Below are 57,068 nucleotides of genomic sequence, written 5' to 3'. Positions count from 1 at the left end.
ACATGATGCCCGGCGGATGATCAGTGCCAGGAGGCGGTGTGGCAATACGGATGTTGAACTTGAGAAGACCCTTCTCTTCCGGGTAGTTCGCCATGGAATAGGCCCGGATAGTGTCTTCCTTGTTCACGCCCTTGTAGCGCCAGATGTCGTGCTTGTCCCAGTCTTCGTGGAACTCTTCCTCGATATCGAAATCCTTGAAGTTGATTTCGTACGGAGGGCACTCCAGCTGTACATAACCGCCAGCGCGGAAGTCTACCTCCTCGCCTTCCGGCAGCTTCAGTACCAGTTCCTTGATGAAGGTGGCCACGTTGTGGTTGGAGATAACCTCGCATTCCCACTTCTTCACGCCGAAGAACTCTTCCGGTACTTCGATCTTCATGTCCTGCTTTACAGGAACCTGGCAGGACAAGCGCCAGCCTTCTTTCTCTTCACGGTTGGTGAAGTGGGTCTTTTCGGTAGGCAGCATGGCGCCGCCGCCGTCCAGAACCTTACATTTACACTGAGCACAGGTACCACCGCCACCGCAGGCGGAAGACAGGTAGATACCGCTGTTGGCCAGGGTACCCAGCAGCTTGCCACCGGCACTGGTTTTTACCGTGTGCTCGGGGTCGTCGTTGATCTCAATAGTCACATCACCGGTGCTTACCAGCCTGGAGCGGGCCGCGAGGATAATCGCCACCAGCGCCAGAACGATAACGGTGAACATGACCACGCCGAGAATAATTTCTGTATTCATGGTCTCGCCTTTTCGTTAAACCGAATCACCGGGTGAATTACAGGGAGATGCCGGAGAACGACATGAAACCCAGAGACATCAGACCCACAGTAATGAAGGTGATGCCAAGGCCACGCAGTCCGTTCGGGACATCGCTGTACTTGAGCTTTTCACGGATACCTGCCAGGGCGATGATAGCCAGGGCCCAGCCAACACCGGCGCCGAAGCCGTACACCACACTCTCGCCAAAGGTGTAGTCACGCTCAACCATGAACAGTGACGCACCCATGATGGCGCAGTTAACCGTGATCAGCGGCAGAAACACACCCAGGGCGGAATAAAGGGCCGGGATGTATTTATCCAGCACCATTTCCATGATCTGTACGATCGCGGCAATAACTCCGATGTATGTCAGCAGACCCAGGAAGCTCAGGTCTACGTTCGGCAGGCCGGCCCATTCCAGGGCGCCTTCCCGCAGGATGCCGTTATACAGCAGGTTATTCACCGGTACGGTGACGGTCAGAACCACAACAACCGCAATACCCAGGCCGGTGGCCGCTTCGATCTTCTTGGAGATCGCCAGGAACGTACACATCCCCAGAAAGAAGGCCAGCGCCATGTTTTCAACGAAGATCGCCTTCATCAAGAGGCTCAGATAATGTTCCATCAGAAGGCCTCCTTAACGGTATGGCGGGACATTTTGTAGTCCGGCTCTTCAACCTGCTCCGGTTTCCAGGTACGCAAACCCCAGATGGCCAGGCCAATGATGAAGAATGCGCTCGGCGGCAGCAGCAGCAAGCCGTTGGTTACATACCAGCCACCGTCATTCACGGTCGGCAGCAGGGTAATGCCGAACAGCGAGCCGGCACCCAGCAGTTCACGGAAGAACGCTACGAACAGCAGGATAATGGAGTAGCCCAGACCGTTACCTATACCGTCCAGGAAGCTGAGCAGCGGCGGGTTGGTCATGGCGAAGCCTTCCGCGCGGCCCATAACGATACAGTTGGTGATGATCAGGCCAACGAATACCGACAGCTGCTTGGAGATCTCGTAGGCGTAGGCCTTGAGGATCTGGTCTACCACGATTACCAGGGAGGCAATGATGGTCATCTGAACGATGATCCGGATGCTGCCCGGAATCTGGGCACGCACCAGGGAGACCGCCAGGCTCGAAAACGAAGTTACTGCGATAACCGCCAGGCACATAACGATACTGACGCTCATGCTGGTGGTTACCGCCAGCGCCGAACAGATACCGAGGATCTGCAGGGCAATAGGGTTATTGCTGAAAATTGGTTCGAAGAGAACCTGTTTGGCTGATGCACCGGCCATGATCAGACCTCCCCTTCACGAAGTTTTTTCAGGAACGGGGCGAAGCCGCGCTCACCCATCCAGTAGTTCACAAGCTGCTCTACGCCGCGGCTGGTCAGTGTGGCACCAGAGAGCGCGTCAATCTTGTGTTCCCGGTCTTTGGTGTCGGAGCTTACGCCACCTTTCACCAGGCGAATCTGTGGCTCGGAGGGGTTATCGGCATAAAGCTCTTTACCCACCCACTGCTGTTTCCAGCGCGGGTTGTCCACTTCGCCACCCAGGCCCGGTGTTTCGGCATGAGCGTAGAAACCAAGGCCTTCGATGGTGTTCAGATCGCCTTCAAGCGAGACGAAGCCATACAGGGTAGACCACAGGCCGTAACCGTGAACCGGCAGTACCACACGCACCAGGTCACCGTTCTCGCTCAGGGTGTAGATCTTGGCGATGTTCGGGCGACGCTTGATGCCGGCTTTGTCTTCAGACGCCGGGATGTTGGTAGACATCGCGGGATCGGAAGCGGCCTTGTACATGTCGTACTTCATGGGGTCTTCAACGCCAACGGCAGAAGGCTCCACGAAATCACCGGTATCGAGGTCCACCAGGCGAACGTCGAAACGCTCGAAGGTCTGCTCGATCTGCTCGGCGCTGGCGCCTTGCTCAAGCATGCCGGCAGCCGACAGAATGTTGGTTTTGATGTCCAGGTTCTGGTTCTGGATCTGCGCCGGGCGCAGCAATACAGCTGCGGTGGAGACCACTACCGAGAAAACAATACTCAGTACGAGCGCAACCATCAGGGTTCTGGAGACGGTATCTTTAGCTTTAGCCACGAGCAAGCCTCCGTTTGATGTTGGCCTGAACCACGTAGTGGTCCATCAGCGGCGCAAACAGGTTAGCGAACAGGATCGCCAGCATGATGCCTTCCGGGAACGCCGGGTTGATCACACGGATCAGCACGGTCATCACACCCACCAGGATGCCGAAGCACCAGCGACCGGTGTTGGTCATGGCGGCAGACACCGGGTCCGTGGCCATGAACATCATGCCGAAGGCAAAGCCACCCATCACAAGGTGCCAGTGTGCCGGTACGCCAAACATCGGGTTGGTTTCAGAACCGATGATGTTCAGCAGCACAGACATACCGATCATGCCGATCAGCACACCACCGACAATGCGGTAAGAGGCAATCTTCATGCCCAGGAGAACCAGGCCGCCGATCAGAACCGCGATGGTGGAGGTTTCACCCATGGAACCCTGGATGGTGCCGACAAACGCGTTCATCCAACCGATCTGGGCTTCCAGCGCTTCCAGGCCGCCAGAGGCAGCCCAGCTCAGGGCAGTTGCGCCACTGAAGCCGTCTACGGCGGTCCATACGGTGTCACCGGAAATCTGTGCCGGGTACGCGAAGTACAGGAAGGCACGGCCGGTCAGTGCCGGGTTCAGGAAGTTCTTGCCGGTACCGCCGAACACTTCCTTACCGATCACCACACCGAAGGTGATACCCAGGGCCACCTGCCACAGCGGGATGGTGGGCGGGCAGATCAGCGCGAACAGTACGGAGGTCACAAAGAAGCCTTCGTTCACTTCGTGCTTGCGCACGGTGGCGAACAGGACTTCCCAGAAGCCACCCACAATAAAGGTAACCGCGTAGATGGGCACAAAGTACGCCAGGCCATATACGAAGTTATCCCACAATCCGGCGCCAGCTCCGGTTACTGCCAGGGCAGTAATAAAGGCTTCACGCAGGCCGCCGTCGGCAATCTGGGCGCCGGCGTTGTCCGCCAGGAAGCTGTTGGCCTGGAAACCGATGTTCCACATACCGAAGAACATGGCCGGGAAAGTACACAACCACACAGTGATCATGATGCGCTTGAGGTCTACGCCGTCACGCACATGGGAGGTGGTCTTGGTTACGCTCGAAGGCGAGTAGAAAATAGTATCGACGGCTTCGTACAGGGCGTACCAGCGCTCGTACTTTCCGCCTTTTTCAAAGTGATGCTCGATTCCATCGAGAAACTGTCGGATTGCCATCGTATTAGCCCTCGATCTCGATTCGGGTCAGGTTCTCGCGGAGAATCGGACCGTATTCATATTTGCCGGGGCACACGAAGGTGCACAGCGCCAGATCTTCTTCATCCAGCTCCAGGGCACCCAGTTTCTGTGCCATTTCGGTATCACCCACAATCAGCGAACGCAGCAACTGCGTTGGCAGAATATCCAGTGGCATGATCTGCTCGTAGGCGCCTACCGGCACCATGGCGCGCTCACTGCCGTTGGTCGTGGTGGTGAAGTTGAACAGCTTGGCCGGGTTGAGCTTGGACAGATAGATGTTCAGCACAGAGAACTTGTTGGGGCCCGGAGACAGCCAACCCATGAACTCACGTTTGCTCTGCTCTTCCAGCACGCTTACCTGGTTGGCAAAGCGGCCGAGGTACGCACAGGGGCCTTCGCCGCGACGACCACCGAACACAGAACCGGAGATAGCACGAACCTGGCAGTCAGCCGCCACTTCGCCGTCCAGCAGTTCCTGCAGGCTGGCACCCAGGCGGGTACGAACCAGACGGGGTTTGGAAGCTTTCGGGCCACCGATAGCCACAATGCGCTCTACCGGCACTTCACCGGTTTCGAACAGCTTGGCGATGTCGATGACGTCCTGGTAGTTGATGGACCAGACAGTCTTGCTGGCAGATACCGGATCCAGGTGATGGATATGGGTACCTACGTTGCCGGCCGGGTGCACACCGTCAAACTGGTGTACTTCGATATTGTCGGCCTTGGGCACAGAAACATTGGCACCGGGCTTGCCGGTTACGAAGACCTTGCCGTTGGTCAGGCGGGAGATAATGGTCAGGCCTTTTTCAAAAGCCTTGCTGTTCTCGCCGATGATTACGGTGGGGTCTGCCGCCAGGGGGTTGGTGTCCATCACAGACACGAAAATGGAATTCGGTGCGGAATCGATTTCCGGAACCTTGCTGTAGGGCCGCGTGCGGAAAGCTGTCCACAGGCCGGACTCTACCAGGTTATCGACCACCTGCTGGCGTTCCAGGCCGGCAAGGTCCGAATCGTTGTAACGGGCATAGGTTTCCGCATCGTTGCCATCGATTTCGATAACAACAGACTGGAATACACGACGCTCACCGCGATTGATTTCTTTCACCACGCCTGCGGCTGGTGAAGTATAACGAACGCCCTCGGTCTTCTTGTCCGTGAACAGCAGCGTACCGCGCTTGACACGGTCTCCCTCTTTCACAGCCATGGTCGGCTTCATGCCGTGATAGTCAAAACCGATCAATGCCACGTGGCGAATCGGCTTGCCATCTGTAATGGTCTGTTCGGGAGCGCCGCTGATGGGAAGATCCAGGCCTTTTTTGATCTTGATCATTAGCCTCGTCCAATCATCAGAAACTGTTTCTGTGGATTATTAACGCCCGGCCCCCTGCGGCCCAGGAAAGGTTGAGAAACGGGGTGCCAGACATACCCAAAATCGCGCCAATTATAGAGATTAAGGAAACCTATTTCCACCGGTAACCAAAATGGTTTTAGCGGCCCCTTAACGCAGGAAAGCCCCGGTAACTTACGCTACCGGGGCCGGTCCGATCACTTCTCGAGGAAGCGGCCTACGACTTTAGTCGCGGGTGCGCTTCGGGAAGATCGGGTAGGTTACGCCGGCCATCTGGTTAACGCAGCGGATAACCTGGGCGCTGTAACCGAACTCGTTGTCGTACCATACGTACAGGATCAGGCGCTTGCCGTTGGCAATGGTGGCCTGGGCATCCACAACACCGGCGTGGCGGGAGCCTACGAAGTCGGTAGACACCACTTCCGGAGAGTTCACGAAGTCGATCTGCTTCTGCAACTCGGAGTGCAGGGCCATGTCGCGCAGGTAGTCGTTTACCTTATCCGCTTCAACGTCTGACTTCAGGTTCAGGTTCAGGATCGCCATAGACACGTTCGGAGTCGGAACGCGGATAGCGTTACCGCTCAGCTTGCCCTTCAGCTCCGGCAGGGCCTTGGCAACAGCCTTGGCAGCACCGGTTTCGGTGATAACCATGTTCAGGGCCGCACTACGACCACGACGGCTACCCTTGTGGTAGTTGTCGATCAGGTTCTGGTCGTTGGTGTAGGAGTGAACGGTTTCAACGTGGCCGTCTTCAATGCCGTACTCGTCGTTGATGGCCTTCAGTACCGGGGTAATGGCGTTGGTGGTACAGGAGGCAGCAGACAGGATCTTGTCTTCGTCGGTGATCCAGTCGTTGTTGATGCCGTAAACGATGTTCTTGATGTCGCCCTTGCCCGGCGCGGTCAGGATGACGCGGCTGACACCCTTGGATTTCAGGTGCAGGCCCAGGCCATCTTCGTCGCGCCACTTACCGGTGTTGTCGATCACGATGGCGTTGTGGATGTCGTACTCGGTGTAGTCCACCTTGTCCGGGCCATCGGAGTAGATCACCTTGATGAAGTTACCGTTGGCGATCAGCGCGGAGTTTTCTTCGTCTACGGTGATGGTGCCGTCGAACGGACCATGCACGGAATCACGGCGCAGCAGGCTGGCACGCTTTTCCAGGTCGTTCTCAGCGCCGCCCTGACGAACCACAATGGCACGCAGGCGCAGGTTGTTACCGCCACCGGCCTTCTCGATCAGGATGCGGGCCAGCAAACGGCCGATACGGCCAAAGCCGTACAGGACCACGTCTTTGGTTTCGTTTTTGGAGTCTTCTTCAGACTGGCTGGCGTACTGGCCAACCACCGGGCCGATTTCGCGCTTCAGGAATTCAGCGAGGTCGCCGCCTTCTTCCTTGAATTTAACGGCCAGCTTGCCGATATCCACGTGGGCACGGCCCAGTTCCAGCTTGTCCATTTCCTGCAGGATAGGCAGGGTGTCGTGAACAGACAGCTCGCTGTGCTCAACCTGGCGAACAAAGCGGTGGGCACGGATGATGTCGATCACAGACTGGTTGATGATCGCGCGGCCGTAAACAGACGTAACAACGTTGTTTTTGCGGTACAGGCGGCCGATCAGCGGAATCATGGCTTCCGCGGTGGACTCTCTCTCTGTCCAGTTGGACAGGTGCTGGTTGATCTGCTCGTGACTCACGGTTGGGACCTCGTTTAGCACAGGGAATAATTTGAGGCGCGTATTATCCAACTTAACGGCGCCTACGGCAAATAGGTTTCTGCCCGACCTTCGTCGCCCGGCCATGACACTGTCACCCCCGAACGCTAGAATAGCGGCCGCTTTCGCTTCCGATGCGCCAACCCAGGAGATTTGCCAGCCCATGCCCCAAGGTTCCGCCCGCTCCTTTACTGCCACAGCCCTTATTGCGCCCGTGGCGCCGGAAAAACCGTCAGACCACCGAAAGTGGGGGCAGCTGGCAGGTTGCAGCGACGCCCTGGCCATCTGCGAAAGCGCGAGGGACCATAAAGGTCTGACCTTGGTGATCACCCGCAGCACCGATGACGCCATCCGGCTGGAACAGGCCATCCGGTTCTTCCTGAACCTGCCACCGGAAGAAGACGGCGCCGCCATTACCGAAGACGGGCTGGAATTGCTGTCACTGCCAGACTGGGAAACCCTGCCCTACGATCTATTCTCGCCACACCAGGACATCACCTCCCGGCGAATCCGCACCCTGCACCGCCTGCCATCTACCCGGCACGGCATATTGGTGGTCCCGGCCCGCACCCTGATGCACCGGCTGGCACCCCCCAGCTACCTGCAGGGCAACACCCTGCTGCTGAAAGTCGGCCAGAACCTGGATATCGACAGCTGGCGCATGCAGCTGGAAGCCGCCGGCTATCACCACGCCGAAAATGTGTACGAGCATGGTGAATACGCGGTACGTGGAGCCATCCTGGACATCTATCCCATGGGCTCCAACCTGCCCTACCGGATTGACCTGTTCGATGATGAAATCGAAACCCTGCGCACCTTCGATCCGGAAACCCAGCGCTCCATCGACCGCATCGAGCAGATCGAACTGCTGCCGGCCCACGAATTCCCCTGGCATAAGGATGCCCGCTCCGGCTTCCGCAACCGCTGGTTCGAGCATTTCCCGAACGCAGACAAAGACTCCCCGGTGTATCAGGATGTCAGCAACGGCATTACGCCGCCGGGCATCGAGTACTACCTGCCGCTGTTTTTTGACGAAACCGCCACCCTGTTCGATTACCTGCCGGCCTCTACCCTGGTGTTCACGGCCGACGGCCTGAACGATGCCGTGGCGGCGTTTGATGCCGAAACCCGGGCCCGGCACGAAGACCGCCGCCATGACCGTTTGCGGCCTATCCTGCCGCCCTCGGAGCTGTTCCTGCTACAAGACGAGGTGTTCGGCCAGCTTAAGCCCCACCCCCGGGTAACCTGCGCCCCGGACCCGGTTGAGGGCGCCGGCAGCGCCAACTGCCACGCCGAAGCCCTGCCGGACGTGGCCATGGACGGACGGGCAGCAGACCCTGCCGGACGACTTAAACGGTTCATCAAGGAGTTTCCCGGCCGGGTACTGATCTGTGCCGAATCCTCCGGCCGGCGGGAAGCACTGATCGAAAACCTGGGTGACCACAAACTGAAACTGGCCACCGTCACCGGCTGGCAGGAGTTTCTGGAGAAATCCGACTCCACCCTGGCCATTACCATTGCCCCCATGGAGCAGGGCATGGTGCTGCCGGAACAGAACCTGGCGCTGATTACCGAAACCGCCCTGTTTGGCGAGCGGGTATTGCAGCGCCGGCGGCGCGAGAAGCCCACCGAGGTGGACGACCACGGTTACCGGGACCTGTCCGAACTGCGCATCGGCTCGCCGGTGGTGCATATCGACCACGGGGTTGGCCGCTATAAAGGCCTGGAAACCATTACCGCCGGCGGCCAGGCCGATGAATTCCTGATGCTCGAATACGCCGGCGGCTCGAAACTGTACGTGCCGGTATCCAGCCTGCACCTGATTTCCCGCTACGCCGGCACCGACGAAGAACACGCCCCCCTGCACAAGCTGGGCACCGATCGCTGGAGCAACGCCAAGCAGAAAGCACTGGAGAAAATCCGCGATACCGCCGCCGAACTGCTTGATGTGTACGCCCGCCGCGAAGCCCGCAAGGGCTTCCAGTTCGAAGACCCGAAAGAAGCCTACCGGGCCTTCGCTGCCGGCTTCCCGTTCGAGGAAACACCAGACCAGCAGGTGGCGATTCAATCCGTGTTCGAAGACATGACCGGCGAGCGCCCCATGGATCGCCTGGTGTGTGGCGATGTCGGCTTCGGGAAAACCGAGGTGGCCATGCGCGCCGCTTTCCTGGCCACCTGGTCCGGCAAGCAGGTGGCGGTACTGGTGCCCACTACCCTGCTGGCGCAGCAACATTATGAGTCGTTCCGGGACCGGTTCTCTGACACCCCGGTGACCGTGGAACTGCTCAGCCGTTTCCGCAGCGGCGCCCAGACTACCAAGGCCATTGCCGCCATTGAAGAAGGCAGGGCCGACATTGTCATCGGCACCCACAAGCTGCTGCAGGGCGATATCAAGTTCAAGAACCTGGGGTTGGTGATTATCGACGAGGAACACCGGTTCGGCGTTCAGCAGAAAGAAAAACTGAAGTCCCTGCGGGCCGAGGTAGACATGCTTACCCTCACCGCTACGCCCATCCCGCGGACATTGAACATGGCTATGGGCCACTTGCGGGATCTTTCGATTATTGCCACCCCGCCGGCCCGCCGGCTGTCGGTGAAAACCTTTGTGCGCCAGCGCGACGAATCCATGGTGAAAGAAGCCATTCTGCGGGAAATTCTGCGGGGTGGTCAGGTGTACTTCCTGCACAACGATGTTTCGACCATCGAGAAAACTGCCGAAGACCTGCGCCGGCTGATTCCCGAAGCCCGGGTAGGTGTGGCCCACGGCCAGATGCGCGAGCGCCAGCTGGAACAGATCATGTCGGACTTCTACCACAAGCGCTTCAACGTGCTGGTGTGTACCACCATTGTGGAAACCGGCATCGACATTCCCAGTGCCAACACCATTATTATCGAGCGGGCGGATAAATTCGGCCTGGCCCAGCTGCATCAGCTACGGGGCCGGGTTGGCCGCTCCCACCACCAGGCCTACGCCTACCTGCTGACGCCACCGCCCAAGAGCATTTCCAACGACGCAAAAAAACGGCTGGATGCCATTTCCGAAGCCCAGGACCTGGGCGCCGGCTTCATGCTGGCCACCCACGACCTGGAAATCCGGGGCGCGGGCGAGTTGCTGGGCGAGGAACAGAGCGGGCAGATTGAAAGCATCGGCTTCACCCTGTACATGCAACTGCTGGACGAAGCGGTAAAAGCCATCCGCGAGGGCCGGACGCCCAATGCGGAACTGCCCCTGAGCCACGGCACCGAGATGAACCTGCGCATTCCGGCGCTGATTCCGGATGACTATTTGCCGGATGTGCACAACCGGCTGATGCTGTACAAGCGCATCGCCAGTGTGCAGAACGAAGAAGAATTAAAAGAACTTCAGGTTGAGATGATTGACCGGTTCGGATTATTACCGGAGCCGGCAAAGAACCTGGTAAACCAGACCCGCCTGCGCCTGAAAGCAGACGCCCTGGGCATTGTAAAAGTGGACGCTGGCAAGGAATGGGGGCGCCTGGAGTTCGGCGCAAGCACGCCGGTGGACCCACTGGTGCTGGTTAAAAAAGTGCAATCCGCACCGGACACCTACCGGCTGGAAGGGGCCAACAGCTTCCGCTTCCGGCTGAATGATGATTCAACCAGTGGTAAACTCGACGCCATCTCAGCCATGCTCATGGAACTCGGGCCGGAGCAGAGCAAGCCGGCGCCGGCAAAGAAAGCCTGAGCCAACCCGAATCAGCTGGAGTGACACACTTGCAAGCACGTGATCTCTGTTTCAAGCAGGCTTTGACTGCCGCACTGGCCCTGGCATTCGTACTGATGCCAGCCGGCAAGGCCCTGGCCCAGACACCGGATGATTTTTACCGCGCAGAAGTGGTGATTGTCGAACGGCTGGTAGACCCCTCTGCCCTTGAAGAGCAGATGGCCGGCATGCCGGTGGAACCACCCCTGAGCGGTATCCGCTCGCTATGGGTGGAAGACGCCAACGGCAACCGGGCTTCTGATGTCCGGCTGGCTGCCCGCAACGAACTGTACCTGAACCAGGCTGCCGCCCGCCTGGAAAACAGCGGCAACTACCGGGTTCTGGCCACCGCCGGCTGGTATCAGACGTTTCCGCCCAACTATAACGGCCGCCCCATGCGGGTCGCCGTAGGCAAATGGCTTGGCGGAGCCGGCGAGCGCGCCGTGGAAGGTCATATCGAAATCGACCGCCAGCGTTACCTGCACGTGAAAGTGCACCTGAACCACTGGCAGGAAGGTGAAGAACAGCAGGAACTGATTACCTGGATTCGCGAAACCCGCCGTATGCGCAGTCAGGAAATCCACTTTATCGATTCCCCCACCGTTGGCGTGCTGGTGTTCTTCAGGAAGATCGAGGGCTAAGCTGGCCCAAGCCAGCCATTGACCTCTCCAGGACTGTCTTCACGCCTGCCATGCCCTGGTCAATGGCCTGGTCGATTTCTTCCATGGTAATGATGTGGTCGGACTTTCCGGCCGCCCAGTTCACCACCAGGGCCAGGCACACGTAACGCATCCCCAACTCGGCAGCCAGCACGGCTTCCGGCATACCGGTCATTCCCACCAGGTCACAGCCATCCCGCTCGAGTCGCCTGATCTCGGCCGCGGTTTCCAGCCTTGGCCCCTGGGTGGCCGCGTAGACTCCGAAATCCGAGAAATCCAGCTGCAGCCCCCGGGCGGCATCAATCAGCAGCTGCCGGCATTCCTGATCATACGGGTAGGTGAAATCAATGTGGGTAACATGCTCCAGCTCGCCCTCAAAAAAGGTGCTGGCCCGCCCCCAAGTGTAATCAATGACCTGGCCTGGCACCGCCACATGGGCCGGCCCCATGGCCTTGTGGATACCACCCACGGCATTCACTCCCACCACGGTTCGCACCCCGGCGTTATAGAGTGCCTGCAGGTTGGCGCGGTAGTTCACCTGGTGGGGCGGAATGCGGTGAGGGTTACCATGGCGGGCCAGGAACACCACGGCCTGGTCACCCAGCCGGCCATGTACCAGCTTGTCTGAGGGCTCGCCCCAACGGGTGCTGACGGTTTCTTCGCCAACAATTTCGAGGTCACTCAGACTGGTCAGGCCGGTACCACCGATAATCCCGACCGGGTTGGTGCTTGCGGTCATGCCTTGTCTCCTGCTGGTTGTCCGCCCTGCTCGCTTTCGCCACGGGATTCCGGGGCTTCTTTGCTGCCCTCACTGCGGGCTTCACCTTGTTCGCTCGCCTCGCCACTGAGCCTGACACCGTCCGGCAAATGCAAGGTACGGGTCGGGAAGGCAATCTCGGCGCCATGGGATTCGATAATGTCGCTGACCTTCAGCAGTACATCTTCCTTGATCTCATGGAAGCGCACCCATTCGGTGGTCTTGGTGAAGGTGTACAGCATGATATCCAGCGAAGAGGCATTGAACGCCAGGAAGTTCACAATCAGGGTCTGGTTGCTGTCGATTTCTTCGTGGTTTTTCAGCATCTCGCGGATTTCTTCCACGATCTTCTGCATGGAGTGTACATCGGCATAGCGAATGCCGATGGTTTCGGAGATGCGGCGGTTGGTCATGCGGGACGGGTTTTCCACCGCGATGGTGGTGAATACCGCGTTGGGCACATACAGGGGGCGCTTGTCGAAAGTGCGAATGGTGGTCAGGCGCCAGCCAATGTGCTCCACGATGCCTTCAATATTACGGTCCGGCGAGCGGATCCAGTCACCCACCTTGAACGGACGGTCCAAGTGAATGATGAAGCCGCCAAAGAAGTTGGCCAGCAGGTCCTTGGCGGCAAAGCCGACCGCGATACCACCCACGCCACCAAAGGCCAGAACCCCGGAAATACTGAAGCCCAGGGTCTGCAGGGCGGTCAGCACCGCGGTGATGATAATAACGGCGCGCAACAGCTTGCTGATGGCGTTCACCGTGGTGTAATCCATCGGCTTGCGCATTTTAATGGGCGAGGTCAGGACCTTTTCGATTTCCTTCACCAGGCCGAACAGGAACCAGACCAGCACCCAGACAAAGCCGATCTGCAGCACCGTGCCGTTGGCCTTGAAGACTTCCGCGTCGCTGAAGTGATGGGCCACCTCGGCTGCCCAGTACACACCCTGCAGCCAGACAAACGCCACCATGGGCCGGCGGGCAGCATGCAGGAAGGCATCATCCCATTTGTTTTTAGTCGACTTGAACTTGTTCTCGACGGCCAGAATTAACCGGCTGACGATAAAGGCAACGGTGGCCGTGCCCAGGACCAGGAGGAATATCAGGACGCCCGCACGCCACCCGTCTGACAGCAAGCCGAATTTTTCGATCCAGCCATTCACCAAAGCCAGCATTTGACCAATCATTGTGTTCCTCTGAGTCTGTCAGTTCATCCAATAACAACGCGGGTGCCGGCCCTTACCCGCGCAAACAGTTCGGCGATGTCGGTGTTTCTCATCCGCACACAGCCGTGGGACAGGGCCTCGCCCATGGGTTCGGTATCCGGGGTGCCGTGAATGTAGATAAAGCGCCGGAAGGAATCCACCCCCGGGCCACGGTTGCGCCCCCACTCCCGGCCACAAAGCCAGAGTATACGGGTCAGTATCCAGTCCCGATCAGGGTGTTCAGCGGCCAGTTGTGGTGAGTATATCTCACCGGTGGGCCGACGGCCCCGAAAGACCGTATTCAGCGGCTGGCCTTCGCCGATGCGCGCGCGGATGTAGTGCTCGCCCCGGGGGGTGCAGCCGCTGCTATCCTGCTCTCCCGGTCCGTTCAGGGCGGTAGATATGGGGTAACGGTCCAGCGCGCTGCCATCAGCAGCACACACCGTTAGCACCTGGCTGGCGATATCAATGGTCAGATAAGCCCCGGGGGGCAAGGGGGTATTCAAAAGGGAAGCTCCCTCCGGCCGGAAACCAGAGGGAAGCCTAACCGAGGCAGGGGAACTCAGGCAACCGACGCGGGCCGGGCCGGGGCAGAAACCAGCATTTTGTCCGGTGCGGTCATACCGGCCGCCAGGAACGGCACCAGGCGCGCGGCAATTTCCTGCACCGTGGTGTGCACACCCAGCTTGTTTTCCAGGATGTCGATCAGGGCATCGCTGCTGGACATGGTAAAGGCGGTGGCTCCCAGCATGAACTGGATGCGCCAGTAGCGGTCTACCGAGGACAACTCAGGGGTGGCCTCTTTCAGAAGACGCATGAAACGACTGAACGGCTCGCTGTATTCCTGCTCCAGGAACTTGCGCAGGTGGCCCTGGCTCTGGGTGTAGGCCAGCCCGAGCAGGCGCATGAAAATGGAAATACCTTTTTCGTTACGCTGGGGCATGCGCACAGCACTTTCCGTGAGCGCCCAGAGGGTCTGGTTCAGGGTAGCCGGTTTGCCGTCACACTTTGCTTCCAGTTCGTCGAACGCAGTCTCCAGAGTTGCAGAGAAAGGCGTCAGAAAACGCGCGAAAACCGCGTGAATCAGCGCGTTCTTTGAACCAAAGTGGTAATTGACAGCGGCCAGATTTACTTTAGCCTTACTGGTAATCATGCGAAGAGACGTTTCCGAGAAACCACGCTCGGCAAAAAGCTCTTCAGCAGCATCAAGTATGCGGTCTACGGTATCTGACTGCGCCATTTTGTTATCCATGCCTCTAACAAACGTCTGTTTGAAACATACGTTTGACACCCTGCCGTGTCAAGCATACCTTGGCATGACTGCAACCGTTCAGGAGATTCGTGATGTTTACAGGTATCGTTCAGGGGGTGGCCACCATTGCGGAAGTCATCAAGGCGCCGGGGCTGAACACACTGGTGGTGCGCTTTCCGGAAGCCAAGGTGCAGGGTGTAACCATCGGCGCCTCGGTCGCGATCAATGGCACCTGCCTGACGGTAACCCGACAGGACGGCGACCTGCTGTACTTTGATGCCATGCAGGAAACCCTGAGGCTGACCACACTGGGCGACCTGGCCGAAGGGGATTCGGTAAACTTTGAACGGGCAGCCCGTATTGGTGACGAGATTGGCGGCCACCTGCTCAGCGGCCATGTGCACACTACCGCGGTTCTGGCCGAGATTATCCGCACAGAGAACAACGTAACCCTGTGGTTCGAGGTGCCGGAGAGCTGGATGAAGTATGTGTTCCCGAAAGGCTATATCGCCATCAACGGCGCCAGCCTGACCATTGGCGAGGTCACCGGTAACCGCTTTAACGTTCACCTGATTCCGGAAACCCTGCGGGCCACGACCTTCGGTACGGCCGAACAGGGTCAGTCAGTGAACATCGAGATCGACAGCCAGACCCAGGCCATCGTCGATACCCTGGCCCGGCTCGGTTACGATCGCCCTGCCCCTGCCCTTTAACCACGGTTAGCAGCGGCGCTCAGGGCGCCGCTTCGAATACCACAAAGCGCGGGCTTGCGGCCCGCTGCTCTACCTTGCCAAAGAAGCGCTTCAGGGACTTGTGGTAGCCCAGGTGGCGGTTGCCCACCATCAGCATTCGCCCGCCCGGCACCAGGTGTTTTGCGGCGTCCCGGAACAGTCGCAGGGCAATGTGATCCCCCACCACACCGCCTTCATGGAACGGCGGGTTCAGCAAAATCACGTCGTACTGCCCGGTTCCTTCCCGAATTCCGTCGCTATGCTGGCACTGTCCGGCCCGGTAACCACAGGTACCCAGGTTATGCTGCACGCTGGCAATGGCCTGGCTGGACACATCGCTGAAATCCACCGTGATATCAGAGCCACAAGCCAGTGCCGTCAAGCCCAGCACGCCATTGCCGCAGGCCAGGTCCAGCACACGCGCGCCAGGCTTCAGCCCGGCCACGGCAGGGCCCACAAGCGGCAACAGCTCCCGGGTGCCGATGTCCAGCTTGTCCCGGGCAAAGACAGCCGGTAATGCCTCTACCGGCGCCGGCAGACCCTCCTGCGGGTAACCTTTCCAGCTTTCAGCCCAGCCCTGCAGTTGCGCCTGCCCTTTGCGGCAGACCACTACCCGGGCCTTTTTACGGGCCGGCAGTACAGTTTCGGTGACCACGGCTTCGGCAAACACATCCACGCTGCGGTCCGGCAAATGCTTGATCATACCCCCAGCCAGCAAACAGCCGTTGTCTGCCAGCACAGAGTTTACCCAGCGCAACAGCCAGCCCAGATAGGCGCCGTGGCGGGGAATGCGCAATACCACCAGGTCAAACGGCCCCTCCGGCGGGTTCAGCCAGCTGTGCAGCAGCGCTGGCCGGGCGATACCGGGATTATGTCGGGCATTGTAATCGAGTGCATCCGGAAGGACTGCACTGTCGGCCACGCTGGTGACCGGCCCGTGGGCCTGGGCCAGCCCAAGCGTGAGCGCACCGAACTGGTCGTCTACCACCAGCACGCGGGGGCTGTCCGCCAGCCGGTTACCGGCTTCTGCCAGCAGCAACTCGTCCGCCGCATCCCAGGCCCGCAGGCCAGGCTCGGCGCCGGGGCGGCTGAGCTTCAGGTTACCGGCAGTCAGCGGCAGTACTTCAGCGGATGGCACGGTTGAAAGCCCTGTAAACGGTAAAACGGCGATCCTGGGCCAGCTTCTCGACCGGCCCGATAAAGCGCTGGATAACGGACTCATAGGGCAGGAAGCTGTTGGCCACCAGCCGCACCTCGCCCCTGGGGGCCAGATGGGCGGCCACTTCCCGAAGGAACTGTTCGGTCATGGAGGTGTCGGTTTTCACGCCACTGTGAAACGGCGGATTGGTGACCACCGCCGGCCACCGGCCCTGAATGCCGGCCAGGCCATCGGAGGCGTAGATCTGACCTTCCGCGCCAGCCCGGGCATAGGTTTCCCGGGCGCAGGCAACCGCCTGGGCCTGGACATCCACACCGTCTACCACACCCTGGGCCAGGCCCTGATCGCGGCGGTAGCCTTGCAGCCAGCTGCCGATCACGCCGGCGCCACAGGCAAAGTCCAGCACCTTGTCTGCTTTCAGCGGAGTCTGTTCCAGGGTTTCCAGCAACATCCGGGTGCCGGCATCCAGCTCCCCTTCACTGAACACACCGGGCAGGCCGGCTACTTCAAGATTTACGCCGGCACAGGAAACCTGCGTCCAGCGCAACCAGTCAGTAAGGTCAAAACGGGAAAGGGGTTGGTGGTTGGTGCCGGTCCACACCTGGCAGTGCCGGGCGCTGTCGACTTTCAGGGCGTCGGCCACCATGGCTGTGAACTGTTTGACGGCGCCAGCGATGCCTTCTTTCTTTTCGCCCACCAGAACCAGGCTGACGCCTTCGCGGCCCAGGTAGCGTGCCATGGCCAGGCGTAATTCCAGTTCCGCCCGGGCCTTGGGCAGGAAGATGACCAGGGTGTCGAAACTCCCGGCGTCCTGCTCGTTGCACTGATAGCCGAAACAGGCTTGCCAGTTCGCATGCTGGCACAGCTGTTCATACACACCGGCGTGTTCGCTCATGGCCAGCCCGGGTTGTTGGCAATGGGCCAGCAGCGCCGGCTCGGATACGCCCAACAGGGCCACCTTGCCGGTCAGCAGTTCGGCATTCCGGAGCAGAACGTCGTGTGTGTTGGTTTGTAGCTGCGCCATAAATCCTGCCTTTGCGGTTGATTCCCGCGCGGAATTGAACGGGAATCAACAGCATAACGCAAGCCTCAGATACTGCCGTCGCTGTCCGTATTCTGGTGCATGGTGCTCTGGGCCAGGTCCAGCAGCTCACGCAGGGCAACGGAGAACATGGCGTATTCCGGCTCCCGCACGCTCTTCAGCTCCGCCAGCATGGCACTCCAACGCTCGATCATGTGCTGGTGCTTCTGCTCCCAGGCTTCCACGCTCTCGGGCACCTTGCCGGCCTTGCCCGCCAGGCGCAGTACGCCGGTAGTCAGGGCGCGTTGCTGCCAGTCCAGGTCTTCCCGGAAGCTTTCCCTTGCCAGTGCCTGCCAATGGGAATTGGGCGTAAGCGCGGCAATGGAGTTGGCAAACCAGGTCAGGTCGAGGCGATCGCCCAGGTCGTAGTACAGGTTAGCCACGGTTTTCAGCGGCAGGCCGGTGGCCTCCTGGGATTCGATAATGCCCAGCGACGAGTACAGGTAACCGGTGCCGGCCAGTACCGAGGCCAGGTCTTTCGGCAAGCCGGACTCTTCCAGGTACGCGTGGCGTTGCTCCCAGTTGCTGCGGGCCTGGTCGCCCAGGTAGTCCGGCAGGCTGGAGGTAATTGCCCATACGCTGTCGGCAAACCGCTCCATATGGCTCTGGATATTGAGCTCGGCCCGGCGGTTACGCAGCAGCCAGCGAACGGCACGGCGCATCAGGCGCATGAGATCCTGCATCAGCTCCATCTGCAGCTTGGCGGGCACGTGGTAGTCCAGTGCCTCGATGCGGTCCCACCAGTTGTCGATCCGGAACACATCCCGGGCGATGATCCAGGCCAGGGCAATGGATGCAGCATCGGCACCGGTAGACTGGTTCAGGCGCTCCACAAAGGTAATGCCCATGTGGTTGACCATGTCGTTGGCAATCTGGGTAGCGATGATTTCCCGCCGCAGCTGGTGCTCGCCCAGCTCCTTCGAGAACTTCTTGTTCAGTTCCTTCGGGAACACCTTGTACATTTCGCCGGCCAGCAGCGGATCATCCGGCAGAGTGCTGGCGATCAGGGTCTGCTTCAGGTCACCCTTCACGTAGGAAATCAGTACCGACAGCTCCGGCCGGGTCAGGCCTTTCTTGGCCAGCTTGCGCTCGGCCAGGGCCTCGTCGTCGGGCAGGAATTCCAGCCCCCGGTTCAACTTGCCTTCGCTTTCCAGGGTGTTCATCAACCGGCGGTATTCTTCCAGCCTTGGCGCGGTATCGGCACTGGCAATGCTGATGGCCTGGGTTTGCCGGTAGTTGTTCTTCAGCACCAGGGCCGAGACATCGTCGGTCATCTCTTCCAGCATCACGTTGCGCTGCTTGGCGGTGAGATCACCCATGGCCACGGCACGGTTGAGCAGGATTTTCATGTTTACTTCGTGGTCTGAACAATCCACCCCACCGGAGTTGTCGATGAAGTCGGTGTTCAGCCGGCCGCCTTTCAGGGCGTATTCAATACGGCCCAGCTGGGTGAAGCCCAGGTTACCGCCCTCGCCCACCACTTTGCAGCGCAGGTCTTTGCCGTTCACCCGAAGGCCGTCGTTAGCCTTGTCGCCTACGTCGGCATGGGTTTCCTCAGCGCCCTTCACATAGGTGCCTATACCACCCACCCAGAGCAGGTCCACTTCGGACTTCAGGATGTGGCTGATCAGCATGTTCGGCGGCATACGGTCGACATTGATGCCCAGCAGTTTTTTCATTTCCGGGCTGACAGGGATCGACTTGGCGTTCCTGCTGAACACACCGCCGCCCTTGGAGATCAGCTTGGTGTCGTAATCGGTCCAGGCTGAACGGGGCATTTCGAACAGGCGCTTGCGCTCCTTGTAGCTCTTCGCCGCATCCGGTTCCGGGTCGATAAAGATATGGATGTGGTTGAAGGCCGCAACCAGGCGGGTTTTCTCGGAACACAGCAGGCCGTTACCGAACACGTCGCCGCCCATGTCGCCAATGCCGATAGCGGTAAACTCGTCTTCCGCCGGGTTGATGCCCATTTCACGGAAGTGGCGTTCAACCGATACCCAGGCGCCCCGGGCAGTGATGCCCATCTTCTTGTGGTCGTAGCCGTTGCTGCCACCGGAAGCGAAGGCATCGCCCATCCAGAAGCCGTATTCGGCGGCCAGGCCGTTGGCAATGTCGGAGAAGGTCGCGGTGCCCTTGTCGGCGGCTACAACCAGGTAATGGTCGTCTTCGTCGTGGCGGATTACCCGCTCCGGCGGCTGTATGCCGGCATCCACCAGGTTGTCGGTGATGTCCAGCAGGCCACGGATAAAGGTTTTGTAGGCAGCGATGCCTTCGGCCTGGAAGGCCTCCCGGTCGGATGGATCCGGCAGTTGCTTGGCCACGAAGCCGCCCTTGGCGCCCACCGGCACAATCACCGCGTTCTTCACCTGCTGGGCTTTGACCAGGCCCAGGATCTCGGTGCGGTAGTCCTCGAAGCGGTCAGACCAGCGCAGGCCGCCACGGGCCACCTTGCCACCGCGCAGGTGCACACCTTCCACCCGGGGCGAGTATACGAAGATCTCGAACATGGGCATGGGCAGCGGCATGTCGGGAATGCGCGTGGGGTCGAACTTCACACTGATGTATGGCTTGGGCTGGCCTTCGGCGTCCGGCTGGTAGTAGTTGGTACGCAGGGTGGCCTGCATCAGCTCCAGGTACAGCCGCAGCACCCGGTCTTCACTGAGGTTTTCCACCTCTTCCAGGCCGGCGTTGAATTCGATTTCCAGCTTTTTCTGGGCCGCTTCACTCTTGCCCGGGCTCTTGTAGCGATCCGGGTTGAAGCGGATTTCAAAGTATTCCAGCAGAATCTGTGTCAGGTTCTCGTGGTTGACCAGGGTATTGGAAATAAAGGTCTGACTGTTAGAGAACCGGATCTGCCGCATGTAGCGGGCGTAGGTGCGCAGCAGGGCAATCTGGCGCCAGCTCATGTAAGACGACAACAGCAACCGGTTGAAGGCGTCGTTTTCTGCCTCGGTGTGCCAGACGCGGCGGAACAGCTCTTCGAAAATGGGCCGGATACGGTGGATATCCACGCCACCGGAATGGGCCTGCAGGGTGAAGTCGTGAATCCACACGGTTTTGCCGGTGCGGTCGATCACTTCAAACGGATGCTCACCAATAACCCGGAAGCCCAGGTTGTCGAAGATGGGCATCACATCCGACAGCGGCAGCGGCTCGTCCGGGTAGAACAGCTTGAAGTGCAGCGTGCTGTCGTCTTCTTCCAGCGCCCGGTAGAAACTCATCGCCAGGTCATCGGCGCTGGCCGCCCTGGTAATGTGGTCCAGGTCGATGGCGGCGCGCCGGGGCGAGAACATCTCGGTGTAGCTGGCCGGGAAACCAGCCGCCCATACCCGGTAGAACTCGTTGCCGCGCTCCTCGCCATAGGCTTCGTGCAGGGCCTCGGCCAGGCCTTCACTCCAGGACTGGGCCAGCTCGATCACGCGGTCGCGGATTTCCGCCAGCGGTAGCTGCCGGTTCTCCACCTGGGGCACGCGGATAGTGAACTGCACCCGGGCCAGTGGCGATTCGGAGAAGTGGGTAACAAACTCGATGTCTTCCGCTTCCAGGCGCTCCAGCAACACCTGCTCGACCTTCAGGCGCAGCTCGGTGTTGTAGATGTCCCGGGGGAAGAAGGCCAGGCAGGTAACAAACTGGCCGTATACGTCTTCGCGCATGAACATTTCGATGCGGCGGCGCTCCTGGATGTACAGGATGCTCTTGGCCACACGCAGCAGCTCTTCGGTTTCAATCTGGAACAGCTCGTCGCGCGGATACAGGGTCAGGATCTGCTCCAGTTCCTTGCCGGCGTAGTCGGTACGCATGAAGCCGGAACGCTTCATCACGGTCTGGAACTTGCGGCGCAGCAGCGGGATCTCGTCCGGGCGTTCGTTGTATACCCGGGCGGTGTACAGGCCGAGGAAGCGGCGCTCACCCACCACTTCACCCTTGCTGTTGAATTTCTTCACCGCGATGTAATCCGGATACGCCGGGCGGTGTACCCGCGAACGCTGGGCCGACTTGGCGAAAATGAAGATATCGTCGGTGCGGGTCATCTCATGGCGGGTGCGCTGGGGCAATTCGTTCAGGCGAACCTTGTCCGGGCGTTCGTTGTTTACCCGGAAGATGCCCAGCTCGGAGTTTTCCACCCGGCGCACGGCCATGCCCTGTTTGTCTTTGACGAAGTCGTATTCGTCGTAGCCCAGGAAGGTAAAGTGGTCTTCGGTGAGCCAGCCCAGAAACGCCCGGGCTTCTTCCTTGTCTTCTTCGCTGATACCGGCGGTGGTGGCATCCAGTTCGCCCAGGATTTCGCTGACCTTGTCTTTCACAATCGGGAAGTCGTCCACGGCAATGCGCACTTCGTGCAGCACCGATTGTAGGGTTTCTTCCAGGCCCCGCAGGTCTGCCGGATCGCTGTGGCGATCGATTTCCAGAACGATCAATGCTTCGTAGGAGGCCGCAGACGACTTCTTGGCCGAATGCAGTTTCTTCAGCTTGCCGTTACCGTCTCGCTCCACCTGCAGAATCGAATGCTGGATGGAGTGGGTACCGATTTCCCGGCGGTTGATTGCCATACGCAGGGAATCGATCAGAAACGGAATGTTCGGATGCAGGATAAAAATAACCGAGTGGGTAGACTGCCAGCCGTCGCTTTCCAGGTCCGGATTGAATACGGTAACCGGGGTTTCCTCGGCGCTGCGCTTCTGCAGGAACTGCCAGGCCGCCAGGACCGCGCCATAGGTGTCCGAGAAGCGCCGGCTGACAAGCTCTTCCAGGGGACTGTGGGCGTAATGCTGCTTGGCGAACTCTACAACCTTCCTGGCTTCGGTTTTCGCAAGCTTGTCTGCGAATGCTTCAGCCAGTTGCTCGAAAAACTGATCCTTGCTGGCAATTGTCAGCGCATTCATATCCAACCTCTGGTTTTGTGTGAAAGAAACGTAATCACGGTATCGTCACATAAGCATAGTCAAGCTCTTGATTTTTGCCGGCCAGACCTCAAAACTGCGGCAACTACCTACGGGCGCAAACACCCGCGCCGCCGGACCTTCAAAACCGAGAGCAGTGAATTCCATGTCGTTACAGCAAACGTTCGGTAATCTCAGAACACAGTTGGCAAAACGCATCATCGGTCAGGACAAGCTGGTAGACAGACTACTGATCGCCCTGCTGGCTGATGGCCACCTTCTGGTAGAAGGGGCGCCCGGCCTGGCCAAGACCACCGCGGTAAAAGCCTTGGCCGATCACCTGGAAGGGGATTTCCACCGCATCCAGTTCACCCCGGACCTTCTGCCGTCCGATGTCACCGGCAGCGAGATCTACCGGGCTGAAACCGGCCTGTTCGAATTCCAGCGCGGCCCGATATTCCACAACCTTGTGCTGGCCGATGAAATCAACCGGGCCCCGGCCAAGGTGCAGTCTGCCCTGCTTGAGGCCATGGGCGAACGCCAGATCAGTGTCGGCATGCAAACCTTCCCGCTGCCGAAGCTGTTCATGGTGATGGCCACCCAGAACCCCATCGAGCAGGAAGGCACTTACCCCCTGCCCGAAGCCCAGCTCGACCGTTTCCTGATGCATGTGGTGATCGATTACCCGGATGCCGATGCTGAGCGTCAGATTCTGCACCTTGCCCGTAGCGACTACCGTCAGGGAATACCACAGGTAGACATTCGTCTTACAGAGCAACAAGTTATGGAGGCCCGGCAGGCGGTATCCGACATCTACATGGCGGAGCCGGTGGAGCAGTATTTGCTGGCCCTGATCCTGGCCACCCGGGATGCCGCCAGCCTGGATCCGGAACTGGCCCGCTGGACGGCTTTCGGCGCCAGCCCCCGGGGTACCATTGCCCTGGACCGCTGCGCCCGGGCCCTGGCCTGGCTCGATGGCCGGGACTACGTAACCCCGGACGACATCCGCACCATGGCCTTTGACGTGCTGCGCCACCGAATCCTGCTGACCTTCGAGGCCGAGGCCGAAGGCATGACCGCAGACACGGTTCTGCAAAGGCTGATCGACCGCGTACCGGTAACCGCCTGAACACCATGGCGCAGAGCAACGCAGCAACCCACATCACCCTGCCGGAACTGGTTCGGCTGCAAGCCGACGCCAGGGCCCTGAAGCTGCCTTCTGCCCGCCCGGTGCGTTCGCGCCAGGCCGGCTTGCGCCAGTCTCGCCAGCGTGGTCGCGGCATGACCTTTGCCGAAGTGCGGCAATACCAGCCCGGCGACGATATCCGCAGCATTGACTGGCGGGTAACGGCGCGGCGCCAGTCACCCCACACCAAACTCTACGAAGAAGAACGGGAGCGGCCGGTGCTGCTGATTGCCGACCTGGGCCCGACCCTGTTCTTCGCCAGCACCGGTGCCTACAAACAGGTGCGCTGCGCGCAAGTTACCACGCTGCTGGCCTGGCTGGCCCTGTGGGCCGGCGACCAGGTGGGTGGCCTGGTATTTAATGACCAGGAGCTGGAGGTGCTGCGCCCCGCCCGGCGTAAGAAATCCGTACTGCGCCTGCTGGACGCCCTGGCCAGCCAGCAACACAAACCGGACGTGCCACCCCGGCCTTCGGCCCCCGACCACGGGCTGGACACAGCGCTGGCCGAAGCCCGGCGGGTGGCACATACCGGCAGCCGGATTTTCATCATCAGCGATTTCATGAACATCAGCGATAACACCACCAGCCTGCTCGGCGCCCTGGGCCGCCATAACACCGTGAGCGCCCTGCGCATTATGGATCCGCTGGAAAAACAGCTGCCGGACAGCGGCCAGTTTGCGGTGGCAGGGCCGGAAGGGCCGATCTGGTTTGATGCCTCCAATCCCGCGTTCAAAAAGGCCTGGCAGGAAAAAGTTGTCACCCATGAACGGCTGCTGGAAGACTGTTTTCGCACCTCCGGTGTGCAGGCGGCCACCATCATGACCAGCGAAGAGCCGGCAGCCGCCCTGCGCCAGCTTTTGGGCCCGGGAGGGCGGATTGGATGAACCCGCAAGATCCGTTAGCCCAACTGCGCGATATTCACCTGCCGGAAACCGGCGGCTGGTGGCCGCCGGCGCCAGGCTGGTGGATTCTTGCGGTCGTTGCTCTGGTACTGGCCGCAGTCGCTTTCTGGTTGCTGCGCCGGCGCCGGCAGCAGAACCTGTGGAAACGCCAGGCCCGCGAGGAACTTTTACAACTCGCTGCCAACCCGCGCCAGTGCAACGAATGGTTCAGTGAACTTAACCAGCTGCTCAAGCGGGTAGCCCGGCAGGCCTATCCGGACCGGCATCCGGAAACCCTCACCGGCCAGGGCTGGGCCGAATTCCTGCTGGAAACTTCTCCTTCCGAACGCATTGCCTCAAGGCCGGTAGCGGAAGCGCTGGTGCAAGCACCCTGGCGCCCGAACACCAACCTGGACCCGGGCCAGGCACTCGACTTTGCCCGGTTCTGGCTGGAGGCCCAGCTATGATTTCCCTGGCCTATCCCTGGCTGCTGTTACTGGCCCTGTTGCCGCTGCTGTTACTGGCCGGCAAACGTTATGGCAAGGGTGAACCGGTAGATGCACCGGTCATCCCGGTTGGCCACTGGTTGTCGGGCATGCCCGGCGTCAGCACCCGGGGGCGCCGGACACCGCGCTGGCGCCAGTTGCTGCTGCTTCTGGCCTGGCTGTGCCTGGTGCTCGCCATCGCCCGACCCCAGCATGTGGGCGAGCAAGTGCAGATGCCCGTTAGCGGCCGTGACCTGATGATGCTGGTAGACATATCGCCCAGTATGGATGAGCGCGACATGGTTATTCAGGGCCGCAGCATCAACCGCCTGCAAGCGGTCAAGCGGGTGCTGGACCAGTTTATCGACCGCCGGGAGGGTGACCGCCTGGGGCTGGTCCTGTTCGGCACCCAGCCCTACGTGCAGGCACCCCTGACCTTTGACCGGGAAACCGTAAGAACCCTGCTGCTGGAAGCCGGCCTGGGCATGGCCGGCCGGGCAACGGCAATTGGCGATGCCGTGGGCCTTGCGGTGAAACGCCTGCGGGATCGCCCCCAGGAGCAGCGGGTAGCCATCCTGCTGACTGACGGCGCCAACACGGCCGGTGAAGTGAGCCCGGACAAAGCCACCGAGATTGCCGCCGCCGCAGGTGTTCGTCTGTACACCATCGGTATCGGCGCCGATTCCATGATCCAGCGGGGACTGCTGGGCTCGCGGCGGGTGAACCCGTCCCGGGACCTGGACGAAGCCCTGCTCACCCGCATGGCGGAACAGACCGGCGGCCGGTATTTCCGGGCCCGCAGCCTCCCGGAGCTGGAAATGATCTACGACAGCATCGACCAGCTGGAGCCCATTGAGCAGGAAGGCCAGTTCTATCGCCCGGTTACCGAACTCTACGTGTGGCCGGCGGGCACAGCGGTTGCCCTGTGGCTGCTGTTGTCAGCACTGCGATTACTGGCCAGCCGGGCCCGCCGCAATGAATCCGGGGAGGTGCACCATGGCTGATTTTCACTTCCTGAGGCCCCTTTGGTTATTACTGTTGCTGGCACTGCCGGCGTTATACCTGGCAAGGCACAAGCTGCGCCAGGCCGATGCCGGCTGGAGCCGTTATATTCCCCAGCCCCTGCTGAAACCGCTTTTAAACAAACCTGGGCAAGGCGCCCCGGGCGGTGCCAGCCGGTCGCCGCTGCTGCCACTGAACATCGCCCTGCTGACCCTGGCCATCGGCCTGGCTGGCCCGAGCTGGCGTCAGGCCCCTACCCCGCTCAAACAACCGGAAGACAGTCTGGTGATTGTGCTGGACCTGTCGCTGTCCATGCTGGCCACCGATGCCGAACCAGACCGGCTGACCCTGGCCAAGCGCAAGATTCGGGACCTGCTGGCGCAACGGCGCGGTGGCCTGACCGCCCTGCTGGTGTACTCCGGTGATGCCCACACCGTTACGCCGTTGACCGAAGACTTCCGCACCATCGAGGCCATGCTCGGGGTTCTGGACCCGGCCATCATGCCGGCACAGGGTAACCGGGCAGACCTGGCCATCAGCCAGGCGGTGGATCTGCTACAGCAGGGTGCGCCGGGGCGCGGGCGGATTTTGCTGATATCCGATGATGTGCCCCGAAGTTATCACAGCGCCATCAACAATCACCTGGCCGGCACCGGCTATGCCCTGAGCACACTGGTTGTGGGCACACCGGAAGGTGGGCCGATTCCCCTGGCCAAGCGAGGCTTCCTGCGCAGTAACGGCGAGATTGTCATCGCCAGGGCCGACCCCGATGCCATGGAGAGACTGGCCCGGGCCAACGGCGGTGACAGCCACGAACTGACCCTTGGCGACGCGGATATCCGCGCCCTTGCGCTGGAACCGGGAGCGGAAGAGGATTGGTCGGAAACCGATGACGGCCTGACCATCAATCGCTGGCAGGACGACGGCTACTGGCTGCTGTGGCTGGCCCTGCCCCTGTTATTGCTGGGCTGGCGCCGGGGTGCCTTTGCGGTACTGGCCCTGAGCCTTGTACCACTGACCCTGACACCTCGCCCGGCCATGGCACTGGACTGGGGTGGCCTGTGGCAGCGGGACGACCAACGCGGGCGGGAACTGATCAGGCAGGATCCGGAGCGGGCGGCAGAGGTTCTGCAGCAGCCGGACTGGAAAGGCTCGGCCCTGTACCGCAGCGGCCGCCACGAAGAGGCTGCCCGGGCCTTTACCGAAATACCGACGGCCACCGGCCACTACAACCGGGGTAATGCCCTGGCCCGGGCTGGCCAGCTTGAACAGGCAATGGACGCCTACAAACAGGCCCTGGAGCAGAACCCCGACTTCGAAGACGCCCGCTTTAACCGGGACCTGGTTCAGCAGTTGCTCGACCAGCAACAGCAGCAGGAGCAAGATCAGCAACAAGGCGATTCCGGCGACCAGCAGTCGGAGAACAACCAGCAGCAGGGTGAGGATTCCCAGTCCGGCCAGGACAATCAGGAAAGCCAGCAGCAAGGCCAGCAAGACAGCCAGCAGGAATCCGAACAATCCGGTGAGACACAGGATTCCGGACAGAGCGGACAAGACGCCGAGCCACAGGCCGGCGAAGACACCCGGCAATCCGGGCAAGGGCAGCCGTCAGACCAGGAGCCTGCCGACAACGGGCAGGCTGTAGAAGCTCCGGCCGAAATTTCCGAACAACCGCTGGACCAGGGCCAGGAGCAGTGGCTCCGGCGTATTCCTGACAACCCCGGCGGGCTGTTGCAGCGCAAGTTCCTGCAGCAGTACCAGCAGCGCCAGACGCAACCCGACGAGGGCGATACATCATGGTAAAACGCATTCTTCTACCCGTTTTTCTGTTACTGGTACAGCTTGCCGCCCTGCACCCGGCCCAGGCCAGTGAGCTGTCGGTCGAGCCGGACCGCACGCAGCTGTACGAAGGCGAGGTATTAACCCTGACTGTGCGCGGCTCCATGGAAATCGACCTGAACCTGAGCAACCTGTTCAACTTTGACCTGTCTGACCTGCCTTCCCCCGACATTGAAAAGGTAGAGCCGGATTTCGAGATCCTGGCCCGGAACCAGCGTTACAGTGTGCAGACCGTCAACGGCGATATGACCGGGGAGATCACCTGGACCTACCAACTGGCACCCACCCGAACCGGCAAACTGACCATCCCGGAGCTGACCTTCAAGGATGCCACCTCCGAGCCGGTAGAGATTGACGTGGTGACCGGCACAGCGCCAGACCAAGAAGCCGGCGCCCGCGACAGTTTTATCGAACTGTCGGCCGACAAAGCCGAAGTCTATGTGCAGGAACAGCTGGTACTGACCATACAGCTGTTTTTCTCGGGCAACCTCATACGGGGCGAATTGTCGGAGCCGGAGCACCCCGATGCCATCATCGAATCCCTGGGCAAGCAGCGCGAATTCACCCGTTACCGGGATGGCGTCCGTTACCGGGTGGTTGAGCGACGCTATGCCATCTTTCCCCAGCAGCCGGGCCAGCTGAGCCTGGCCCCGATCCGCTTCGAAGGCCAGGCACGGGACGCCAACGGCCAGCTGAAGTTCCTGCGGGATCAACAGCAGCTTTATGATGTCCCGGTAAAACCGGTGCCGGATGCCTACCCGGCAGACCAACCCTGGCTGCCGGCTCGCAGCCTGGCACTGGCTGAAGACGGCCTGCCGCCAGCAGGGGAACTGAACGCCGGAGCCAACCTGACCCGGAAAATCACCCTACATGCCGATGGCTTACCGGCAGAAGCCCTGCCGCCACTGCCGCAGGAAACCCCGGCGGCCATACGCAGCTACCCGGAAAGCCCCCTGAGAAATACCGAAACCACCGTCGACGGCCTTCGCTCCACCCTGCAGCAGGAAGCGGCGCTGGTGCCGGTGCAGGCCGGCGATGTGGTGTTGCCCGCCATCCGCATCCCCTGGTGGAACACAGAGACCGACCAACTGGAGCAGGCGATCTTGCCCGAGCGTCGCTACACCATCACCGGCAACAGCGCGGTCGCCGCTGCGCCGGTGCCGGATAACAGCGCCCCGGAGACTCCGCCCGCCACTACTCCGGCCACCGCAGATGACCTGCCCCCGGCAGACCGCACGGGCTCTTTCTGGCTTTGGCTTTCGCTGGTACTGGGATTGCTCTGGCTGGCTACCCTGGTGCTGTGGTGGTTGTCCCGAAAACCGTCCGGCGGCGCGCTATCATCCGGGCCGCTGGAAGACGCCACCGAAAAACACGCCTATGAGCAGCTGATTCGTGCGGCTAAAAACGGTTCCGCAGACACCACCGGCCAGCTGCTGCACTGGGCCAGGTTACGTTTCCCGGAGCAGCGCTTTGCGACGGTCCGCGATGTGGTCAGGTTCAGTGATGACCCGGAACTGGCCGGCCATCTGGAGCAACTGCAGGCACAGCTGTTCTCGAAACACCAGCAGGCTGTTTCGAATGAGGCACGACAGGGATTGGGGAAAGCATTGGAGAGGTTGAGAAAGCGGAAGGCGCAAAGCGAAGACAGCCGCTACGGGCTGCCTCCGCTGAATCCGGTCAGTCGATAAGTTCCTGGCTGATCACCAGTTCAACCGGCTCGCCATCGGCCTCCGGTGGCAGCACTTGCGCTTCCACCTGGCCCTGCCAGTCACCGGCTTGCGGGTTGATGCTGCCGCTGCGGCTCAGGCGCGCGACAATCACGACTTCTTCTGCGGAGGAAATGGTGGCCTCCGGCGACATGGCGTAGCTGTCATCCAGGCGGATATCTACCGGCAGAACACCGGCGGTCATGCGGGCGACAGCCACCGGAGCCCCACCTGATGTGCCCTTTGCACGGGCAAAGACAAACAGGGTGGTGTCACCTGGCACGCTGTCCCTGAACGCATCATCCAGGGAAATTCTCAGGGCCACACCGGCAGACGGTGCCGCAGGCTCCGGAGCCTGCGCAGCCGGAGGTGTTTCGCCCAGGCGGTTGTAGGCTTCGGCAATGCCACCGCGAATAGAGGCAATCTGCGGATGGTCCGGCGTGACCTCAACAATGGTTTCCCAGTATTCGATCGCTTCACGGTAGTTCTGCTGGCTGAAGGCATTGATGCCCAGCAGCCCCAGCGAGTTCACTTCGTTCGGATCCAGGGCGCGGGCTGACTCGATGGCCGCCATCACGCCCGATGTCATCTGCCCTTCGCTCTGGAAGTACAGCGCCTGGGCTGACAGGCCCCAGGCTACGGAGCTGGCGCTGGGCTCTTCCTCAGTAATCCCGGCCAGGCGCTGGAAGGCTTCGGCCGCATCCTCGTAGCGTTCGGTACGCATGTAGGTCTGGCCCAGCATGGCCCAGCCGTCGGCGTTATCCGGATCCTGCTCGAGGCGGTCCCGCAGCTGGTCTGCCAGTGCGGACATGCGCGCGGTCTGGTCATCGTTACCGGAAGCACCCATTTCCTGCATGGTGATGAACTGCTCTACCCGGTCCATGGCGCCCCATTCCTGGTAACCCAGGTAGGCTCCGGCGGGCAGCAGAAGCACAGCCAGCAAGGCAACAACCATGGCGCTGCGCCGGCCTGCCAGCCGCTGGCGGGGCTGTTCGTTTTCTGGAACGTCATCAAGCATGGCGCCGGCCAGCTCTTCTTTCAGTTGCTGGTAGCTTTCGGCGTCCAGGATGCCGGCTTCGTGCTCATCATCCAGCTCTTTCAGGCGGGACTTGTAGGCCAGCAGGTTCTGGTTTCTGAGGTCTGCATCCATCCGCGCCTTGGGGCGGTGAAAGAACACCGGGTACAACACAAATGCCAGGGCGATGAGAATGAATACCGTCGCGGCAATCCAGAATGTTTCAGTCATGGAGTCTTCGTCGCAGTTGGGGATGTGTTACGCGGATCAGCGCTCGGATGGCTGATCCTTATCGGCCAGCATCTGTTCGACCCTGGCTTTTTCTTCGGGGCTGAGCGCCGGTTCCTGCTGGCCCTGTTTGCGCGAGCGCATTACCACGCCAGCCACAATCAGCAAGCCGCCAATCACGGCAATGGCCGGGAACGCCCAGAGGAAAATCGTGCGCTTGTCGACCGGCGGTTTGTACTGCACAAACTCGCCAAAACGGTCCACCAAGGCGCCGACGATTTCATCGTTGGAAGCGCCTTGCTGCATCATCAGGTACACCTCGTCCCGCATATCCTTGGAGATGGGGGCGTTGGAATCAGCGATATTCTGGTTCTGGCACTTGGGGCAGCGCAGCTCGGCAATCAGGTTCTGGTAACGCTGCTCTTCAGCCCGGGTATCGAAGTCGTAGACCTCCATCACCTCGGCCCGGAGTGGTGAAACCACAAACAGCACGGCCAACAGTAGCGGATAAAAACGCATCAGCTATTTCCCTTTGCCTGATTGAGCACGGGCAGCAGGACTTCCTGCCAAACCCGCTCGTTCACCACACCCACATGCCGGTACAGAACGACACCGTCGGCGTCGATCACATAGGTTTCCGGAGCGCCGTATACACCCAGGTCAAAGCCGAGGGATCCGCGAGGGTCGAAGATAATGGTTTCGTAGGGATTGCCGAGGCGGCCCAGGAAACTGAACGCGGTTTCCCGCTGATCCTTGTAGTTCAGGCCGACAATGCGCACGCCTTCGTTGCTGGCCAGGTGCATCAGGTATTCATGCTCGTCCCAGCAGGACGGACACCACTCGGCCCAGACATTCAGCAGGGACACCTGCCCCTGGAAAACTGAGGTGTCCAGCATATGTTCCGGGTCGTGCAGGTCCTGCAGCTGGAATTCCGGTACCGGTTTGCCGATACGGGCCGATTCCAGCTTGGTGGGATCCTTGCCGATACCGGCAAACAGGAAGACCCCGATACCCACCGCAATCAGCAACGGAACAAACAGTAGCAGGCGCCTCATGACGACGCCTCCGCCGGCTTGCCGGGAGCCGTGTTGCCAGCCTGGGCTTTCTGTTTTTCCTCAGCTTTTACACGAATGCGGTAACGCTTGTCGGCAATGGCCAGGAAGCCGCCGATGGCCATCACCAGGGAACCCAGCCACAACCAGCGTACCAGCGGCTTGTACTGCAGGCGGATAGCCCAGGCGTCGTCGGAAATCCGCTCGCCAATAGCCACAAATACATCCCGGAACAGGCCGGCATCAATATCCGCCTCGGTCATCACGCTCATACCCACCGGGTAGTTACGCTTCTCCGGGTGCAGGTCGGTAACCAGCTTGCCATCCAGGAACACGTTAAAGCTGCCGTACTGGGCAGTGAAGTTGGCGCCCTGCCGCTCACCGATGTCGGTGAACACGATTTCGTAATCGCCCACCATGGCGGAATCACCCGGCACCATGCGGACATCCCGCTCGACACCGTAATTGGACACCACGGTGGCACCGGCCATCACCATAGCCACACCAAGGTGCCCCAGCACCATGCCCCAGTAACTGCGGGACTGGCGCTTGAGGCCATGCAATCGGCCCTGGCGGGAAGCAGACTTGTCCCACAGGTCCCACAGGGTAGCCACGGCAATCCAGATGGCAGTGAACACACCGGCAAAGGCCCAGGGCGCAAAGCTGCCGTAGTTGACCATCACCGCAGCTGTCGCCACCAGGCTGATCGCCAGCGGCCACAACAGTTTACGGGCCAGCATACCGCCGTCGGTTTTCTTCCAGCGGGAGAAAATACCGGCACCCAGCAACAGGCCGGTGGCCACGGCCAGCGGGCTGAAGGTGGTATTAAAGAATGGCTCGCCGATGGACAGCTTGCCGGCATCCAGGTAGTCCAGGACCAGCGGATACAGGGTACCGATGGCCACCAGCAGCGTGGCGGACACCAGCAACACGTTGTTCAGCAGCAGGAAGATTTCCCGGGACAGGGAACCGTAACGGGAACGCACGTGCACCACCGGTGCCCTGAACGCGTAGAGCAGCAGGCTACCCACTACCGTAATACCCAGCAGCATCAGCAGGAAGCTGCCCCGCTCCGGGTCAGAAGCGAAGGCATGTACCGAGGTGAGAACGCCGGAGCGCACCAGGAAGGTGCCCAGCAAGCTCAGTGCGAAAGTCACGATGGCCAGCAATACGGTCCAGCTTTTGAACACGCCACGTTTTTCGGTCACCGCCAGCGAGTGCATCAGCGCGGTGCCGGACAACCAGGGCAACAGGGATGCGTTTTCTACCGGATCCCAGAACCACCAGCCGCCCCAGCCAAGCTCGTAGTAAGCCCACCAGCTGCCCAGCGCGATGCCGATGGTCAGGAACGACCAGGCAATGGTGGTCCAGGGCCGGGACCAGCGGGCCCAGGCCGCGTCCAGACGACCGTTGATCAGGGCGGCAATAGCGAAAGCAAAGGCCACGGAGAAACCCACATACCCCATGTACAACATGGGCGGGTGCATGATCAGCCCGATATCCTGCAGCAGGGGGTTCAGATCCTGACCATCCGCCGGCACGCTCGGCAGCAAACGGTCAAAGGGGTTGGACGTCACAATGATGAACAGGAAAAAGCCGACACAGACCATGCCCATCACCGCCAGCACCTGCGACACCATGGTCGAGGGCAGCTTGCGACTGAAGACGGCAACAGCCAGGGTCCACCCGGTCAGCATCAAAATCCACAGCAGCAGGGAGCCTTCGTGGCCACCCCACACCGCGCTGAACTTGTAATACCAGGGCAGCATGCTGTTGCTGTTATTGGCTACATAGGTAACCGAGAAATCATCAACCAGGAAGGCATGGGTCAGGATGGCAAAGGCCAGCCCGGTAAACACAAACATGCCCGACGCCAGGGGCCGGGCAAACGCCTGCAGACTGTCACGCCCGGTGAGCGCACCGGCCAACGGGACGACGGCAAGAAGCACCGAGAGCAACAGCGCGAGTATCAGTGCAAGCTGTCCGAGTTCCGGATACATCAGAAATCTCCAAGGTCAGTCATGATTCGGGGCTCAGTAAGCCGCGCTTTCTGCAGCTTTCTCTGCATTCGCCTTGTTCAGGCCCTTGGATGACTTCTCCAGGGCATCGGCTACTTCCGGCGGCATATAGTTTTCATCGTGCTTGGCGAGAACCTGGTCTGCCACAAACAGGCCTTCTTCGTTCAGTCGACCCATGGCCACCACGCCCTGCCCTTCTGCGAACAGGTCCGGCAGGATGCCTACGTACTGTACAGGCACAGACGCGGCATAATCCGTCACCCGGAAGTTCACCTTCAGGCTTTCGGTATCACGTATCACGCTGCCTTCTTCCACCATGCCGCCGGCACGGATACGTACATCAACCGGGGCATTGCCGGCAGAGATTTCTGTCGGGTCGTAGAACAGGTTGATGTTCTGGCGCAGTGCATAGGTCGTCAGGCCCACCGCCAGCGCGATGCCGGCAACCAGGAAGGCAAGAATGGTCAGTCTTTTTTTGCGGATCGGATGCATGGGTTACCTGCTGTTCAGTCCTGGGAAACTTCAACTCGGGTGAAAGTGGCCGCCGCTTTCGGGCGGGCGCTGTCTTTGCTTCCCTGCTGCTGTTCTAGCCTGCGCCTGCAGGAATCGTATACGGCACGGTTGCGGCGTGCAGACCAGATCATCAGCCCGCCCAGCAACACAACAAATACGGCGTAGCACGCCCACACATAGGGGCCGTGCCCTTCCATGGCAATAAATGCGGAGAACGAATCGAATGCCATTGGTTATTTCCTTCCCGCCAGAACAAGTTCTCTGACCCAGCGGGTACGCTGCTCCCGCAACAGGATCTCGGTTTTCATTCGCAGACAGGCCAGCCAGCCAAACAACAGGTACAGGCCAAGCACTGAAAGCAGCAACGGCACCCACATTTCCATCGGCATGGAGGGCTTTTCAGTCAACTTGAAGGTGGCCGGCTGATGCAGTGTATTCCACCAGTCCACCGAATATTTGATGATAGGGATATTTACTACCCCCACCAGTACCAGCACCGCCACGGCCCGGGCGGCAGATTTCTCGTCGTTGATGGCACGGTCCAGCGCGATGGCGCCACCGTACAGGAACAGGAGAATTAGCATGGAGGTGAGACGGGCATCCCACACCCACCAGGTGCCCCAGGTGGGCTTACCCCACACAGCTCCGGTGAACAGCGACAGAAAGGTGAGCACCAGCCCCACCGGCGCGATGGCTTTGACAAACACGTCCGCCAGTTTCATGCGCCAGACCAGGGTGACCACGGCAGCAACCGCCATCATTATGTAAATGGACTGGGCCAGGAACGCTGCCGGCACATGGATGAAGATGATCCGGTAGCTGTTGCCCTGCAGGTAATCTTTCGGCGCAAACGCCAGCCCCCACACCAGTCCGGCCAACAGCACGATCAGCCCGCCGGCCAGCAACCAGGGCATCAAGCGGTTAGCGATGCCGTAAAACCACTTGGGGGAACCCAATTTGTGAAACCATTGCCACATCAGTTGGTCACCGTCTTTCTTTTAACTGTTAGACATGCTGATTCGCAGCGCGGCGGCGGCTGCAAATGGCGCCAGGGTCAGCGCCAGTACCAGGAATGCCCCCATCAATGCGAGATAACCGGCCACGGGCGCGCCCTCGGCTGCTGCCGCCACGGTCCCGGTACCGAAAATAAGCACGGGAATGTACAGCGGAATGATCAGCAGTGACAAGAGCACACCGGCAGACCGTAACCCCAGTGTCAACGCCGCGCCGATGGCACCAATCAGGCTCAGTACCGGGGTACCGATCAGCAGCGTTAGACACAGAATTGCCACAGAGTTCCCGTCCAGGTGCACCATTATTCCCAACACTGGCGCAAGCAGTACCAGCGGCAGGCCGGTGAGTATCCAGTGGGCCAGTGTCTTGGCCAGGATCAGCAGGAACAGGGGCTGTGGCTGTAATATCAATTGCTCCAGGGTGCCATCATCAAAGTCGTGCCGGAACAGGTGGTCCAGCGACAGAAGCACCGACAACAAGGCCGCTACCCAGAGAATACCGGCACCGGACTGCTTGAGAAATGCCACTTCAGGGCTAACCCCCAGCGGGAAGAGGGTTACCACCATAATAAAGAACAGTAGCGGGTTGAGCAGATCCTGGCGCTGCCGGAAGGCCACGCGGACATCCCGCATGAACACAGCCGACATGGCCTGCAGCGGGCCAATGGCACTCTCTACCGGTTTCAACGCCGGCCGGGATTCAGCATTCATCACTCTGCCCTCCCCCCAGTGTAATGCGCTTCATTCCGGGCAGCTGCAGGTCGTGGTGAGTCGTCACCAATACAGCACCACCTTCTGCAGCCCGCTGCTGCAATAATTCTTCAATCGCTTTGACGCCATCCGCATCAATAGCCGTGAACACTTCATCCAGCAGCCACAAGGGTTCGTCTGCAATCAACAGGCGCGCCAGTGCCACCCGGCGCTGCTGACCGGCCGACAGATTGCGACAGGGTACATTCTCGAAGCCCGCCAGTCCTGTTCCCGCCAGTGCCTGCGACAATATGTCATCGCTGACGGTGCGGCGACCAGCCATCAGGGCCCTAAGGTTTTCCATGGGAGTCAGCAGGGGTTTGATGCCGGGGCGGTGCCCAAGGTACAGCATGTTGCGCAGGAAGGATTCACGGTGCCAGGCCCGGGGTTCGCCACACCAGAGCAGTTCGCCTGACCAGGCATCGTTCAAACCGGCAAGGGTTCTGAGCAGGGTGGTTTTGCCAGTGCCGTTGGGGCCTTCAATACGGGTAACGGTACCCGGCATTACCGAGAAGCTGAGATTCTGGAACAACAGGCGCTCGTCGCGCTCACATTCGAGATTTACAGCCTGTAATAACGGCTCGGACATCGGGGCCCCGTCTGCAGAGCGAAGGACGCCGCGCGGGCATCCGGTGAATGAGTGCGCATTATAACGAATGCGACACCGGATTACCTATGCGTGACGTCAATTACCGATGCACTGAGGCAGCCTAACTTATTGAATCAGGGTGCGCAGTGCCCACACTTGCTGCCAGCAGACCCTCATGCGCACGGGAATACAGTTGTTTCATTCAACGGCTCCAACCAGGCGCTCCACAAAAAATTCAAGATGCCCCCCGGGAGCAGAGGGTAAAGGCCAGTTTTCCACTTTTTCTGCCAGTGCCCGCATGGCGAGAGACGCCCTTGCCTTGGGGTAGGCTTCCATAAACGCCTTTTGCCGCTGCACCGCCTTGCGCACAGCTTCATCGTAGGGAATGGCGCCACTGTAGTGTAGCCCCGCATCCAGGAAACGACCGGTGACTCTGGTCAGTTTTTCAAACAGTTGGGTGCCTTCCCTGTCGTTGCGCACCTGGTTGGCCAGCACCCGGAAACGGCTGGTGCCGTAATCCCGGTTCATCATGCGGATCAGCGCGTAGGCATCGGCAATGGACGTTGGCTCGTCACACAATACCAGCAGGACTTCCTGGGATGCCCGCAAAAACGCCAGCACCGACTCCGACACACCCGCAGACGTATCGATGATCAGTACGTCGGTCTGGTCGCCCAGATCACTGAAGGCGTGGATGAGCCCGGCGTGCTGGGCCGCAGTCAGGCGAGTCATCGCCAGGCTGCCGGACGCAGACGGCGCCACCCGGATACCACCGGGGCCGTCTACCAGAATGTCTTCCAGGGAGCACTGGCCATCCAGCACGTGCTGAAGGTTATGGTGGACGGTCAGGCCCAGCATTACATCCAGGTTACCCAGCCCCAGGCCGGCGTCCATCACCACTACGCGGCGGCCCCGTTCGGCCAGTGCGATGCCAAGGTTAACGGCTATGTTGCTTTTGCCTACGCCACCCTTGCCGCTGGACACGGCAATTACCTGAACCGGACGGGGTTTATTCATGATTGTTATGGTTCTCTGAAAAACTTGCTGCGCGGCCTGTTCATGGCCCTCTGAGTGCCTGACGCGGAGCTAAAGATACGGTATCCTTGCGCCATTTATTTCAAGCAAATCCACGCCAGATTATCCGAACACACAGGTGACCACAAATGCCAATCCACGAAGTAAAGCACCCCCTGATCCAGCACAAACTTGGCCTGATGCGCCGGGCAGACATCAGCACCAAGAATTTTCGTGAACTGGCTCAGGAAGTTGGCGCCCTGTTGACCTACGAGGCAACCAAGGATTTCAGCCTGCAGGAGCAGACCATTGATGGCTGGGCAGGCCCGGTCACCGTGGAGCAGATTCACGGCAAGAAGATTACCATCGTGCCGATTCTGCGGGCGGGCCTGGGCATGCTGGACGGCGTGCTGAGCCTGATTCCGGTCGCAAGGGTAAGCGTGGTTGGCCAGATCCGTAACGAAACCACCCTGGAAGCGGAAACCTACCTGGAAAAACTGGTGGGCGAGCTGGACCAGCGCATGGCCCTGATTATCGACCCGATGCTGGCAACCGGTGGCTCGATGATTTCCACCATCGACCTGCTCAAGAAAGCCGGCAGCACTGAAATCCGTGCCCTGGTGCTGGTGGCGGCTCCGGAAGGCGTGGAAAAAGTCCTGGAGAAGCACCCCGACGTTTCCATCTACACCGCTTCGGTTGACGAACGCCTGAACGAGAAGGGCTACATCCTGCCGGGCCTGGGCGATGCCGGCGACAAGATCTTCGGCACCAAGCAGAAGGACGTCTGAGTATGCAGGACCATAGCAACGACCCGGTCTGGAAGCAGGCTCTGGCCGGCTCCCAGATGCTGCTGGTGGCGTTCGGCGCCCTGGTGCTGATGCCGCTGATTACCGGGCTGGATCCTAACGTGGCCCTGTTCACGGCGGGTGTCGGCACCCTGATTTTCCACATCGTAACCGGCGGCCAGATTCCTATCTTCCTGGCCTCTTCGTTCGCGTTTATTGCCCCGATCATTGCCGCCAAGGGCCGGTTCGGGCTGGAAGAAACCCTGGGCGGCCTGATGGCGGCAGGTATTCTGTACATTATCCTGTCTGGCGCGGTTCGTCTGCGGGGCACCGGGTTTGTAACCCGCCTGCTGCCGCCGGTGGTCATCGCCCCGGTGATTATGACCATCGGCCTGGGCCTGGCGCCCCTTGCCGTGCATATGGCTTCCGGCCGCACCGGTGACGGTGCCGCAGAGCTGGTGCCCTACAACACAGCCATCTGGATTGCGATGATTTCCCTGACGGTAACCATTGTGATGTCGGTCTGGGCCAAGGGTATTTTCCGGCTAGTTCCGATCATGTTCGGGGTTATCGTGGGCTATGTGCTGTCCTGGTTCGCCGGCATTGTCGATACCACCGCCATCGAGCAGGCGGCCTGGTTCTCGGTTCCGAACTTTGTGGCGCCGGCATTCAGCTGGGGTGCCATCCTGTTCATGATTCCGGTGGCCATTGCCCCTGCCATCGAACACATTGGTGACGTACTGGCCATTGGTAACGTGACCCGCAAGAACTACCTTGAAAAGCCCGGGCTGCACCGCACCCTGCTGGGTGACGGCCTGGCCACCAGTGCCGCCTCCATGCTGGGTGGACCGCCCAACACCACCTACTCGGAAGTGACCGGCGCAGTCATGCTGACCCGTAACTTCAATCCGAAAGTGATGTGGTGGGCGGCCGTTGTTGCCATTGTTTTGGCCTTTGTGGGCAAGTTCGGTGCCGCGCTGCAAACTATTCCTGTGCCGGTCATGGGCGGCATTCTATGCCTGCTGTTCGGGTCGATCGCCGTGGTGGGCCTGAACACCCTGATCCGCCACCAGGTGGATTTGTCTCAGTCCCGTAACCTGGTGATCGTCGGTGTTACCCTCGTGTTCGGTATTGGCAACATGGTGCTGGGGCAGCTGGAAGGGATCGCCCTGTGTGCCGTGGTGGCGATTATCCTGAACCTGGTCCTGCCAGGCGAGAAAGAAGCCTGGGGCCGCAAGATCTACGAAAGCAAAAACGATTAACCGAAGTTCTCGAGGCGCTGCTGCACCTCCCGGAACTCCGTGTAAATCTGCTCCAGTACGGCCGGAGCCTGTTCCAGTGCTCCGGCCTTACCCAGCTTCTCCGCTTCAAAGCACACCTGCCCCAGCCGGGGCGCACCAATATTGATGCTGCTGCCCTTGAAGCTGTGGGCGGTCTTGGCAAAAATGTCCGGGTTATTCTCTGACAGCGCCTGCTCTAGGCTTTCGATGCGGCTCCTGGAGTCGGCCAGATAGGTCTGGATCAGGACATCAAACTCTTCTTCCATGACATCCTTCAGTTCGGCCAGCGCCTCTTCATCAAGATGCGGTTTGTCGTTCATCGGTCAACTCCCTGTCGTGCGCATATCCCGATACTTTCTCAGAAAGGCCGCCGGAATCAAAGCCCCGCAGGCAAACTCGGGGCGCTTCGGCGTCAGGAGGACGGGGGTTCTTCCCGCAGGCCGTACTTGCGCACCTTCTCTACCAGTGTGGTTCGGCGGATACGCAATTTCTCTGCAGCCCGTGCCACCACACCCCCGGTTTCATTAAGGGCCTGCTCGATCAGTTGCTTCTCGAGATTGGCCAGGTAGTCCTTGAGGTCTATGCCGTTAACCGGCAGCAGTACCGGCCCGTCCAGCCCCACCAGGCCGGGAATGGCAGACGGCAAGCCCTGATCTTCCGGCGCCCGGTGTTCGTCGTGGTCATCCAGGTAGCGGAACTTCCGGGGCAGCTCCTGAACACCAATCACGCCGTAGGGGTACATAATGGCCAGCCGCTCCACCAGGTTGGCCAGCTCCCGCACGTTGCCCGGCCAGTCATGGCGGCACAGGCTCATGATGGCAGCCGAGTTCAGCCGCAGGGAGCCGCGTTTTTCCTTTTCCATACGGGAGATCAGTTCGTTGATCAGCAGGGGAATATCTTCGACCCGATCACGCAGGGCGGGCATATCGATGGGAAAAACATTCAACCGGTAGTACAGGTCTTCACGGAAGCGGCCGGCTTCGATCAGCTGTTCGAGATTCTTGTCTGCCGCCGCAATAATCCGCACGTTGGTGGGCCGGGAGCGATTACTGCCGATGCGTTCGAAGTTGCCATCCTGCACCAGCCTAAGCACCTTCACCTGGGTGTTCAGGGGCAGCTCGCTGACATCATCCAGGAACAAGGTTCCGCCGTTGGCCAGTTCACAGCGTCCGGCCCGCTCGGTGATGGCACCGGGAAAGGCTCCCTGTTCATAGCCAAACAGCTCGCCTTCAAGCAGCTCCGCCGGTATGGCACTGCAGTTTACCGGCACGAAGGGCTGATCGCGACGATCGGAATGGTAGTGCAGGTTCCGGGCGACCACCTCCTTGCCCGTTCCGGATTCTCCGGTAATCAGCACGCTGACGTCCCGGTCGGCGACCTGCTCCATCAGATCCCGCACCTGTTGTATGCGACGGCTGGTGCCCACCAGGCTGCGAAACAGCTGGACACCCCGCTGGTGCCCGCGGCCATTGCCCTGGTCAAACTGGGAACGGTACACCTGGGCCCGGTGCAGGGAATCGACAAACTTGGCGTAATTCAGGGGCCATTCAAGGCGGGCGATAATGCGACTGGCGAGATCCCTGGGCAGGTCGGCAGCCTCGGGCCCGCCGGCCAGCAACACCGGCAAAGCCGGGGCGATGCGGGCAAGCTCCTGAAGGCTATTCTGCACGGCCTGGCCATCACCTGCCACCACGGCCACGGAGAAACTCTCCGGCTGATCCTCCCCATCCCCCACTTGCGCTGCCACTGACAGGTCGTCAGCAGCCACCGGGCCTTCACCCAGAAATTCCAGGATAGTAACAAGATCCCGGCGCAGGCCGGGATCTTCACTCACTACCAGTACTTTATTGTTGTTGGGCATTAACCGGTATCTCTGTCAGGTATCAGCGTCGTGCTGCCCGCCGTGCCGCCGAGGCGGTAAATTCATTACCCCGGAAGCCCGGATCGAAATCGTAGGCCGGGTAACCGTTATCCAGGCCATCAATGTAATAACGCTGCGCCTTGAGGTCGTAGGTCATTTCCATGGTGGTCCAGAACACCGGCACACTGTAGTAACTGATGTTGTGGGCTTCAGACACGCGCCACAGCTCACCCTCTTCGTTGTACTCTTCAGAGGCCATGATCTGCCAGCTGTCTTCATCAATGTAGAACACCCGGCGATCGTAGATATGGCCAATACCAATGCGCCGCTTGGCTTCCACTACCCAGACCCGGTGCAACTCGTAGCGGGTCAGCTCCTGGTTGATGTGGTTCGGGCGAATCACATCCGAGGGGCGAATGTTGTCGTCATGCAGCTTGTACGCATTGTACGGCACCAGCAGTTCCCGCTTGCCTTTCAGCTCCCAGTCGTACTGGTTAGGGGCACCGTTGTACATGTCTTTCTGGTCAACGGAACGCAGCGACGAGGAGTTGGGCAGATCTGTCTCGTAGGCCAGGTTCGGTGACCGGCGCAAACGCCGTGAACCGGAATCATACCGCCATGCCAGCCTCGGTGAACGGACCTGGTCCAAAGTTTCGTGCACCAGTGTGATGGTGCCGGCCAGCGTGCTGGGCGCGATGGTCTCGGTTTTCAGGTAGAAGATCTTGTTGTCGATATCTGCCAGCTCGGCGCCAATCTGGCTGTAGGCAAAGTAGTAATCGTACTGGTTAACCACTTCGTTGTAGGCGCCATCCCGCTGGGGCGTGGCGGAGGCACTGCGGAACGAGACCTCTTCACCCCGATAACGAAGAATGTGGTTCCAGATCGCCTCAAGCCCGTTCTGGGGAATGGGGAACGGACTGGTCATGATGGTATTGCGCACGCCGTTACCATTATCCAGCAGCTCTGCGCTCAAGGCATTTTCGAAAGACTTTTCGTAGACATGCTCGGGGAAGGCTGCAGTCCTGCGCGTCTGGTAAACCGGCATAAAGAATTCCGGCCCGTACTGTTCCAGCATCCGGACATGGCCGTCCGAGAGCACATCACGGTATTGGTCCATGTTGTCGCGGGTAATGGTGTAAAGCGGCTTGTCTTCCGGGAACGGATCAATCTCCTTGGTTCCCTCGCGCCAGTTTGCCGGTGGTGTTGCCAGGCCACCGTTCCAGGCCGGAATGGTGCCTTCGGCATTACCGGCGCGTTCGGCACCGACCGGTGTGAGCTCGTTGTTCAACCGCTCTGCTTCGGCAGGTGAAACCTTTGCCACAGCGGATCCGGACAACCCCATTACTGCTGCGGTAACCGCCGCAACCAACTGGTTTCGCATCCCTCAACCTCCATTCTGAATGGTCGGGCGATCGACCTTCGCCCGAATTGCGGGTCTTTTTGCCAGTTTCAAACGCCCGTTTCAAGTGAAGGTTTGTAGTTTCTTGTGAACAGGCACCTGCATCAACAGCGACCATCAAAGGGGAGGAAATGGGTGGACAAAAATGATACTATTAGCCGCTTGGCCTGATCGATATACAAGGGTGTGGTCTTCAGGCGGGCAACTGATCATCCGGCACTGCATGTGGGCAGGTATTGCATGGCTTCAACGTGGTATTCACTGGTTTCACAAAAACTGTACCTGGCCCAGGTACTGATCCGGGAATTTGACCAGCCAACAACCAACAATGCTGCCAGCACCGGACTGCCGGCAGCCGTGATCGGAGAAGCCCGGTCTCAGGCAGTGGCAGAAGTCCTGCTGCGAGCCCGCGACGTACTACTGACCATGATCGCAAGGCTGCACCAGAAAAAGACGGAAACGCCGCACAGCCTGGCCGAGTTAAAGGCGCTGTTCGAATACGATGTGGCGGAAGTCGAGACTCTCGACAGCCTCGCGCAGCAGCGGGACAGCTGGTGGAACCACCTGGTTCAGCTGGACAAGGCCCTGGGCCAACCACCAGCGCAGAAAAAGACGGTCTCTGCCGACAACATTATTGCGGTAGCCGCAGAAGAAGGCCCGGACCGCTCCCTGCAGGCACTGGAACAGACCAGGGCAGCCATGGCCGTTTTTGCAAGGGAACTCGAAGAGCGGCACGGCGAGTGGTAGCAGCCCTGACCACGGCTGCACCGAAACAACCCGAATGACGACAAAGGTTTAACGAATGTCACCATCGTTTTTTGAAATTGTACAACTCTCTGACGGCGACTACGCATTGCGCCGGATAGACGATGATGCCGCCCCACTGGTGCGCATTTCTTTTTCCGAAGAAGCCCGGGAAATGATGGAGAACCGGGATATGAACGTGGCCAAGGCCATGATTGCTGCAGGCATTGAAGCCGCCGGCAATATCGACTACGACATGGGCCATGACATGGACTGGGATGAAGAAGACGGCGACGCGATCGACCCCCAGCCCAGCTATACCCTGCATTGACCGATACTGCGCCAGCCCTCAGCGCTGGCGCAAAATCACCCCGTGACTGTTGCCTTTCGCAGAAGCCTTTTGCAGTGAATCGAAGGCGGCGCGCCCCAGCTTGTTGGTCCAGAGCACTACCGCATGACAGGTACCTGCGCCCAGGGCGCGCTCTGCCAGCTGCTGGGCCGGGTATTCCGCAGTTGAACGCAGCACCAGGATCTCGTTTGCCACAATGCCGTGCATCTTCTGCCACTTGGCCACCAGCGCCTGGGGCGGATCAATCCACGCCAGCCAGCGCTTTTCCTGGTTCAGCTGGGTGAGCATGGGCAATAACAGCTGAAAGTTCTCTACCTGTCCTTCCGGCAGGATAATCTCCGTCACATTGCCGCCCAGGCCCGAATGACCCGCTGCCGAACCACCTGCAGTCCGGCGCATGCTTGCCGGGCGCTGGCCCGCAGAGATCGCTTGCGCCGGTGCCACTGTGGCCGGATGAAACGCCATGTTCTGATTGAAGCTCAACTGTTCCATAACTCACCTGCCTGTTCAGTGAAGATCGGAGCGCCGGATTACACCCACACCAAGACCTTCGATAAACAATTCCTGCTCACTCAGATCCACTTCGATAGGAGCAAACTCTTCGTTCTCCGCAATCAGCCAGACCCTTGAGCCTTCACGGCGATAGCGTTTGACGGTAACTTCCTCGCCCACCCTGGCCACTACTACCTGGCCATTGTGAACATCCTGCGTGCGATGCACCGCCAGCAGGTCGCCATCCAGGATGCCGATATCCTTCATACTCATACCCCGAACCCGCAGCAGGTAATCTGCCGAGGGCGAGAAGAAGTCCGGCTTCAGGGTGCAATGATCTTCCACATGCTCCTGTGCCAGGATCGGGCTACCCGCTGCTACCTGACCAATGACCGGCAACCCGAGATCCGGCTCAGCCTCCGGCAGGCGAATACCGCGGCTGGCGCCCGGCACCATCTCGATTGCACCTTTGCGAGCCAGCGCCCTGAGATGCTCTTCCGCCGCATTGGCAGAGCGGAAACCCAGCTCGGCAGCAATTTCTGCGCGAGTGGGTGGATAACCGGTTTCATCCAGATATCGCCGGATAATATCCAGCACCTGGGACTGTCGGGCGGTCAGCTTCATGCTTTTTCTCCGGGGTTGCTCGTCCTGGTTTTTTATACAGTGATTTGACTATATACAGTGTTTTATCCAGTGTAAAGTCCCTGTGCAGTTTCTTTCCTTTGGGTAACGGGACACGGCGCAAGCCTGTGTTAAGGTGACCTGAAACGAAGCAAGGGGATGCAAACACTCCATGAACGCAGCCAATCGTTGCAAGATGCCGGAAAGACTGGAAAACCACGAAGGTGAAGAACGCCGCGTAGGGGTCGAAATCGAGCTTTCGGGGCTCGGTTACGAACAGCTCGTGCAGCATGCCGCCCGCCTGCTCGGCGGATCACCGGAGCTGATCTCACGCTACGTGACCGCACTGGACACCGAACATGGCCGCTTTACCATCGAACTGGACTCCGATCCCATCAAGGAGCTGGACCTGGACGACGAGCGCCTGCCGCAATCCATCCGGGAGCTGGGCAGCCATGCCATGGATGTGATCGACTTTGCTGCCGAGAAGGTCGTTCCGCTGGAGATTGTAGGCCCGCCGCTGGCGTTCTCGAAACTGGAACTGATCGAAACCCTGATGGATGAGCTACGGGAACTGGGCGCCGAAGGTAGCCGTGAAGCCATCTACTTTGCCTTTGGCCTGCAGCTGAACCCGGAATTGCCGGACCTGGAACCCGCTACCCTGGTAGCCTACCTGCAAGCCTTTGCGGCCCTTTACGACTGGCTTAAAGCCCGGCACCAGCTGGATATCAGCCGCAAGTTCACCACCTATATCGAACCCTGGAGCAGCCGGTATACCGAGAAGCTGATGGCGGATGACTACCGCCCGGACCTGGAAACCCTGATGCGGGATTACCTGCACTACAACCCCACCCGCAACAAGGCCCTGGACCTGCTGCCGCTGTTCGCCCATCTCGACAAGGAACTGCTGGCAGGCTTCGTGAAGGACCCCAGGATCAAGAGCCGCCCTACCCTGCATTACCGCCTGCCGGACTGCGACATCGACAACCCGCACTGGCATTTCTCCACGGTGTGGAATGACTGGGTGGTACTGGAGCAGCTGGCCGCACATCCGGAAGACCTGGCCGATTTACGCAGCCGGTTCCGGGAGGCCCAGAAGTTCAGCTTCCACAACCTCACCCATTCCTGGCGTGAGACCACGGACAACTGGCTGAAACAACACGGTTATGTCTGATTATCAGGGCAACGACATGCCGATGGCAGAAGAACTGCCGGAGAAGCCGGGGCTGACCATCGGCATCAGTGGCCCGGTGCGAAGAAGCCTGGCGCACCGGCTGATCAACCTGGCCTTGCGCCTGCACGGTGCCAACACCCATTACATTCGCCCCGGCAGTCATACCGATGTGTCCCTGCTGGACGGGCTGGTGCTGTCCGGCGGCACCCACGTGCACCCGGAGCTTTACGGGCAGCAACCCCAGGTAACGGCCCGGTACGATCGCAAGCGGGATTCCACCGATCACCGGCTGCTGGTTCAGGCCGAAGCCATCAATATTCCGGTGCTGGGCATTTGCCGGGGCGCACAGTTTATCAATGTGTTCCACGGCGGCACCCTGTGCCAGAACGTGACTCCGCTGCGGGAACATACCCGCCACCGGCCACTGTTGCTGCCCCTGCAAACCGTACAACTGGTGAAAGACAGCCGGCTGGGCCGGTTGATGCCTGCCACGGTGATTGGCGCCAACCGCATTCACAGCCAGGCCATCAAACGGCTGGGCCGGAACCTGCGGGTAACGGCCCTGGACAACGACCGGTTCGTACAGGCCATTGAAAACACCGGAGCCCAGTGGCTGATGGGCGTGCAATGGCATCCGGAATACCTGCTTTACCACACCGGGCACCGGCACATTTTCAGCCACTTTGTGCACGCCGCCCGGGGCAGAAAACTGGAAAGACTGGAAAGCCGATATTCGGCCTTTGATCAATAAGGAGTTTGATGATGGTATCGCTGAAACACCCCCTGGCACTGACCGCCGCCCTGTTAGCGACCGCGGCCGTGCCCCTGGCCGCCAATGCCGGCGAAGTCAGCCTGACCGGCGAAGGCGTGGTGCGTTACAACCCGGACAGCGCCCGCCTGCAGTTCTCCGTTTCTGCCGAGCACCGGCAAGCGCAAAAGGCTTCCGCCCAGGTAGCCGACACCATGGACAAGTGGCGCAGCGCCATCAAAACCTGGCGAGACCAGCTGCAGGACTACTCCGACGCGGATGTAAACCTGTATACACGCACCCTGCCGGTTCAGGAGAAAGGCAAGGAGCCGGAACAGGTCTCCGTCGCCAGCCAGACCGTGAGCTTCTCGGTCAATGACCTGGAACTGCTGAACCCGCTGCTCGAGCAGGCCAATAAACTGGGCCTCCAGTACAACCTTGGCAACCACCAGTTTTTCCATTCCGACGAGCAGGGGCTGGAGCAGCAGGCGTTGGCCCGGGCCATCGAGGACGCCCGAAACCGCTGCCAGTTCGTAGCGGAGCAGCTGGACAAAACCTGCGGCGAGGTGGTGTCTATCAACATCAACGGTGGGCACCGGCCCGTGCCGATGATGATGGCAGAAGCCAAGTCCGCCCGGGATACCGTCTCGAGCGTGGGCCCCCGTGAGATTCAGTCCAGCGTGAGCGCCACCTTCGAACTGGACTGAACCGGGTCAGAAATTGCGGGTATAGAAGATATCGAGGGAGGCCGCCAGCCCGCTGGCCGCTTCCAGATAGAAATACTTGCCCAGGTCATAGCGCAGCGCCACGGTCGTGATTGGCTCGAAAATACCCACCCCGTAGCGCAGGCTGAGCTCGTCGGTAATGTAACCACTGGCCACTACGGCAGACTGGTCGCCAGAGCCTTCCGCTTCCAGGGTCAGGTTACGGATACCCAACTCGTCTCCGATACTCTGGGTTATACCGCTGGCCTGGTTCAGCCCCAGCGAAATCGCCGCCCGGCTCATCTGGCCTTCATCCCCCTGGCTCTGGGGTGCCCGGCCGAGAATGATGTACGACAGCGCATCACTCTGGGGCATGGACGGCTCCGAGAACACTTCCGTGGTCGGCGCGTTCACCGGCCCGCTCAGGCGAATACCCGCCACAACGGTATCGACGGTGCGCACGGCTTCAACATCCAGGTACGGCTCGGCCAGAGACCCCACAAAGATGATCCGCGCCCGGCGCAGGTCCAGGTCTTGCCCGAAGGCTTCGTAGCGGCCGTCCACCAACTGCAGGGTGCCGCGGGTATCCATGTTGTTGCCAATGCGAAGAGTACCCTCCAGGTTGCCGGTTACATCAAAGGCATTGAACGATACTTCGTCTTCACCCACCACTACGGTGATATCCATCAGCATGGTGCGAATGGTGGGCTCTTCCTGCTCGACACCGACAATGACTTCGTCCTCGGATACCGAAACCGCCGATGGCGGCAGGCCCTTGATTTCGATATCGCCCCGGGGCACATCCACCCGGCCTGACACCGCCAGCTCACCAGCGCGGAAAGCAATGGTCAGATCCGGGCCCACTTCTACCCGGGCATAGGGCTCGACCGAAACCGGCAGCCGCTCGCCGCTGATATTCAGCTGGACTTCAGGTTCATCCTGCCAGTCCAGGTAACCGCCCAGCTCGCCACTGCTGCGATCGTTACTCTTCCAACGGCCGCTGATGTCGGCCCGGCTGCCCAGAAATTCCAGAACCAGCACGATATCTTCCATGGGCAGCGGCAGGCCCGGGTCGAACACCCGGCCGTCGGTGAGGGCCAGCTCTCCTTGCAGCTGAGGCCGGAACAGTGGCCCTGACAAACTGCCCCTGCCATTGACTTCACCGGCCACTTCTTCGATGCCGGCAAAGGCCGACAGGAAAGCCAGGTTCAGGCCTTCCAGTGTGAAGCGGCCGTCAATTGGCCGGCTTTCGGTAGTCGGGTCTACCGCCAGCGCCAGGTCAAACCTGCCCAGCTCCGGCCCCCGGAGTGCTACATCCAGCTCGGCGTTGTCGGGTTTCAACCGGGCTTCCAGGGTCAGGGATTCATGCTGCAGGATCTCCCAGTCATCCAGGATCAGGAATTCAAAGGCACCGCCGCCAGCGTCCAGGCTGATCAGGCCATCGGGGCCCTGTTCGGTCAGTGCCAGGTTGATATCCGCGTTAAGCGATGCCTTCCAGCGAAAGGTTTCCGGGAACAAGGGTGCCAACGCCTGCATGGGGAACTGGCGAACCTGGTAGGCAATGCGGGTATCCGGCAACAGCTGCTGGTCTTCCGCGCATACCGAACTGGCCTGCCAGCGCCAGCAATGGGCGCCAAACAACACTTCGCCGTCAGCCGTGTAATTCAGGCTTGCCGGCGCTTCCAGCCGCCACGCTTGCTCCGGGCCGGGCACATCGATTTCGCCCCGGGCCAAGGCGCCCTGCCAGCTGTTCCAGGCTTCACCCAGGGCGCCGGCGAGTGTCAGCGCCACCGAGGCTTCCGGATGCTGCACAGTCAACGCCAGCTGGTGATCAGCCCGGGTACCATCAACGTCTGCAGTCACCGCGGCCAGTTCCTGTCCAGCTACACGCAACTCTTCTGCGTTGAGGCTGGCATCCAACACGCCGCCACTGGCAAGGCTGGCATCCAGTTCCATGTTTTCAATGCGCAGCAGGTCCTGCCATTCGAGTTCACTGGCATCAAGCGTCACCTTGCCCGTGGGATCCTGCGCCGAACCCGCCAGGTCCACCCTGGCCGAGAAGCGACCGGCCAGGCCAGGCAGCAAACGGTCCGGCTGCGGAAGGTTCACGGTCAGGCCGGCCCCCAGGCTCTCACCGTAGCGCCCCTCGCCCTCTATCCGGTTCTCCGCTATCGCTACCAGAAGATCCTGCACGCGCCAGTCGGTGCCGTCGCTGCTGAGCGTACCACGGGCGGTGGCCGGCTCCTGCTGCCAGCGACCTTTCAGGTCCCAGTCGGCGGTCATGACAGGCAGGCTGTCCGGCACCAGCCGCCCCTCGGAATTGACCTCACCATTGAGACTGGCTTCCAGCACCGGCACCCAGTAGCCCGGATTAAACTGATCCAGCAGCAGCCGGGCCTGCCAGGCCAGCTGATCCGCAAAGGCCAGTTCGGCATCACCGGTCAGGGAACCTGCCCCGGTGGTCATATCGAGTTGGGTAATGCGGACCGCTTCCAGGTCTCCGTTCAAGGCCGCAGTAAGTTCCGCATCGCCCTGGGGCCCGCTCACCGCAGCCTGCAAATCCGCGTTGTAATTGCCATCGTTGTACTCAACCTGCCCTGCCAGCCGGTTCACGGTGACCGGTGGCGGCTCCAGCCCGGGAATCAGCCCGAACCACGGGAAACGGTCAAGGGTAAGGTCCGCCCCGGCCTGCAAGCCTCCCGACCAGCTCGCGCTGCCCTGAACTTCCAGAGTGCCCGGCGTGGCGGTTTCTTCACCGGAAGGCACCCCGGCCGCCGGTCCGGTCATGGTCAGCACCAGGTTGTCGACACCACCCGTTGTGACCAGGCCCCTGATGACGGTTTCGATGGTGCCGGTTGTACCGGGAAGGTTGGCACTGGTACGGGTACGGAAGCCGTTGGCAAGGGAGCCGTCCAGCGACACCACCCAGTTTTCCAGGGTCAGGGTTTCCGGCAGGGCGCCGTAGGCCAGGAAGCTCTCGGATTCAATGGTGAGCGCCGCCGGCAACTGCGCTGCCAGCGGCTGCACGGTGCCACTCATTCGTGCATTCAGGTAACCGCTGCTGGTGCCGGATACCCGAAGATCCCGCACGCTGCCCGCCAGGTTGGCCGCGATCGTCCAGTTGTCTCCGCTCGGGGGCGGCAACTGTGCCGTAACATCAAGATCCACCGGCCAGTCCCGGCGCATTTCAGCGCGGCCACTGGCCGTCACCCGGATCTCGCCCAGCTGGTACAGGGCGTGGTTTACGGTAAGGCTGGCGCCGGATGCTTCACTGCGCAGCTCCACCTTGTCCCAGATCGGACTGCCGTTTAGCTTAAACGGCCCCAGTTGTACATCACCCGCCACCAACGCCACCGGCAGGTTGATAGCGGGCAAGCTGATATCACCCCGTTCTGTTTCTTCCGCGGTATCGGAAGGCTGAACCGTTACATCGATCTGTTCGGCTTTCAGGGTATCCAGGCACAGGGTCTTTTCGAACAGGCAGCTGGGAGACCAGTCCACTTCCGGCGCCAGCAACAGTACTTCCACGCCGTAGCCGCGCCATTCCAGCCGCTCAGCCTGCCACTGGCCCAGCAGGGAACCCTGATCTGCCTCGGTTTGCAGCCCGGGAATCTGGTCGATGGTCCAGGCGGTGCCGGTATCGGTCAGAAGTGCCAGCAAAACAATAGCCACCAGAACCAATGGCAGCAGCAACACCAGCAGCACAATCACCAGTGGCCAGAACCACCAGCGCTTGTGTCGGGGCGGCCTGGCTGGCGCTGCGCCATGCTCCGGCTGCGGAGGTGTCTGATTCGCTTCGGTCACAGTTCCGGCCCCATGGAGAAGTGAATCCGCCAGCCGCCGCCGAACTGGTCATCCATACCCTTGGCCACATCCAGGCGCAGGGGGCCCACCGGGCTCACCCAACGGATGCCCATACCCACGCCGGTGGCCAGGGGGTCAAAGACATCATCCACGGCATTCCCTTCATCTATAAAGGCCGCCACCCGCCAGTTGCGGACAAACTCGTACTGATATTCGGCACTTCCCACCACCATGTAACGGCCACCGACGACGACATCATCCGAGTCTTTGGGTGCCAGGGTTTCATAGCCGTAGCCGCGAACGCTCTGGTCGCCACCGGCGAAGAAGCGCAACGAAGGCGGAACATCCCGGAAGCTGTTGGTGGCCACGCCACCGAAATTGAAGCGGGCGAGAAACCGGTGCTTGCCGGCCAGGGTATAAAGCCCCTTGGCCAGGAAGTTCACATGCAGGATATCAGCGTCCGAGATCACCGCCCGATGGGCCCCGGTCACGTCGAACTGAAGGCGATACCCCCGGGACGGGTCGAGCGGCGAGTTGGCGTGCAGCTTGGAATAACTGACACCCGGCAATAACAGGCTGGAGTTACCCTGCTCTTCCTCACCAATACTGAAGCGCTCCCCTTCCCAGCGCATGGACAATATCTGCATCCAGCCGTTGTCCAGCTGGTGGCTCCACTGCTGGCCGAAGGTGAGTCGTTCAGACTCCACATCTTCAATATGCTCGCGCTGGTAACCGGAGGTCAGGCGGATGGCATCCGTCATGGGCGGATCCAGCGGCAGCTCGTACCAGCCGCTCACGCTCTGGCGTAACTCGGACAGTTCGGTATCGGCGCCCCGGCGGTGCCCCGAGGGGTTGATGTAATGTTCCCGCCAGTTACCCCGGAACCGGGGGCCGACGTCTGTCGAAAAGCCAACACCGGCGGCCACAGAGCGCGGCGGCCGGGGCGTCAGGGCGATATCGACAGGGATTACCCGGTCTTCTGCCCTGGATGGCGAGGCATCTACATCCACACCAGAGAAATAGCCGCTGTTGGAAAGGTCGTTACTGAGCCTGGCCACTTCGTCGGCATGGAACGCGGAGCCCGGCTCGAAGGTAACGAACTGCTCGAGCAGGTTTTCCTCAAATCCGTGGCCTTCCAGGAAGGTGACATTGCCCAGCCGGTAGCGCTCGCCGGACTGGTACTCCAGGCTGATATCGGCGGCATTCCTGGCGGGGTCCACTTCCAGCCGGCGGGTCAGGAATTCGCCGTCGAAATAACCGAGCCGGTTGGCGGTATTCTGGATAGACTGGCGCAGGGCATCGTACTGGCCATGGTGCAGCACATCGCCTTCGGCAGGCGTTTTCGGAAGATTCTTCTTAAAGTCTTCCGCTGCGCCCGCCGGCCCGTTAATTATCACGTTGCGGGAGCGGATAAGTACCGGCTCTCCGGGAATGAGGGTCAGCACCAGCTCCGCCGGTTCATCGCCGGCTTCTTCTACTTTCCAGCGAACTTCGGGGTTGTAATAGCCGAGCGCCCGGGCCGCCTCTTTAACCTGCGCAATCGCCGTGTCGGCATACCGGCGCAGGCCATCGGCGGTGCGGCCTTCCACTTCGCCGACAAAGATCCGGGCGTTGTCCTGGAGGTTGTCCACGTCGCCCTCAACTTCCACCCGGACCTGGCTGGCGAATACGGCAGGGGCAAGCACCAGCATCACCAGGCCCGGGCTGATGGTGGCAAGGCGTTGTAGTGTTCTGGCTGACAGCATGCTGGTTTTAATGGCGTCCGATCCGGTGTCCGGGCTGATTCCCTGAAACAGGTTGCTGAGTTTACCGACTGAATAGGCTAACCTTCCAGTCGCTTAGCTTTGATATTGTAGGCCCCAAGGTAGCGCGGATGCTCAAGATAAACCGAGAAAACCTGAAATCCAGCCACCAGCTGATCTGGTTCATCATCGATTTCGTGATGCTGGGGCTGCTGGTCCTTAACCTTGCGCTGATTATCTGGGACTCGACCTATAACTTCGTAGCCGTACAAAACCTTCTGAAAGACTACGCCCCGGTTATTCAGGAGCTTTACCACCCCATCCACGAACGCTTCATTTTCTACGACCTGATCTTCGTGTCGATCTTCCTGGGCGAGTTTGTCCTGCGCTGGGGCTACTCCATCAAGGCCCGGGTGTATGACCGCTGGTATTTCTATCCGTTCATCCACTGGTACGACCTGGTGGGGTGTATTCCGGTAGGCAGCCTCCGCTTTCTGCGGGTGCTGCGGATTATTTCCATTATTTACCGGCTGCACCAGTACAAGATCATCGACTTCACCAGCACCCGCCTGTACCGGTTTGTCATCTTCTACTACGAAGCCTTTATGGAAGAGCTGTCTGACCGGATTGTCCTGAAGGTGCTGAGCGGCGTGCAGGATGAGGTGAAACGTGGTTCGCCCCTGTTCGAGCGTATCCAACACGACATTCTTTTCCCACGGCGGGAAATGCTATCGGACTGGCTGTCCGAAAGGGTCGCCCAGGCTGCGAAGCAGGGCTATATCCCCAATCGGGGCGCCCTGCGGGTTTACCTGGAAAACCGGGTAGACCATGCCCTGAAACAGAACCTGGAACTGTCACGCCTGAAGTACCTGCCGGTCGTGGGCCCGACCATCCAGGACACCCTGGAAAATGCGGTGGGTGACATCGTGGCCAACGTGGTGCACCAGATCCTGGATGACCTCGCTTCATCCACCAACCACGCCTTTATTGAAGACATCGTTAACGTGTTCCTGCCTGAGCCCGGCGAAGGGCTGACCGAAGAGGGCGAGAAAGAGGCTTTGATCACCCTGATCCTGGAGGTGATCGACGCCATCAAGGACCAGGTACACGTAAAACACTGGCGGGAGAACCTGCCGTAACGGGATCCCTCACTTTGCGGCGCCCGGCGGCCAGGGGGAGTTTGCGCCTTCGGCGGGGTGCGGCTGCACCCTCTCTCCTGCGAGGGGGCGGATTATATATCAATCCACACCACTTGCCACTCAATCAGGAAACAGTCATTCCGTTGATAGCAAGCCTGCATGGAAGTGATATAACCTTAGAGATTGATGAAATATAAGCGCTCACCTATCTTTACTGCCAGACAACCAAACCAGTTTCAACAGGAGCCTGCCAATGAAAACTGCTCACGACCTAGTAGAAGCCGCCCGCGCGGAGATTCGTGAAATTCCGCTGGACCAGGCCGACGACGCCATCAAGAAAGCGGACGTACTGCTGGATGTGCGCGAAGCAGACGAATACAACACCAGCCACATTCCCGGCGCCGTCAATGTGTCCCGCGGCATTCTGGAATTCAAGCTCACCAACGATCCGGCGTTTGAAGACCGGGCCCTGAACCTGGTGATCTACTGCAAGAACAGCGGCCGTTCAGCCCTGGCAGCCAGGGCCATGAAGGAAATGGGGTACATTCATGTGCAGTCCATTGCGGGCGGCATTGAAGCCTGGGAAGCTGCCGGCAAGCCGCTGGTGAAACCGGAACTGCCAAGCTTCGATTAAACCCGGGGGCAGATCAGTCTATAGAGGCAAGCAGCGCACGCACCATATGGTTCGCCTGCGCCTTGTCTCTGGCATCAAAGCTGAACACGGGCAAAACCAGCCCCTGCTCCGCCAGGTTGGCGCGCAGAGATCGCAAGTCCGGCTTGGCCAGCAAGTCGGTTTTGGTCAGGCCGATGACAACCGGGGTGCCGGGAGCAATCTTTTCAATAGCGGCCAGCCAGCCTTCGCATTCTTCCTGGAGCCGTTCATCACTGGCATCCAGCACCAACAACACACCAAAAGCCCCTTCCAGCACGATCGACCACATATGCTCAAACCGCTCCTGCCCGGGCAAGCCGTAAATGAACAGGGGTTGGCCGTCATCCAGCATGACCGTGGAAAAATCGAAGGCGACAGTTGTGGTGGTTTTATCACCCATGGCTGGCTCGCTCATGGGCATTTCGGTGGACACCGGTTCCGAGTCTGACAGGGTTCGGATGGTGGTGGTCTTGCCGGCCCCCACCGGGCCGGCGATCACCAGTTTTACCGCACTGCTGTTAATGTCTTGCATATACTGTCCGTCAGGAGGCTTTCTGGAACAACCCGAAGCGGGCCGCCAGTTTCTGGAACAGGCCTGCTGCCGGCAGCCGGTCGTTCGACGCTGTTTTCGGGTGTGGCGAGGGCATTTTCTGCTGGTCCGGCACAATCAACCCTGCGGCCTGGAAGCCCCACAGAATACCCGACGCCTGCACCGGTTCGATGCCGGTCAGCCCGGCCACCTTTTGCAGATCTCGATGGCCCTTGGCCAGCAGGCTCGCAACCCGGAGCGGCTCGATCAGATCTGGCGCGGCGCCAAGATCCGGCCAGCACTTCATTCGTGATCCTTCCAGAGGGAACATGGGCAGGGCCTCGCCATGATGAATACCGGCACGGATCATGAAAATATCCAGGCTTTCGGAATGACCATTGGCAAGCGCGCCGCCCGAAGCCTCACGCAGTTGCCAGCCCGGCTGCCCCAGCAGTTGCCTGGCCTGAAGCATCACCTCAGACGACGCCGCCCGGATGGTTCCGGTCGACGGGCAAATGCCAAGCTCCACCCCGTCCAATGCCATCACCAGGTCACTGCTTGGCCGGCTAAGGGCCTGGGCGAGCACAATAATTCCGGGGGTCCGGGATGTTACCGAAGCCGCCGTTGCCTGCGCCGGCTCTGCCGGTTCGGCCTCAGCCTTCAGCAGGTTCAGCAGGGCCCGCACATACACGTTTAAGGGTGCATGCTCGCCAATGGTGGCGGTGTCGGGGTCAAAGCGGTCGTTTGCCCGGGTGATGGCGAGTACCGGGATCTGCTTGCGCCGGGCATAGTCCTGTATCCGTTCACCGTACAGGTCATCGGCGGCAACGATGGCGCAATCGCACCGGGTGCCATCCCAGGGGCGCAGGCTGCCTTCAATTTTATGGGCCTGCAGCAGCCCCGCAGCCAGCCGGAGCCTTTTCTGCAGTTCATCACCGGCGACAGCTACCCTGATATCAACGTTCATTGGTGGAGCCTCCTTTACGCAAACCTGTTCAGAAAAGGGCCCGCCTGGAGGGCCCGGGAATAGCTCTTTCGATCAGGAGAAGTCCTGGTTTTTCTCAAAGCTGCGCAGCTCGTGGCGAGCCATGGCCAGGTTGGCCCGGGAGCGGTCGAGCACCAGGTACAGGAAGATCTGCTGGTTGCTGAGTTATGGTGATTTCTGGT

Annotated in this window: 51 protein-coding genes (1 of these 51 running past the window's edge); 18 read left to right on the top strand and 33 right to left on the bottom strand. The window is 60.3% G+C overall.

All coding sequences use genetic code 11. From position 1 onward, the window contains the following. From nqrF to Q668_RS06310, 7 genes are all read right to left on the bottom strand, one after another. Nucleotides 1-736, bottom strand: partial view of an NADH:ubiquinone reductase (Na(+)-transporting) subunit F gene (nqrF, locus tag Q668_RS06340; protein ID WP_022988781.1) — the 5' portion only. The gene continues 491 nt to the left of window position 1, outside the view; the window shows 736 of its 1,227 coding nt (coding positions 1-736); the start codon lies at nucleotides 734-736; the stop codon falls past the left edge of the window. Between the two features lie 37 nt (nucleotides 737-773). Continuing rightward, nucleotides 774-1,382 carry an NADH:ubiquinone reductase (Na(+)-transporting) subunit E gene (gene nqrE, locus Q668_RS06335; RefSeq protein ID WP_022988780.1) on the bottom strand — a complete coding sequence of 203 codons (609 nt, stop codon included), beginning with the start codon at nucleotides 1,380-1,382 and terminating at the stop codon, nucleotides 774-776. Continuing rightward, nucleotides 1,382-2,047: an NADH:ubiquinone reductase (Na(+)-transporting) subunit D gene (locus Q668_RS06330; protein WP_022988779.1), complete on the bottom strand. Its 666-nt coding sequence runs from the start codon at nucleotides 2,045-2,047 to the stop codon at nucleotides 1,382-1,384. The genes nqrE and Q668_RS06330 overlap by 1 nt, the downstream gene beginning before the upstream one ends. Nucleotides 2,048-2,049: 2 nt before the next feature. Further along, entirely contained in the window at nucleotides 2,050-2,853 is an 804-nt protein-coding gene (locus Q668_RS06325; protein WP_022988778.1) for a Na(+)-translocating NADH-quinone reductase subunit C, read from the bottom strand. Then, nucleotides 2,846-4,054 (bottom strand): NADH:ubiquinone reductase (Na(+)-transporting) subunit B, encoded by a 1,209-nt coding sequence (locus Q668_RS06320; RefSeq protein ID WP_022988777.1) that lies wholly within the window; start codon nucleotides 4,052-4,054, stop codon nucleotides 2,846-2,848. Before Q668_RS06320 ends, Q668_RS06325 begins: the two co-directional genes overlap by 8 nt. A 4-nt stretch (nucleotides 4,055-4,058) precedes the next feature. Continuing rightward, nucleotides 4,059-5,405: a Na(+)-translocating NADH-quinone reductase subunit A gene (locus Q668_RS06315; protein WP_022988776.1), complete on the bottom strand. Its 1,347-nt coding sequence runs from the start codon at nucleotides 5,403-5,405 to the stop codon at nucleotides 4,059-4,061. Between the two features lie 243 nt (nucleotides 5,406-5,648). Further along, complete coding sequence (locus Q668_RS06310) at nucleotides 5,649-7,118, bottom strand: glyceraldehyde-3-phosphate dehydrogenase (protein WP_022988775.1); 1,470 nt, start codon at nucleotides 7,116-7,118, stop codon at nucleotides 5,649-5,651. A 181-nt stretch (nucleotides 7,119-7,299) separates the two neighbouring features. Between Q668_RS06310 and mfd the strand changes: the two genes are divergently transcribed. Next, nucleotides 7,300-10,842: a transcription-repair coupling factor gene (mfd, locus tag Q668_RS06305; protein ID WP_022988774.1), complete on the top strand. Its 3,543-nt coding sequence runs from the start codon at nucleotides 7,300-7,302 to the stop codon at nucleotides 10,840-10,842. A 29-nt stretch (nucleotides 10,843-10,871) separates the two neighbouring features. Next, nucleotides 10,872-11,501 (top strand): CsiV family protein, encoded by a 630-nt coding sequence (locus Q668_RS06300; RefSeq protein WP_022988773.1) that lies wholly within the window; start codon nucleotides 10,872-10,874, stop codon nucleotides 11,499-11,501. Here the strand turns inward: Q668_RS06300 and Q668_RS06295 are convergent. The 4 genes from Q668_RS06295 to Q668_RS06280 form a co-directional block, all read right to left on the bottom strand. Further along, nucleotides 11,482-12,258: an S-methyl-5'-thioinosine phosphorylase gene (locus Q668_RS06295; RefSeq protein WP_022988772.1), complete on the bottom strand. Its 777-nt coding sequence runs from the start codon at nucleotides 12,256-12,258 to the stop codon at nucleotides 11,482-11,484. The two genes, Q668_RS06300 and Q668_RS06295, sit on opposite strands and share 20 nt — an antisense overlap. Then, nucleotides 12,255-13,466 (bottom strand): mechanosensitive ion channel family protein, encoded by a 1,212-nt coding sequence (locus Q668_RS06290; RefSeq protein WP_022988771.1) that lies wholly within the window; start codon nucleotides 13,464-13,466, stop codon nucleotides 12,255-12,257. The genes Q668_RS06295 and Q668_RS06290 overlap by 4 nt, the downstream gene beginning before the upstream one ends. Before the next feature lie 23 nt (nucleotides 13,467-13,489). Then, nucleotides 13,490-13,978: a L,D-transpeptidase gene (locus tag Q668_RS06285; protein WP_022988770.1), complete on the bottom strand. Its 489-nt coding sequence runs from the start codon at nucleotides 13,976-13,978 to the stop codon at nucleotides 13,490-13,492. A 68-nt stretch (nucleotides 13,979-14,046) separates the two neighbouring features. After that, nucleotides 14,047-14,724, bottom strand: a complete 678-nt coding sequence (locus Q668_RS06280; protein WP_036219365.1) for a TetR/AcrR family transcriptional regulator — start codon at nucleotides 14,722-14,724, stop codon at nucleotides 14,047-14,049. Between the two features lie 104 nt (nucleotides 14,725-14,828). Between Q668_RS06280 and Q668_RS06275 the strand changes: the two genes are divergently transcribed. After that, entirely contained in the window at nucleotides 14,829-15,449 is a 621-nt protein-coding gene (locus Q668_RS06275; RefSeq protein WP_022988768.1) for a riboflavin synthase, read from the top strand. A 19-nt stretch (nucleotides 15,450-15,468) separates the two neighbouring features. On the opposite strand, the gene Q668_RS06270 is transcribed toward Q668_RS06275, so the two are convergent. The 3 genes from Q668_RS06270 to Q668_RS06260 form a co-directional block, all read right to left on the bottom strand. Then, on the bottom strand, nucleotides 15,469-16,605 hold the full coding sequence (locus Q668_RS06270; RefSeq protein WP_022988767.1) for a class I SAM-dependent methyltransferase: 1,137 nt from the start codon (nucleotides 16,603-16,605) through the stop codon (nucleotides 15,469-15,471). After that, nucleotides 16,592-17,650, bottom strand: coding sequence for a class I SAM-dependent methyltransferase (locus tag Q668_RS06265; protein WP_022988766.1), 1,059 nt, complete (start codon nucleotides 17,648-17,650; stop codon nucleotides 16,592-16,594). The genes Q668_RS06270 and Q668_RS06265 overlap by 14 nt, the downstream gene beginning before the upstream one ends. A gap of 65 nt (nucleotides 17,651-17,715) precedes the next feature. Continuing rightward, on the bottom strand, nucleotides 17,716-22,590 hold the full coding sequence (locus tag Q668_RS06260; protein ID WP_022988765.1) for an NAD-glutamate dehydrogenase: 4,875 nt from the start codon (nucleotides 22,588-22,590) through the stop codon (nucleotides 17,716-17,718). A 163-nt stretch (nucleotides 22,591-22,753) separates the two neighbouring features. Between Q668_RS06260 and Q668_RS06255 the strand changes: the two genes are divergently transcribed. From Q668_RS06255 to Q668_RS06230, 6 genes are read left to right on the top strand one after another with little or no spacing between them, the layout of a single operon-like run. Beyond that, nucleotides 22,754-23,716 (top strand): AAA family ATPase, encoded by a 963-nt coding sequence (locus tag Q668_RS06255; RefSeq protein ID WP_036219357.1) that lies wholly within the window; start codon nucleotides 22,754-22,756, stop codon nucleotides 23,714-23,716. A gap of 5 nt (nucleotides 23,717-23,721) precedes the next feature. After that, on the top strand, nucleotides 23,722-24,657 hold the full coding sequence (locus Q668_RS06250) for a DUF58 domain-containing protein (protein WP_022988763.1): 936 nt from the start codon (nucleotides 23,722-23,724) through the stop codon (nucleotides 24,655-24,657). Then, entirely contained in the window at nucleotides 24,654-25,121 is a 468-nt protein-coding gene (locus Q668_RS06245) for a DUF4381 domain-containing protein (RefSeq protein ID WP_022988762.1), read from the top strand. The genes Q668_RS06250 and Q668_RS06245 overlap by 4 nt, the downstream gene beginning before the upstream one ends. Beyond that, the gene (locus tag Q668_RS06240) at nucleotides 25,118-26,143 is read left to right on the top strand and encodes a VWA domain-containing protein (protein ID WP_022988761.1); all 1,026 of its coding nucleotides are present in this window, start codon (nucleotides 25,118-25,120) and stop codon (nucleotides 26,141-26,143) included. Before Q668_RS06245 ends, Q668_RS06240 begins: the two co-directional genes overlap by 4 nt. Further along, nucleotides 26,136-27,944: a VWA domain-containing protein gene (locus Q668_RS06235; RefSeq protein WP_022988760.1), complete on the top strand. Its 1,809-nt coding sequence runs from the start codon at nucleotides 26,136-26,138 to the stop codon at nucleotides 27,942-27,944. Before Q668_RS06240 ends, Q668_RS06235 begins: the two co-directional genes overlap by 8 nt. Continuing rightward, on the top strand, nucleotides 27,938-29,668 hold the full coding sequence (locus Q668_RS06230; RefSeq protein WP_022988759.1) for a BatD family protein: 1,731 nt from the start codon (nucleotides 27,938-27,940) through the stop codon (nucleotides 29,666-29,668). Before Q668_RS06235 ends, Q668_RS06230 begins: the two co-directional genes overlap by 7 nt. Here the strand turns inward: Q668_RS06230 and ccmI are convergent. The 10 genes from ccmI to Q668_RS06180 all read right to left on the bottom strand — a co-directional run bounded on the left by ccmI (nucleotide 29,658) and on the right by Q668_RS06180 (nucleotide 37,881). Next, nucleotides 29,658-30,932: a c-type cytochrome biogenesis protein CcmI gene (gene ccmI, locus Q668_RS06225; RefSeq protein ID WP_022988758.1), complete on the bottom strand. Its 1,275-nt coding sequence runs from the start codon at nucleotides 30,930-30,932 to the stop codon at nucleotides 29,658-29,660. The genes Q668_RS06230 and ccmI overlap by 11 nt on opposite strands. A gap of 36 nt (nucleotides 30,933-30,968) precedes the next feature. Then, on the bottom strand, nucleotides 30,969-31,448 hold the full coding sequence (locus Q668_RS06220) for a cytochrome c-type biogenesis protein (RefSeq protein WP_022988757.1): 480 nt from the start codon (nucleotides 31,446-31,448) through the stop codon (nucleotides 30,969-30,971). Beyond that, nucleotides 31,448-31,984, bottom strand: a complete 537-nt coding sequence (locus tag Q668_RS06215; protein WP_022988756.1) for a DsbE family thiol:disulfide interchange protein — start codon at nucleotides 31,982-31,984, stop codon at nucleotides 31,448-31,450. Before Q668_RS06215 ends, Q668_RS06220 begins: the two co-directional genes overlap by 1 nt. After that, a complete protein-coding gene (locus Q668_RS06210; protein WP_022988755.1) occupies nucleotides 31,981-33,981 on the bottom strand; it encodes a heme lyase CcmF/NrfE family subunit in 2,001 nt (666 codons plus the stop codon). The genes Q668_RS06215 and Q668_RS06210 overlap by 4 nt, the downstream gene beginning before the upstream one ends. A gap of 33 nt (nucleotides 33,982-34,014) precedes the next feature. Further along, nucleotides 34,015-34,491, bottom strand: coding sequence for a cytochrome c maturation protein CcmE (gene ccmE / locus Q668_RS06205; RefSeq protein WP_022988754.1), 477 nt, complete (start codon nucleotides 34,489-34,491; stop codon nucleotides 34,015-34,017). Between the two features lie 14 nt (nucleotides 34,492-34,505). Further along, nucleotides 34,506-34,742 (bottom strand): heme exporter protein CcmD, encoded by a 237-nt coding sequence (gene ccmD, locus Q668_RS06200; protein WP_022988753.1) that lies wholly within the window; start codon nucleotides 34,740-34,742, stop codon nucleotides 34,506-34,508. Between the two features lie 3 nt (nucleotides 34,743-34,745). Further along, nucleotides 34,746-35,489: a heme ABC transporter permease CcmC gene (gene ccmC / locus Q668_RS06195; RefSeq protein WP_022988752.1), complete on the bottom strand. Its 744-nt coding sequence runs from the start codon at nucleotides 35,487-35,489 to the stop codon at nucleotides 34,746-34,748. Between the two features lie 21 nt (nucleotides 35,490-35,510). After that, nucleotides 35,511-36,236, bottom strand: coding sequence for a heme exporter protein CcmB (gene ccmB / locus Q668_RS06190; RefSeq protein WP_022988751.1), 726 nt, complete (start codon nucleotides 36,234-36,236; stop codon nucleotides 35,511-35,513). Beyond that, nucleotides 36,226-36,864, bottom strand: a complete 639-nt coding sequence (gene ccmA / locus Q668_RS06185; RefSeq protein ID WP_022988750.1) for a cytochrome c biogenesis heme-transporting ATPase CcmA — start codon at nucleotides 36,862-36,864, stop codon at nucleotides 36,226-36,228. The genes ccmB and ccmA overlap by 11 nt, the downstream gene beginning before the upstream one ends. A gap of 198 nt (nucleotides 36,865-37,062) precedes the next feature. After that, on the bottom strand, nucleotides 37,063-37,881 hold the full coding sequence (locus Q668_RS06180; protein ID WP_022988749.1) for a MinD/ParA family protein: 819 nt from the start codon (nucleotides 37,879-37,881) through the stop codon (nucleotides 37,063-37,065). A gap of 146 nt (nucleotides 37,882-38,027) precedes the next feature. Between Q668_RS06180 and upp the strand changes: the two genes are divergently transcribed. Both upp and Q668_RS06170 read left to right on the top strand, forming a co-directional pair. Beyond that, a complete protein-coding gene (gene upp, locus Q668_RS06175; RefSeq protein ID WP_022988748.1) occupies nucleotides 38,028-38,666 on the top strand; it encodes a uracil phosphoribosyltransferase in 639 nt (212 codons plus the stop codon). Nucleotides 38,667-38,668: 2 nt separating this feature from the next. Further along, nucleotides 38,669-39,925 carry a uracil-xanthine permease family protein gene (locus Q668_RS06170; RefSeq protein WP_022988747.1) on the top strand — a complete coding sequence of 419 codons (1,257 nt, stop codon included), beginning with the start codon at nucleotides 38,669-38,671 and terminating at the stop codon, nucleotides 39,923-39,925. On the opposite strand, the gene Q668_RS06165 is transcribed toward Q668_RS06170, so the two are convergent. The 3 genes from Q668_RS06165 to Q668_RS06155 all read right to left on the bottom strand — a co-directional run bounded on the left by Q668_RS06165 (nucleotide 39,922) and on the right by Q668_RS06155 (nucleotide 43,185). Further along, a complete protein-coding gene (locus Q668_RS06165; protein WP_022988746.1) occupies nucleotides 39,922-40,263 on the bottom strand; it encodes an Hpt domain-containing protein in 342 nt (113 codons plus the stop codon). The genes Q668_RS06170 and Q668_RS06165 overlap by 4 nt on opposite strands. Nucleotides 40,264-40,355: 92 nt before the next feature. After that, nucleotides 40,356-41,804, bottom strand: a complete 1,449-nt coding sequence (locus tag Q668_RS06160; RefSeq protein ID WP_022988745.1) for a sigma-54 dependent transcriptional regulator — start codon at nucleotides 41,802-41,804, stop codon at nucleotides 40,356-40,358. Nucleotides 41,805-41,826: 22 nt separating this feature from the next. Then, on the bottom strand, nucleotides 41,827-43,185 hold the full coding sequence (locus Q668_RS06155) for a DUF1329 domain-containing protein (RefSeq protein ID WP_022988744.1): 1,359 nt from the start codon (nucleotides 43,183-43,185) through the stop codon (nucleotides 41,827-41,829). Nucleotides 43,186-43,443: 258 nt separating this feature from the next. Between Q668_RS06155 and Q668_RS06150 the strand changes: the two genes are divergently transcribed. Together Q668_RS06150 and Q668_RS06145 are read left to right on the top strand one after the other, a co-directional pair. After that, entirely contained in the window at nucleotides 43,444-43,950 is a 507-nt protein-coding gene (locus tag Q668_RS06150) for a DUF6586 family protein (RefSeq protein WP_022988743.1), read from the top strand. Between the two features lie 55 nt (nucleotides 43,951-44,005). Then, entirely contained in the window at nucleotides 44,006-44,278 is a 273-nt protein-coding gene (locus tag Q668_RS06145; protein ID WP_022988742.1) for a hypothetical protein, read from the top strand. 18 nt (nucleotides 44,279-44,296) lie between these two features. On the opposite strand, the gene Q668_RS06140 is transcribed toward Q668_RS06145, so the two are convergent. Further along, complete coding sequence (locus tag Q668_RS06140; RefSeq protein WP_022988741.1) at nucleotides 44,297-44,788, bottom strand: cell division inhibitor SulA; 492 nt, start codon at nucleotides 44,786-44,788, stop codon at nucleotides 44,297-44,299. A 15-nt stretch (nucleotides 44,789-44,803) separates the two neighbouring features. Further along, nucleotides 44,804-45,412: a transcriptional repressor LexA gene (lexA, locus tag Q668_RS06135; RefSeq protein WP_036219354.1), complete on the bottom strand. Its 609-nt coding sequence runs from the start codon at nucleotides 45,410-45,412 to the stop codon at nucleotides 44,804-44,806. Nucleotides 45,413-45,581: 169 nt separating this feature from the next. Between lexA and Q668_RS06130 the strand changes: the two genes are divergently transcribed. Genes Q668_RS06130 through Q668_RS06120 form a run of 3 tightly spaced genes read left to right on the top strand, consistent with a single transcriptional unit; the run spans nucleotide 45,582 to nucleotide 48,038 of the window. Next, entirely contained in the window at nucleotides 45,582-46,583 is a 1,002-nt protein-coding gene (locus Q668_RS06130; RefSeq protein ID WP_022988740.1) for an amidoligase family protein, read from the top strand. After that, nucleotides 46,576-47,334, top strand: coding sequence for a gamma-glutamyl-gamma-aminobutyrate hydrolase family protein (locus Q668_RS06125; protein WP_022988739.1), 759 nt, complete (start codon nucleotides 46,576-46,578; stop codon nucleotides 47,332-47,334). Before Q668_RS06130 ends, Q668_RS06125 begins: the two co-directional genes overlap by 8 nt. Nucleotides 47,335-47,342: 8 nt before the next feature. Then, nucleotides 47,343-48,038, top strand: a complete 696-nt coding sequence (locus Q668_RS06120; protein ID WP_036219352.1) for an SIMPL domain-containing protein — start codon at nucleotides 47,343-47,345, stop codon at nucleotides 48,036-48,038. 6 nt (nucleotides 48,039-48,044) lie between these two features. Here the strand turns inward: Q668_RS06120 and Q668_RS06115 are convergent, their stop codons facing one another. Further along, on the bottom strand, nucleotides 48,045-51,839 hold the full coding sequence (locus Q668_RS06115; RefSeq protein ID WP_022988737.1) for a translocation/assembly module TamB domain-containing protein: 3,795 nt from the start codon (nucleotides 51,837-51,839) through the stop codon (nucleotides 48,045-48,047). After that, entirely contained in the window at nucleotides 51,836-53,584 is a 1,749-nt protein-coding gene (locus tag Q668_RS06110) for an autotransporter assembly complex protein TamA (protein ID WP_022988736.1), read from the bottom strand. Before Q668_RS06110 ends, Q668_RS06115 begins: the two co-directional genes overlap by 4 nt. Before the next feature lie 128 nt (nucleotides 53,585-53,712). Here Q668_RS06110 and Q668_RS06105 point away from each other — a divergent pair, with 128 nt between their 5' ends. Both Q668_RS06105 and Q668_RS06100 read left to right on the top strand, forming a co-directional pair. Continuing rightward, nucleotides 53,713-54,720, top strand: a complete 1,008-nt coding sequence (locus tag Q668_RS06105; protein ID WP_022988735.1) for a hypothetical protein — start codon at nucleotides 53,713-53,715, stop codon at nucleotides 54,718-54,720. 253 nt (nucleotides 54,721-54,973) lie between these two features. Next, entirely contained in the window at nucleotides 54,974-55,354 is a 381-nt protein-coding gene (locus Q668_RS06100) for a rhodanese-like domain-containing protein (RefSeq protein ID WP_022988734.1), read from the top strand. 13 nt (nucleotides 55,355-55,367) lie between these two features. On the opposite strand, the gene Q668_RS06095 is transcribed toward Q668_RS06100, so the two are convergent. Together Q668_RS06095 and Q668_RS06090 are read right to left on the bottom strand one after the other, a co-directional pair. Then, a complete protein-coding gene (locus Q668_RS06095) occupies nucleotides 55,368-55,904 on the bottom strand; it encodes a GTP-binding protein (protein WP_022988733.1) in 537 nt (178 codons plus the stop codon). A 10-nt stretch (nucleotides 55,905-55,914) separates the two neighbouring features. Then, nucleotides 55,915-56,868: a hypothetical protein gene (locus Q668_RS06090; protein ID WP_022988732.1), complete on the bottom strand. Its 954-nt coding sequence runs from the start codon at nucleotides 56,866-56,868 to the stop codon at nucleotides 55,915-55,917. Nucleotides 56,869-57,068: the final 200 nt, after the last annotated feature.

It is taken from the genome of Marinobacter sp. ES-1 (genome assembly GCF_000475255.1).
Classification (GTDB): Bacteria; Pseudomonadota; Gammaproteobacteria; order Pseudomonadales; family Oleiphilaceae; genus Marinobacter; species Marinobacter vinifirmus.
The sequence above is the reverse complement of the archived record's forward strand: the minus strand, read 5'-3'. Positions and strand labels throughout refer to the sequence as shown.

What these genes read in the sequence shown, in the direction of transcription:
- Q668_RS06090 (WP_022988732.1), bottom strand. Translation starts at nt 56,868, where the DNA reads ATGAACGTTGATATCAGGGTAGCTGTCGCCGGTGATGAACTGCAGAAA.
- Q668_RS06140 (WP_022988741.1), bottom strand. Translation starts at nt 44,788, where the DNA reads ATGGAACAGTTGAGCTTCAATCAGAACATGGCGTTTCATCCGGCCACA.
- Q668_RS06165 (WP_022988746.1), bottom strand. Translation starts at nt 40,263, where the DNA reads ATGAACGACAAACCGCATCTTGATGAAGAGGCGCTGGCCGAACTGAAG.
- Q668_RS06095 (WP_022988733.1), bottom strand. Translation starts at nt 55,904, where the DNA reads ATGCAAGACATTAACAGCAGTGCGGTAAAACTGGTGATCGCCGGCCCG.
- Q668_RS06245 (WP_022988762.1), top strand. Translation starts at nt 24,654, where the DNA reads ATGAACCCGCAAGATCCGTTAGCCCAACTGCGCGATATTCACCTGCCG.
- Q668_RS06240 (WP_022988761.1), top strand. Translation starts at nt 25,118, where the DNA reads ATGATTTCCCTGGCCTATCCCTGGCTGCTGTTACTGGCCCTGTTGCCG.
- nqrE (WP_022988780.1), bottom strand. Translation starts at nt 1,382, where the DNA reads ATGGAACATTATCTGAGCCTCTTGATGAAGGCGATCTTCGTTGAAAAC.
- ccmC (WP_022988752.1), bottom strand. Translation starts at nt 35,489, where the DNA reads ATGTGGCAATGGTTTCACAAATTGGGTTCCCCCAAGTGGTTTTACGGC.
- Q668_RS06160 (WP_022988745.1), bottom strand. Translation starts at nt 41,804, where the DNA reads ATGCCCAACAACAATAAAGTACTGGTAGTGAGTGAAGATCCCGGCCTG.
- Q668_RS06260 (WP_022988765.1), bottom strand. Translation starts at nt 22,590, where the DNA reads ATGAATGCGCTGACAATTGCCAGCAAGGATCAGTTTTTCGAGCAACTG.
- Q668_RS06220 (WP_022988757.1), bottom strand. Translation starts at nt 31,448, where the DNA reads ATGCGTTTTTATCCGCTACTGTTGGCCGTGCTGTTTGTGGTTTCACCA.
- upp (WP_022988748.1), top strand. Translation starts at nt 38,028, where the DNA reads ATGCCAATCCACGAAGTAAAGCACCCCCTGATCCAGCACAAACTTGGC.
- Q668_RS06180 (WP_022988749.1), bottom strand. Translation starts at nt 37,881, where the DNA reads ATGAATAAACCCCGTCCGGTTCAGGTAATTGCCGTGTCCAGCGGCAAG.
- Q668_RS06120 (WP_036219352.1), top strand. Translation starts at nt 47,343, where the DNA reads ATGATGGTATCGCTGAAACACCCCCTGGCACTGACCGCCGCCCTGTTA.
- Q668_RS06125 (WP_022988739.1), top strand. Translation starts at nt 46,576, where the DNA reads ATGTCTGATTATCAGGGCAACGACATGCCGATGGCAGAAGAACTGCCG.
- Q668_RS06130 (WP_022988740.1), top strand. Translation starts at nt 45,582, where the DNA reads ATGAACGCAGCCAATCGTTGCAAGATGCCGGAAAGACTGGAAAACCAC.
- Q668_RS06100 (WP_022988734.1), top strand. Translation starts at nt 54,974, where the DNA reads ATGAAAACTGCTCACGACCTAGTAGAAGCCGCCCGCGCGGAGATTCGT.
- ccmD (WP_022988753.1), bottom strand. Translation starts at nt 34,742, where the DNA reads ATGGCATTCGATTCGTTCTCCGCATTTATTGCCATGGAAGGGCACGGC.
- Q668_RS06110 (WP_022988736.1), bottom strand. Translation starts at nt 53,584, where the DNA reads ATGCTGTCAGCCAGAACACTACAACGCCTTGCCACCATCAGCCCGGGC.
- Q668_RS06170 (WP_022988747.1), top strand. Translation starts at nt 38,669, where the DNA reads ATGCAGGACCATAGCAACGACCCGGTCTGGAAGCAGGCTCTGGCCGGC.
- Q668_RS06235 (WP_022988760.1), top strand. Translation starts at nt 26,136, where the DNA reads ATGGCTGATTTTCACTTCCTGAGGCCCCTTTGGTTATTACTGTTGCTG.
- Q668_RS06275 (WP_022988768.1), top strand. Translation starts at nt 14,829, where the DNA reads ATGTTTACAGGTATCGTTCAGGGGGTGGCCACCATTGCGGAAGTCATC.
- Q668_RS06280 (WP_036219365.1), bottom strand. Translation starts at nt 14,724, where the DNA reads ATGGCGCAGTCAGATACCGTAGACCGCATACTTGATGCTGCTGAAGAG.
- lexA (WP_036219354.1), bottom strand. Translation starts at nt 45,412, where the DNA reads ATGAAGCTGACCGCCCGACAGTCCCAGGTGCTGGATATTATCCGGCGA.
- ccmA (WP_022988750.1), bottom strand. Translation starts at nt 36,864, where the DNA reads ATGTCCGAGCCGTTATTACAGGCTGTAAATCTCGAATGTGAGCGCGAC.
- Q668_RS06145 (WP_022988742.1), top strand. Translation starts at nt 44,006, where the DNA reads ATGTCACCATCGTTTTTTGAAATTGTACAACTCTCTGACGGCGACTAC.
- ccmE (WP_022988754.1), bottom strand. Translation starts at nt 34,491, where the DNA reads ATGCATCCGATCCGCAAAAAAAGACTGACCATTCTTGCCTTCCTGGTT.
- ccmI (WP_022988758.1), bottom strand. Translation starts at nt 30,932, where the DNA reads ATGACTGAAACATTCTGGATTGCCGCGACGGTATTCATTCTCATCGCC.
- Q668_RS06265 (WP_022988766.1), bottom strand. Translation starts at nt 17,650, where the DNA reads ATGGCGCAGCTACAAACCAACACACACGACGTTCTGCTCCGGAATGCC.
- Q668_RS06290 (WP_022988771.1), bottom strand. Translation starts at nt 13,466, where the DNA reads ATGATTGGTCAAATGCTGGCTTTGGTGAATGGCTGGATCGAAAAATTC.
- Q668_RS06105 (WP_022988735.1), top strand. Translation starts at nt 53,713, where the DNA reads ATGCTCAAGATAAACCGAGAAAACCTGAAATCCAGCCACCAGCTGATC.
- Q668_RS06155 (WP_022988744.1), bottom strand. Translation starts at nt 43,185, where the DNA reads ATGCGAAACCAGTTGGTTGCGGCGGTTACCGCAGCAGTAATGGGGTTG.
- mfd (WP_022988774.1), top strand. Translation starts at nt 7,300, where the DNA reads ATGCCCCAAGGTTCCGCCCGCTCCTTTACTGCCACAGCCCTTATTGCG.
- ccmB (WP_022988751.1), bottom strand. Translation starts at nt 36,236, where the DNA reads ATGAATGCTGAATCCCGGCCGGCGTTGAAACCGGTAGAGAGTGCCATT.
- Q668_RS06320 (WP_022988777.1), bottom strand. Translation starts at nt 4,054, where the DNA reads ATGGCAATCCGACAGTTTCTCGATGGAATCGAGCATCACTTTGAAAAA.
- Q668_RS06295 (WP_022988772.1), bottom strand. Translation starts at nt 12,258, where the DNA reads ATGACCGCAAGCACCAACCCGGTCGGGATTATCGGTGGTACCGGCCTG.
- Q668_RS06315 (WP_022988776.1), bottom strand. Translation starts at nt 5,405, where the DNA reads ATGATCAAGATCAAAAAAGGCCTGGATCTTCCCATCAGCGGCGCTCCC.
- Q668_RS06215 (WP_022988756.1), bottom strand. Translation starts at nt 31,984, where the DNA reads ATGAGGCGCCTGCTACTGTTTGTTCCGTTGCTGATTGCGGTGGGTATC.
- Q668_RS06230 (WP_022988759.1), top strand. Translation starts at nt 27,938, where the DNA reads ATGGTAAAACGCATTCTTCTACCCGTTTTTCTGTTACTGGTACAGCTT.
- Q668_RS06330 (WP_022988779.1), bottom strand. Translation starts at nt 2,047, where the DNA reads ATGGCCGGTGCATCAGCCAAACAGGTTCTCTTCGAACCAATTTTCAGC.
- Q668_RS06250 (WP_022988763.1), top strand. Translation starts at nt 23,722, where the DNA reads ATGGCGCAGAGCAACGCAGCAACCCACATCACCCTGCCGGAACTGGTT.
- Q668_RS06210 (WP_022988755.1), bottom strand. Translation starts at nt 33,981, where the DNA reads ATGTATCCGGAACTCGGACAGCTTGCACTGATACTCGCGCTGTTGCTC.
- Q668_RS06255 (WP_036219357.1), top strand. Translation starts at nt 22,754, where the DNA reads ATGTCGTTACAGCAAACGTTCGGTAATCTCAGAACACAGTTGGCAAAA.
- Q668_RS06150 (WP_022988743.1), top strand. Translation starts at nt 43,444, where the DNA reads ATGGCTTCAACGTGGTATTCACTGGTTTCACAAAAACTGTACCTGGCC.